Here is a 42,707-nt window from a genome sequence, read left to right as displayed (position 1 = left end):
GTTTTTGATTCATATTCATAAAAAACACGTCACCCTTTCTCATTAACATAAGAAAATAGTAACGTGCTTTTAACTTCAAAAATAGTCTAAATCCTTAAGTTGATGGATGTGTGGCGGTACCCCTATAAGTACACTTACAAGTATATTTATAGATGTACTTATAAGTGAATTATTTAAATTCTTGTCTATATAATTTAAACGAATAAATAGCTCCAACGAAGAATACAAAGGCTTCAAATAATATAAAGATTTGACGGAAATTCTCGATATCTTTACCAACTAAAGAAATAAATATGCAATTCATTAGAATTTGAATAGTAAACATACAAGAAATAATTTTAAAATAAATAGGATTTGTTCTTTCATCTTGTTTACCGATTTTTTTGTAAATAATAATAAGTGCAATTACTGAACCCAAAAATAGAAATGCTGTAAGTCCTACAACGATATTGAAATTGCCTGTACTTTCTAACATCCATTTATTTAATAAATCAATCATTAATATCTTCCTTTCCTACATAAGAGAATATTTCGTTCTTCTTTTTCACTATAATAAAAAAAAGAAAAAGGAAAACATCGAACTTTCTTACAAACATTCGTGTATTCTTACAGTTTTGTCATTTTATAAATTTATTCATCGTCTTGCCTTTCCCTATTTTCTTTGGAAAACATAGTGAATTAAGAAAAAGAACGCTACAAGATCAACTTTCAAGAACGATAATTATGTAAAAACAAAAGTCCTCCAATTAAACAATCCGGAGGACTTTTAATAGTTTTCTAAGTTATCTTCCAAATACATTCAATCCTAAATAAATCAAACTATAACTAATTAAAGCACTTGCAAGCATTAAACCTATTTTTAATAATTTATCTTTTATATTAGGCTTTACCTCACTTATAGGTTTCCCCTCTATAAAATCAACTATTTGACGATAAGTTTTTAAATTATGCTCTTTTTTTATGTTTTCAACTTTCAGTGATGAAAACATAAGCAAAATCGTAAGTACAAAAGGTATTATAAGACCATAATAACCAAAAAAGTAAAATACAGGTGCAATAGAAATAGGAAGTATAATCATTGATGCTAACATGATGTAACTCCACTTAAAGAAAGTTGATTTTTGAAATTCTTCTTTCATGATCTTTACATCTCCTTTAACTAAATCATCCAGGGAGACGTTAAAAAGAATACTCATCATTAGTAAATTATGAATATCTGGATAGTTCCTTTCATTTTCCCAATTAGAAATAGATTGTCTGGAAACATGGATTTTTTCTGCTAACTTCTCTTGGGACATGTTATCCCGTTTACGAAAATATTGTATCTGTTTACCGATGTTCATTTATACATCTCCCTTAAGTTTGAGGTTAAGTTAAAGGCTAATTAAAGACTACCAAAATTCTTTATAATAACGTGATTTTAAGATGTAAAAATGTTTTATCATGCTATTCTCCCCTATTTTTGGTTGAGAAGCTTAGCTAACAATTGTTGTAGTTTCGCCTTTTCCAATCTAACCCAGAGAGCCAATGCAGTTCAACTGTTTTATAATCGGTAAGACTTTATTTCAAATCTACATTAATGCAAATGACCCTAATAAACGAACAAAAAGAAAAAAACTATTTTCAAAGAAGATTAATCTAAACAGTGCAACCTTTTATAAACAGTTCAACTTTGTTTTAAACCAGCATTACCAAGCTAAAAAAACGAAATTCGCCTTATAACAAAAAAAGCAACAACAAGATAATATTTTACTTCCGCAAAAATAATACAGCAAAAGGTACTCCTTTTGATATAGAATGTTTTCATTAAAGGAAGCCGCTTCAAAAGATATAAATATACATTTTTGAAGCACTTCCTAAATAAACTAACCTTTTGATACACTTCTGTTTATATATTAAGGCCTACCCAATTTAAAAATTCATTTGATCCTCTATTGCAATTACAAAAAACAAAATATATTGGTTAGATTTAATACAAATAAAATATTTTTAAAATTAGCCCTAATACAAGGCATATAGGTACTTATTTTAATTTCAAATGCTGAAATCTTACAGCGTAGCTACTGAAAATAAAGAAAAAAGACGTTCAAATCCATACGGATAGAACGTCTTTTTTCTTTATTTCATACATATACTGATTTTTTCACTTATTCATTTTGCATTGTACTTAAAAAATCGATAAATTCATCTTCATTTACGGGTTTACTGTAGTAATACCCCTGAATTAGATAACATGCATTACGCTGTAACACTGTTAATTGTTCTTTCGTTTCTACCCCTTCTGCGATCACTTTCATATTTAAAGTATGTGCTAGTGAAATAATGGTTTGTATAATTTCATTTCCATCCGTAGAAGTCCCGATCCTATTAACAAATTCTCTTGGGATTTTCAAAGTATCAATTGGATACAAAGGAAGATATGCTAATGAAGAATATCCTGTACCAAAATCATCAATTGATAAATGTACACCATATGATTTTAATGCTTTTAACTTCGATAAGGTTTCTTTTTCATCTACCATCGCTATTCTCTCTGTTAATTCCAAATCAATCGAACTAGCAGGTAGCCCTACTTCTTCTATGGTAGATATGATTGTTTGAACAAAACCTTTCTGTTCAAACTCTATAGCTGATAAGTTTATCCCCATCTTTAGATTAGCATAGCCCGCTGAATGCCATTCTTTCAGTTGTCGACACGCTTCCTGTAACGTCCATTGCCCAATTGAAATAATCTGCGACGTTTCTTCTGCGATAGGTATAAACTCAAAAGGTGAAATTATCCCTAGCTCTGGATGTTGCCAACGTATTAAAGCCTCTGCACCAATAACCATACCCGTCTTACTGTCAACTTGTGGTTGATATAATAAAAACAACTCATTATTTTCTAATGCATTCGGTAAATCCTGTTCTAATCGCAATCGTCTTGTTATTTTTTTTGATAATGTCTCGTCATACATGCAAACAGCATTATTACCTTTTTCTTTTGCACTATACATAGCAATATCAGCATGTTGTAAAAGTGAAGTAGTATTTATTCCTCCAAACGGATACACTGCTATTCCTATACTAAGAGTTAAATAAAAACTATGCTGATTAACTACAAATGGTTCTTCAGTTATACGAAATAGAGTTTCACATAAATCCAATAGCTGTTCCTCTGTGCGGTTATGGACAATGATCGCAAACTCATCTCCACCTATTCTTGCTAGAGGAATAGTCGATGACAGACATGTCCTAAAACGTTTGGCCACTTCTTTTAAAACCCTGTCACCAATCGAATGACCCAGTGTATCATTAATAGTCTTAAAGCGGTTTAAATCAATATACAGGAGCCCAAACTTATCCTGTGATTTTTGTGCACGCTTAATGGATCTATCTAATTCTTGTTGGAAGAATGTTCGATTTCCAATCTCCGTCACCGTATCATGGAATGCTAGATAATTTATCTCATCCTGTTGTTGTTTCATCCTCGTTATGTCTTTTACCATTACATAACTCCCAAAAGTTTGTCCTTCTATCATAATAGGAACAATAGTGACATACCAAAAATGTATGTCCTTCTCATTGTTATTTTTTACACGTAACTGTAACGAAGATGAACTACATCGTTTCCCCTTCTTTATAGCTGCCTCCAATTCAGATTTATCTTCATCTAAAAAAATAGAGACGCACTCTTTCCCTATTAATGCAGCACTGTCTTCTCCTAATAACATACTTCCAGACTGGTTTATATTTAATACAATACCGTTTGAATCAATCGTTAAAATAGGATCCGGATGATACTCATATAATGACCTAAATTTCTCTTGATTTTTTACCAAATCATTAGATTTGTTTATTAAATCCCTTGTTCTTTGAGATACCGTTTGTTCTAATTGATTATTAAACACTTTTAAGGTCTCGGTTAAATCTTTGTTTTGCATTCGTACAATTGTATGACGAATCAGTACAAATACAAAAGCAATGCAATTCCCCGTAATCAATGTAGCTGAAGAAGTTTGCTCTTTCAAAGTAAAACCAATTAAGACTGCAACTGCAAGATAAGGGAATATGACAAGGAGTTTCTTTCCAAATATCGGATTTATAATAAAATAATTTCTTTTAGAAGAAGCATCCTTTGGGATTGTAGCAGCAATAGCGATACATAATAGGAAAACTCTATACAAGCACCTTAATAATATAACTGAACGGTCTGACAAATCATCTTGTAAGTAGAAATACAGATAGTCCGTAATAGCCAATCCAGTTAATACTAGGATAAAAATAAACAATTTACTTTTTGCATTGAAAATAGCGGGTCGAAAGATTAAGGTAAATCCAAGTAATAGAAGCAATAAATCTATAATCGGAAAAATAAATGAGAGAAACACATCTCCAATTGATAAGAATAAGATATTTGCAGAAGGTTTATTAAATAAATACCACTCTAATGTAAATATAGCAGTAACAACAATACATAAATCACAAAGTAAATATGCTTTCTCCCATTTGTTACATTCCATCATGATTTTATAAAAGAACGCAAAGAGAAAGAAAAATAAGAAAAACAGTAGAAACACATCAGAAATATTAAAATTTTGTATTGGTAATTCTACATTAAGTACTTGAAAGGCGGATATGAAATTCCCTATCAAAAAACACCCTATTGCAATAGTAATGCAAGCCCAGAATACTCCTAACCTAATTTTTTTGGATAATATAGAATACAGTAATGAGATAAATACAGTAGTTTCAACGACTAAAGATGATAGTCGGATATTAAAATCTGATACGAAATAATGATTCGGAAAAACAAATAAAAATATAAAGCAAAAGCTTATATAAGTTATTAAAGCCAATATCAATACATAAAATTGCACATATACATGTTTACGCAATGGACTCACCTTCTTTAATTTGTCTATACGTTTATTAAAAAATGTCTTGATGGTGACACAAGTCCTACTAATTAAAATGTGTGCTACCCTTTATCCATATTATGACCTTTTTAAAAGATTTCTTTCCACATACAACAGTCTTGTTAACTTTTTGTAGATGTTTACAGTTTTCAATACTGAGGATTCCAAAAAGGATCATTTGAAAAATGTAGTTTTTTTAAGTATTTACGTATCGTAAATTTGGAAGGTACAACTTATCTACTCTTTAAATATGAGATAGAATTTAATCCTCTATTGGATTATAGTTAGTTGCTAACTGTCACACTTAAAAAGGAATGAAAATGTACTATCAATAACATAGAGATTCGAATTAGTTTACGAAACTAACTGTAACTATTATAGTTACAACTTAGATTGATGTCAATTTCATATTACTCCCCTTTTTATGGATAAAAGACACCTTTGAACTTTACAAGAGACAAAAAAAGAAGAGGGATTTCTTCCCTCTTCACCAATAAAATCGAACATATTTACAATTAAGGAAGGGCATACATCCATCATAAGATGAAAGGAACAACAATAGTTCACCTAGTGAATTACAACACAAAAACACTCCCATTAATAGATAATATTAACATTTATGGAATAGTTGTGACAGAATTGTTAAACATCTTAATATTAAAAGGCTTTATATATATAAAAATAGAAAACGGATATTGTAGGGATAAAATATAAGGGGGATATATGATGTTTACAAAAAAACAAAAATTAGTAACAGCCGTAACAACCTTAACATTAGGATGTGGATTTACTTTCGGATTAACACCAGCTTTTGCAGATTCCAATAAGTCGTCGGAAAGCGCCACACCAATTCATTCTATTCAGAACCAAGAACAAGAACCTTTTACTGGATATGTTATTTCAGTAGATAATCATTACTTAGTAGTTGCTGCTACTTCTACAAAGGACGAAACACTTGCTTATCAAAATGATTGGTGGGAGTTAGTTTCTCAGAATAAGATTTTAAGAGTTCCTATTTCAAGTGGTGAAGACTACACAATAGGTGATAAATTAAACGTATATGCAGTTGGTTGGACTGCATCATTACCACCAATTGCTGTAATGCCTACAATTGAAAAAGTAACTCAGTAAGTAATGTATAACATGATCAGGGCATCATTCATAGAATGATGCCCTTTATTTTATCAACGTTTCCCCTTTTTAATAACTTTGTCTATTGTTAGATAAGGAAATGCTTACCGCAAGTAAATCCCACACCCTTTATTTAACGAATTCCCCGAAAGAATTCTCCTTCCTCAAGCATGTGAAGGGCGTAGCCCAACGGTAGGTGGGAGATGAATTTCGGTTTGGCGTAGCCAAAAGGTTTTCCTTTTTATTTTGCCTCTGATATAATCAGTCTTATAAATTATAAAGGCTGGTATATAAATGCAATTAGATAGTAATAACCATTCAGTATTCTTGTTGTATTATCACCTTGTGTTGGTCGTGAAATACAGAAGAAATGTGTTTGATGATGATATGTCAGACTATACAAAAGATATGTTTGTTCGACTATCTGAAAACTATAACATCACATTAGTTGAATGGAATCATGATGTAGATCATGTTCATATTTTGTTCAAGGCACACCCTAATACAGAAATGACAAAATTCATCAATGCTTATAAAAGTGCAAGTTCTCGACTTATTAAAAGAGACTTTCCACAAGTGAAAAAGAAACTTTGGAAAGAGATGTTTTGGTCAAGAAGTTTTTGCTTACTAACTACTGGTGGTTCATCAATAGACGTAGTAAAAACATATATTGAAAATCAAGGTGAAAAGTGAGGTGAAATGATATGACAAAGTATAATAAAGCATATAAATTCCGTTTGTATCCAACAGAAGACCAAGCACACCTTATGCGTAAAACCTTCGGTTGTGTACGTTTCGTGTATAACAGAATGTTAGCTGAACGGAAAGAAGCGTATGAAAAACATAAAGATGATAAGGATCAACTAAAGAAACAAAAGCTTCCCACTCCTGCAAAATACAAAGCAGAATTTGAGTGGTTAAAAGAAGTTGATTCATTAGCTTTGGCAAATGCTCAACTAAACTTGCAAACTGCCTATAAAAATTTCTATAGTGGTCAAAATGACTTCCCAACATTCAAAAGCAAAAAAGACAGAAAGTCTTATACAACGAATGTAGTGAACGGAAATATTATGTTGCTTAACGGTCATATCAAATTGCCAAAACTGAAAATGGTACGTATTAAACAGCATAGAGAAATACCACAAGACCATGTAATCAAGTCATGTACGATTTCTATGACACCTACTGGTAAATACTATGTGTCTATCTTGACTGAATACGAAAAAGCGATTGTACAAAAAGAAGTAGAAACAATTGTTGGATTAGACTTTGCGATGGATCGATTATACGTTAGTTCTGAGGATGAGAGAGCCAATTATCCTAAGTTCTATCGTGAAATGTTAGACCGATTAGTAAAGGCACAACGAGTATTATCAAGAAGAACAAAAGGTTCTATTCGTTGGAATAAACAACGTATCCGTGTAGCTAAGTTACATGAAAAAGTAGCGAACCAACGTAGGAACTTCCTTCATCATAAGTCTAAAGAGTTAGCTACTCATTTTGATGTTGTAGCTATTGAAGATCTAAATATGAAAGGAATGTCGCAAGCACTTCATTTTGGAAAAAGTGTCGCTGACAATAGTTGGGGTATGTTCACTTCTTTTTTAGCTTATAAACTACACGAACAAGGCAAACAACTTGTGAAAATAGACAAATGGTTTCCTTCCACAAAAACATGTAGCAGTTGTGGAAATGTGAAAAATATGTCATTGTCTGAGCGAGTCTATTCTTGTATATGTGGTGTAAATCTCGATAGAGATTATAACGCAGCTATCAATATCAAAAATGAGGCAATACGCCTATTAGCGTTAGCATAGATAGCAATAAAATAACCCTTGGAACGAGGGAGTTAGCTCGGTTGTCTTAGGACGAATTCGTTAGCTATCAAAAGTAACGACTAACCGAGAAGCCCCCACTTCAAACAGTCCATTAGGACGTTAAGTGGCGGGTAGTTCACTAGTTTCAGTATTATTCTCCAACGATACAGTTCTCTCAATCTCTTCAACAGAAATACTGTCCAATAGTTTATCACAACTATTAACATGTTTAGGTGCTAAAGGCTCAGAAGAGCTTTCTGCAAAACTTACTGAGGATGTCTGCAAAATAAAAATTAAACATACTAACGACGACACAAACTTAAAAAGAAAATCTCTTTTTTTCTTCACATAACCACCCATTATGTGAAATTTTAACATAAATTAACCATACCTTTTATGGATATATCTGTAAACTTATTTGATTTTATAAAATTGCAACAGAACTTTCCGCTAATTAACAATTTCATTCTTATTATTCATCTGCATGGTTTATCAATATTATAGTAGAATAGCATCCAGGAATCTCCCTAACAATATAAATCCCCCCTTCTCCAATTCCCCTGAAGCTGAGCAATTCGTACATCCTTACTGCTCTTTTGTTTTATCGTCACCTTTTCAAATCATCTTCATATGTTGTATATAGATATCTCCTTTCAAATTGCAATGATGCCTCTTTCAGGTCCTAATATACGCCTTACAAAGAGCACTTTTGAAAAGTGCTCTTTGTACTTTCTAATACACTCACTCGATAATAAAGTAATTTTAATGTATGAATTGTAACGATTTGCACACACTATAATTGGAAGGCTTGAATCATTGTCATTGCAAAATGTTCAGCGCTTCCGCTCCTTAAGAGAACAGTCTACGCAACTGTTCTCTTTTCCTTTTTTCACAAAAATAACAAGGACAAGCATAGTTAACTATGCTGCGATCAATTGCATTGCAATATTCTCAACGTTCCCTCAACAATTTCTCAATATTTTTCATGGACAATGGCACACTTCCTCAACGTTATTAATATCTTAATATTAAATACTGAAGGAGGTGCTAGAAAATGACTTGGTTCATTATTTTAGAATTTATGCTTATTTTAAGTATAGGTGGCTTTCATACACATAGTATTCATATCATTTTCAAAATAGATTCAGATATAAAAGCTATGCCAAGTTGGTCTTTCGTTAATAAAATAAACTTTCGAACATTTAAAGAATTGTTAAAAAACCCAAACAGGAATAAACTCAAAAGCCTTACCATAGGAGAGCTGTTTATCCCTTTAAGTCTATTCAATAAATTATTTGGCAAAACATTAATTTTTCTAATCCTATTTTTCTATTCTCAATTCTTAAACTAAATATAATATGAGATGAGTAAAAGAATAGCAGTCGCCGACCATAACAAACAACAGACCGCCTATTACAGACGGTCTGTTTTAAAACAAATTGACTATATCAACAAAATAAGGACGACTTAATAATTCAGAATATTCTTATTATTAGTGAAAAAAATCGTAGTTAATTATAAACTATCTATTTCCTGTTATTATCAGATTAAGCCTTTACAGAGAAAAGGGGGATATTATGACTGTTCAAGAAAAAAGTAATAAGCAATTGATGGAATTATTAAATGAATGGTATGAAAAAATTCGTTTATATCATGTAAAGGAAGCAAAACAAACATATCTACACGTAAAGGAAAGCTTAAAAGTAATAGAAACTGATCCATATTTATCATTTTATTACTCACTACTAGATTTTAGATATAAAGTCTTGGTAGATGGAGTGAGTATTACAAAAGATTCCTTTAAGAATATAGAAAAATTCCCTAATATCGAAGAGGATTTTTTATTTTTAGCTTATTATTATCATTTCTTTAAGGCAATCCACTTTACAATTATAGCAAATTATACTGAAGCGAAAACACATTATGAAAAGGCGGAAAGGCTTTTAATTGATATACCTGATGAAATAGAACAGGCCGAGTTTGAGTATAGATTTTCAACTTACTGTTATCAATCTTATCAACCATTTGAAGCGATTCAACATGTAGTAAAAGCCAAAAAAATATATTTGAACCATGTAGGATATGAAATTAATACTGCTTTATGCGACAATGTATATGGTTTAGCCTGTATAGATCTAAGAGAATTTGAAAAAGCGGAAGAATGTCTCAATACGGTTATTGATGTTTTTAATAAGCATAATGAGGAACATTTATTATTAAGAGCACGTTACAATTTAGGCTGGTTATATAATATTCAAGATTTATATCCATTGGCGATCCGACAGAGTTCTGAAATTATAAATAAAATACCGAATCATTTTAAAGCATTATTTGTCTTAGCAAGAGCATATTATAAATTAGAAGGCATTGAAACAGCTAAAGCATATATCAAGCAAGGAATAAACTATACGAATGAAGCAGGAAATGAGGAATATAAGCACCGTTTCGCAGTTTTAAATGAACTATTCACAGAATTACCTAGAATTACACTAGAAAAAGTAGTGACTGATGCAATTTCTTATTTTGAAAAAGAAGAAATGTGGGATTGTGTAAAAGAATATGCAGAGATTTTAGCAATTCAATTTTATGAGACAGATAACCATGTTAAGGCGAGCAAATATTTCTACATTAGCAGTAATGCTGGTAAGAAACATTTGAAAAAAGGAGCGTTAAAGTGATGAAAAAAATAAAGAAAATTGTTTTAAGTATGGTAGTAATAAGTGCATTAGCATATAGCATGAATAGTTTACATGTACCTCAACAATCTTCTACTAATGGTGGAGATACACCAGCACCAACAATACCTAGTGTCTCTGTAGAAGTATCTATTGATTAACGTAATACATTTTTCTCGCTTTAAAAAATCAGAAAATTCAACCTTTTAACAAATAAATACTGAATCCCTAGTCCGAAACAGTTTTGTTTCGGGCTATACACATTACTATACTTGTACGTAGGAAGATATACTAAAAGTAGACGAGATTTTCTATATTTGAACTCGACCCACTCACTTCGCGTTCCTTAAGGAAGGAGTCTTCTTGGCTAAAATGATAAAATACGAGCAACCTATCACCAAATATGGAATGCTCGTATATATACTTCTAGTTAATAAGATTTAAATCTACTTCTAAGAAAAATCATAATTCTATAATCATTTATTATGCTTACAATGTATTAGCTAGATTACAAGATCACAAAATGATACCCACTCTTTGGATACCTAAAGGCGATGGGCTTTCTCGTTCTGAAAGGACTGTAATTTCTTCTCTTTTTGAACTAAGGCCTTTAACTTTTTTAAATAATCGATTTCCATACGTAAACATTCATTTTCATCTTTTAATGCCTCTATAACGCCTTCAATAGCTGCATTATCTAACTTTGAGCTTGTTTTTCCCATAGCTGGACCCCCTTTCTTCTTTTTATATAGGAATTCCACGACTTTTAAATCATATATTTCCCTTCATCTACGAACTATTCCAATAAATCCTTTAACAAAAACAATTCATTTATTTCATTTGTTTTTATTTTATTTATCAAAATTTCAGATATATCTTTTAAAAAATCCTCTGTATCCCTTCCATATCTATCTCCCCTAGATGAATCGTAATACATATTATACCCAACACATTTATAAGCTTTAATCGTATTTTTAACAAAACCAACTTAATTTTAAACAGATATTACACTTTATTCTGTCAACTCCTCCTATATTGATAAATATAATATATCTAATATATTTGACATTTCAATGACTTATAACAGGAAAATATATACATTAAATTAAACCTAATGTATCTTTGATTTGTAAGTCGTAGCTAGTTGGCCAACTTTCAATACACTTTAATAATTAAAAATAAGGGGGATTTAAAATGAATCAAGTATTAGGGAAAAGTAAGAAAAAAATGATGTATCTAGCCAGTTCACTTCTAATTTCTCTATCAATGTTTTCAACTACAAGTTTTGCAGCTACAGAAGGTGCTGTAAAAAGTGTTACAAATGGTAGCTATACCGGTATTGCAGCTGATATAAATCTACCAAAATCAGTTGTTGTCAAAGATGGATATGTGAATTGGTATTTAGGTATTGGAGCATCTAAAGTTGAAGGCGGTATTTCAAAAACATCAAGTGGATATAAAGTATTTCTTAATTCCGGATATAATGAATCAGGTCAAAACAGTAAGTATTGGAACACACAATATGATACATCAATTAAAGATGGTGATCGAGTAAATCTTAAAATAATTAATAACGGAAATGGTACGGTTACTATGTATGTAAATGGAATCCCTAGATATGCAAATCAGCCTGTATATGGCTCATTTTCTCAATACGAACCAGTGAAAATGGTTCAGGGCGTTGAAGATACTGGACGTAATTCTTTTACCCAGGCTAGCTTCTCAAACGTACTTCTAAGAACAGATACATCTGGATCTACCTACAAAAGTTGGAACGGTTCAATTTCTTCCTCATTTTCTAAACACGGTACTTATAGTAACAATTTCACAGTTTATTCTCAAGTACCATTAAGCGCAAGTTTACGCTAAGGTTGTTCTTGTATACGAAATTTTTTTAAAAAGGTAGCTGTATGTACCTTTTGTACAGCTACCTTTTTCATACTTTAATTGCAAAAAGCGTGTCAAAAATAAAAAGATGAAATTGTAAGTATGTTCACTTCTCAATTTCATCTCTTCTAAAAATTGTATATTACCAATTCTCTTGTTCCTCACTATTCTACCAAATTAATAGCAACACATTATTTAGTTATAAGTTCAAACTATTCTACATTTAAACACATACAATAACCTCTATGCTTTGTTATTTCCGTGTGAAACTAATTCACTATATATCTCTTTCTCTATATTCTTTAACAGTATTTCCAATCTATTCTTTGTATCTTGATTAAAATGTGGATTTAGTTCCTTTATTATAAATTCAAGTATCTCAAAGCTTATGTAATCGCCTAATTCAAGTGAATATTGATCAGCCAAAAAAACTTTTAATTTTTTAGAAATTTCCACTTTGTCCTTTTTTGTAATATTTACCCCCATTCGATAACAAACCTCTCTTAGATTAGTCTTAAATACTAATTCAAACAGTTTTTATAACATAATAAAAATATTTTGGAATTAATATAAATCATATAATGAAATTTTTACAAATAAATAAAAAATATACATTATAATCACTAAACAATATATTATGCATCATAAACATAAATTGGCTCGTCATAAAGGCGTAAACATTTTGACCAATTTCCACATAACGTTTCCCATTCACCAGCAGGATATACTTCCGTACGCAATATATGAAGTGGTATACGTAAATTCAATAACCGACCACTAAGCGTCGTACGAGTAACTCCCGCTGGCATTAAAAATTTTGCTTCAATTACCTTTTTCAGTTCCATCAACGAGTATTCTGGATAACTCATTAATATTTCATTTGAATGAGGCCAGACCTCAGTATCATTTGAATGACGGCGTACCGTATACTCATGTTGATATAAACCGACAATATGATGCCATATCTCTAAATGGTTAAATAAATCGCTATTTAAATCCCTTGCATATAAAAAATGTTCTTGTTTATTTGCTTCTGTAATTTTTGCAAGCAAACGTTTATTAGCAATAATCTTACCTGACCAAATTATTGTAGGTTCTTTCTTTAAATTATTTACCCATTCCCCCATTGGTAATAAATGATTCCAAGCACGAATTTTTATTTTTTCATCAGGTACTACCTGTACAGCAACGCGTTTACAACCTAATGCCATCATAGCCTTCATACGATGGGCACCATCAAGTAACAGATAATTACCATCACTAAGCTCAGATACTAAGGGAGGATTCCGTAAAACACCTTCGCTTTCCATTACACGACAAATTTGTTCCAATCTTTTGTGTTCATATGATTCATGAAAGCGAATTTGCTTGGGATGTAAGAGATCTAAGGCCGAAATAATTTCACTCATAAAAACAGCTCCTCAAATAATTACATAAATTCTAAGCTTATCAAATAACTAATTTTCTATAATGATTAGTCGTGTTTACCGATATTTAGCAGCTATTAGATAATTATTTCAAAATACGTTTATTAATTTTACTAGTCTTCTAATAAAACACCAATTTCATTTTCCCTAGCCCTTTGATAGTAATGAGCAGCAATGGCTACATCAAATATGGCCATACCCATTGGATTAAATAATATTGCTTTGTCATAAGGGAAATTTTGCAGTGCTCCTCGGATTACAACGTCAGCAATTGATATTGTATCTTCTTTTTGTAAACCTCTTTCAAGGTGCATCCTTTCAACATCAGTTTTTTCACGACAGACTTCTTCCCAATTATCAACAACTAGAGATTTTGTATATTCTAAGATATCAGCCTTAAAATCACGAAGAGAAACATTGAGTAGCAGCGCCCCATCTTTAGGTTTCTTATCAATATAACCTTCTGCAGAAACAGTACAAGTAATAAAAATATCAGCATCATTATAGGCTTCTTCATATGCATTAACCTTTTGAGTTTTAGAATAAATTTCCTCAGGAATTAATTCGTCTTTAATTCCATTGATATCATATAAGTAAACACTTTCGATTTTATCGCCTAATAGGGCAGTTACCATCTTTAAATGCATCTGACCAATAGGTCCAAATCCAATAATTCCAACTTTAATATTATTTAAATCTCTTAACTTGGCAAACTCTCGAATCATTAACCCTGTAACAGAAGCTGTTCGTATTACACTAACCATTGCTGTATTAAGTGTCGCAAATGGTTTTCCAGTCATAGCATCATTTAATATAGTAACTGAATGAGCACGTTGAATACCTTTTTCAATATTCTTTGGAAAACTAGCTATCCATTTGATTCCTGAAACCTTAAATTCTCCTCCAATATAAGCTGGCATAGCAATAATTCTATTAGCCGGATCAGCGAAACGTAAGTATGGCTTAATTGGCTGAGAAAAATCTTCTGAATCAAGACTTTGTACTGCCTTTGAAATGACATTTATTGTTTCTTCCCAATTAACACCCATTTCATTGATATGTTTCGTATTTAAATACATCATAATTGCTTCCTCATTTCTATATCATTTTTATAAAGAAACTAACTGGTCCTCTACTGATTTTTGTGTATTAAGCCATTCTACCCATTCTACGTTGTAAATAGTAGATGTGTAAGCTTGACCATTATCAGGACATAAGAAAACAACATTAGGGGTATTTTGAACATCCCTATTTTCAAAATACTTTTGGATTGCATAATATGAAGTTCCTGATGATCCACCGGCAAATATTGCATGTTTATTAAATAGCTCATAGCAACCTGCAACAGTATGAATTTCCGGTACAATCATTACATCATCAATCAATGCTTTTTTAACCATACCAGGTATCATACTGGCACCAATTCCTGGTATATATCGTTTACGAGGCTTATCACCAAAGATAATGGATCCTTGACTATCTACCGCAATAATTTTAATATTAGGGAATTTTTCTTTTAATCGTGTAGATACCCCAGCGATCGTCCCTCCAGTGCTCACTCCAATGAAGGCATAGTCTAACTGTTTAAAATCATTAGATATTTCTCCACCAATTCCTTGATAATGAGCTTCAAAGTTATCGGCATTATTATATTGATTTGTCCAGTATGCATTAGGAATAGTATTTAAAAGTTCTTTCACCTTATTTAAACGCGTTAATAAATAGCCACCTGTTTCATCTCGTTCATCCACTTTAGCTACTTGATAGGAAGTTGCTCTCAAAAAATTCTCATAACTATCATTAATATTTGGATCAATAACTGGTATGAATTTTAGACCAATATACCTACAAAGAGTAGCAAGAGCAACCGCAAAGTTACCAGATGAAGATTCGATAATTGTAGAATTTTCAGTCACTTCACCGCGACTTATTGCTGATTTTAAAATATGGTAAGCAGCACGTACTTTAACGCTATTCATTAAATTGTAATATTCTAGTTTTGCATACAGATTAATCTTTTCATGCTCTAATTTAATCATAGGTGTGTTGCCGATTACCCTTTCTAAACTCTCTAATTTCTTGAGCATAATTTGCTTCCTTTCTTGGTTAAAATCTAAAAAAATAATTAAAGATAAATATTTGTAAATGTACTTTCGAATGTACCTCAAATAGAACTTATACCTGAAAGAAAATAAATGCTAAATTCTTTAGTATCGGTAAGCTAAGCACCATTCAAGTACCGCCATAGCACTATTTAGCTTGTTTTCGGCTTGGGTAAATACAATACTTTTCGGTCCATCAATAACTGTTGCTGCTACTTCTTCACCTCGGTGTGCTGGGAGGTCATGCATAAAAGTAGCTTCCGGATATAAAGTCAAAATTTTCTCTGTCACTGCAAATGGATTAAATGCATCTTTCCATAAAGGATCTATTTTGCTTGTCCCTGTTGTTTGCCACCTTGTTGTATATACAACATCCACTTCACTAGGTAACATTTTTATATCATGACATTCTATAACTTTAGCACCAGAAAATCGTGCATATTCTTTTGATTTTTCAAGCACACTTGGAGACACTCCATAACCAGCAGGTGTAAAAAGATATAACTCCGTGCCTGGAAAACGAGATAAAGAAAGAGCTAGGGCTGCTGCACTGTTATTACCTTCTCCCATATATAAAACCCGTAATCCAGCTATTTCACCAAATTTTTGTTTCATTGTTGTTAGGTCTGTTAGCGCTTGTGTTGGATGTTCTTCCGCACTCATTGCATTAATGACTGACATACGACTTTGAGATGCCAGTTTTTCCATTTCCTTTTGACTATCTGCAGTTCTTGCTACTAGTCCATCCAGCATTCGCGAAAGTACTTGAGTAGTGTCTTCTATAGACTCCCCTGTATTTTCTTGCAAATCATTTGGACCATACGATACAATTTGTGCACCCATCTTTAATGCTGCAACAGAAAATGCCGATCGAGTTCTAGTCGATGTTTTACGGAAGTAAATCCCAATTATATTTCCCGCTAATATGTGATTAGGTTGCGATTTACCTGTGGCAAACTCTACCCCACGAGTTACAATTTGGTTAATATCACTATCAGTAAGATCCTCAAGAGTAATTAAATGTTTTCGAATAGCCATTATTATATTACCTCCCTTTTGAATAAGTGCATGTAACAAAAATGTATTTACATATGTATGTAAATAGAAACTATTAAAACAGCTAAGGTAAAAAATAATAGATTGCAAATATAATTCATGTGGATCCATTACCACACTTTTCTATATTTGTTTTTAAACTAATGTATAGCATTCGAGTTCATATAGGCTATATGAACTCGAATGCTATTTTTACTCATAAATACTTACATATAATTCTATTGTTAGTCTATATTCCTATTTTTTATGATATAGCTCTGCTGAATATATTACACACTACAACGCTAAAAATATACTCAAAATACTGAATTTTCAGCTTTCTCAATTCTTTTATCAATTTTCTGTCAATTCATACTTGAATTCTCTTTTTTACTAATAATATACATACAATGTTGGCCGTTTCTTTTATAGCCTCATCTCTAAAAAATCCAACCATTCAAAAATATCGTTTTCCAGATTGTCAGTTAAGATGCAAATTACTGCTGCAGTTATTAAAGAACCCTCTTTAAAAGAGATATACTCCTTCTACTGGCTCGCTATTAGTAGTTATGCTAATCTCTTAATTGTTACAGCTACAACGTTAACAATTGTTATTGCAACTATTGATCTAAGTAAAAAAACAATGAATGACATACTAATATATACAAAAAGTGATCTATTAAGCGTAAAATGATTGCATATCCAGCAAGTTTAATTACTTATTCAGATCTTTACTTTTAGAATTTTCAAAATTAAATCCCCAAAAATTTTCTTTCCTTAGGGAAATATCGATCATTTTAAACTATGTAAGAATGCTTATCTTCTATAAAGTAATTACACAAATCAACAAAATCAATTTCAATTATTGATTCTGGAAAACTATCTAAAGAAGCACAACAAGAAAGCTTATAATCTTTACCAATGGTAAACTTTTTATAATAAACCTCATTAGATAGCATGTCACCATAAAATATTGTATTTTTATTAATAACAAAAGAGTTTAAAGGTATAGTTAGTCCTTTCCCTATCCATTTAACAAAGCTTTCTTTTATAGTCCATAATTCATAAAACACATCTAATTTTTGTTCTACATTTAATGAATTTAAATAATTAAATTCTTCCTCAGTAAAAATATTTTTAATCATTGTAGTATCTATGGGCCGGACTTTTTCTACATCTATTCCTACTTCTTCCTCATGAATAGCTCCAACAACCCAACTTTCGGAATGTGATATATTAAAATAAAAATTATTTAACTCATCAACATAAGGCTTTCCGTATTCATTGTATTTATATTTAATATCTTTATTTTCTTTTGAGAAATTTGTAGTAATTAAATATCTTATTATAATATCTCCAATTAAGGCGCTATATTGGTCGGGCTTTCTTTTATATTTCTGTATTTTCATCTGCTTTTCTTTTGAGACCAAACGCATAAGTTTTTGCATAATATTATGTTCTATATTTCCTGGCACACGTACCTTATATATATTCATTATTTCCTTCCCACCTAACATCTTATATAAATTTAAAAACTCTCAATGAACAATTCCTATTTATTTTTGATAGTAAAAAACATTTTCAGAGGATAATATTCTATTTTACATTCATATTTTCGACTTATTTTCTAACCTCTTTATGTCTATTATTGAATGGGCTCAAAGAAAAAAGTCTCATAATATGTTATACACGAATTTATGAGACTTTTAGAAAACTAATAGTGTACAATTTCAAATAATATTTCACCTATTTACATGTGCTAATAAGAGCATTTGTTTAAAACTTATTTTTATACTCTTTACCAACTCATGAATATGCGGTTTCTCTAACATACTCAGATGGGAACCTGGCACTTGCAAAGCGTATACTTCCCCTGATGTATATTCATTCCATCTGTTATAATCTACTAGTGGGTGAATGTCATTAATAGATGCATTAAATAGAAAGATATCTGCTTTTATTTTTTGTTTACAATTATATTTTAGGTATGCATATCTATTAGCTATCATTACTTTTAACTTATTCATCATTGGATCTTCAAAATTTTGCTGACAACTATTTTCATTCAATGTAAATTTTTTCAGTAAAGATTCTATTAATTGTTCTTCACTCATTTGCTCAAAACTAATTTTCTCAATCCCTAACTGATCATTGAATTTTTCCAATTCTTCAAAGGCATTCTTAATATTTAAACTAAGAATCTCCTTACCTTGTTCAATAGGATGAACATCAAGTAAACCTAGAAAACTAACTTTATCACCTAGTTCTTCTAATTTTCTAGCCATTTCAAATGCAACTATTCCTCCAAAAGACCATCCTAATAAGGTATATGGCCCTTCTTTTTTTACTTGTTTAATTTCTTCTATATATCTTACCGCCATTTCCTCTACAGATAAGTTTGGAAATCTATTATCATCATATCCTATAGATTGTAACCCATATACATTCTTATCCTCTCCTAATTCTCTAGCCAAATCATAATAGTTTAATATACCCCCTCCTTGTCCATGAACAATGAACCATTGACTATCCTTGTTTGTCCCATTTTGAATTGGAATTAAACACTCACTGTCTATTCCTTTATTCCTACTTATTACATCACTTAATTGTTCAATAGTAGCCTTTTGAAATAATAAACTTAATGGCAGTTGCACATTAAACATTCTCTTGATATTTTCGAATAACTTTAATCCCTTAAGAGAATGACCACCTAATTCAAAGAAATTATCATTTATACCAATATTATTTACGCCTAATATACTACTCCAAATATCAATTAAACTACTATCTATTTCATTTCTTGGTGGTACATAATTACTATTGCCCAGTGTATTTAGCTTCGGTAACTTACTTCTATCTATTTTCCCATTTTGTGTTAATGGTATATTGTGAATTGGTATGAGTTGTTGAGGTATCATATAATGTGGTAACTTTGTTGCCAAATATGCTCTTACCTCTGGAATAGGAATATCTTTTTCTGTAACTACGTATGCACATAAATACTTTTCCCCAGCTTCATCTTCTTGATCTATTACTACGGCCGTTTTGATTGTCTCATATTTTAACAAACTCGCTTCTATCTCACCTAGTTCTATTCGATATCCCCTTATTTTTACTTGATGATCGACTCGGCCCAAGTATTCAATGTTACCATCAGGTAGCCACCTTGCTATATCCCCTGTTTTATATAGTTTCTCACCTCGTTCAAATGGATGATCAATAAATTTATCTACTGTTAATTCTTTTCGATTGATGTATCCTCTAGCTAACCCTATGCCAGAAATACATATTTCTCCTGGAACACCTATAGGTTGTATCCTATGAAATGAATCCAATATATAAATTTTAGTATTTAACAACGGCGAACCTATCGGTACGTTTTGTGTTGTAATTTCTTTATTACTCTCATATCGATAAGATGTACAACAAACTGTAGCCTCTGTAGGTCCGTATCCATTTAATATTTGGAGGCTCCCCCTAAATAGATGATCGTATTTTGCGAGTAATTCTGTTTTAATGGGTTCTACTCCCACAAGTAACTTATTTAACACTATCTTCTGGTTATCTCTAACAAAATAATCATATATTTCATTTAATAAAGTAGGTGGAATATATGATAATGTAACCTGTTCCTCAAGAATGACTTGTACAAGTTTTGATACATCAAACTTCTCACCTTGATAAATAGTCATTCTTGCGCCATATATCAATGGGACAAATATCTCAAAAATAGTAACATCAAAAGAAATACTACTTGAGAATAGAACGTTATCAGTTATCCCTATATCTTGAGAGAAATCTTCATACATTGCACACAAAAAGTTAGTCAAGGATCGATGTTCAATCATTACTCCTTTAGGTTGTCCTGTAGAACCTGATGTATAAATAACATACGCTAAGTTGTGAGGTTCTATCATCATGTGCATGTCTTCTCCTGGTTCTTCTTCAAAAGACATATCCATTAGATCTATTACATTACCTTGGAACTCTATCCCCTTTATAATAGAGTTTTGATGTACTAATACATGTGAACCCCCACTGTCTGTCAGCATATATTCCACTCTTTGTTTTGGTAAGTCGGTATCAATTGGTAAATACGCCCCACCTGCTTTTAAGACACCTAATATACCTATAACCATCTCGATGGAGCGTTCCATCATCACACCAACAATGGATTCTCTTTTAACTCCTTGGTCTAATAACCTTCTCGCCAACTGATTAGCTTTTATATTTAATTCATTATATGTAATTCCTTTTTCATTACATACAACGGCTATTTGATTAGGGTTCCGTTTTACTTGTTCTTCAAACATTTTATGCACTAATAAATGATTAGAATTTGAATTCTCTTTTTTGTTAAATTCATTCATAATACAATGTTCTTCTTCTATAGATAACATATTAATATTACGCAATCGTACTCTAGGGTTATTAGTTACTTCCTCAACTATATTTGTAAAATGTACCATTAACCTTTCTATTGTCTCCGCTTTAAATAACTTAGTACTATATTCTACTTTTAAATGAATGTTATTATCTATTTCCGTTGCTACTAATGACAAATCAAATTTTGAAACTGACTGCTTAAACGGATACGGTGTAAATTCTAATTCACCAATAGTTATTGGATTCATATCCATGTTTTGAAAAACAAACATGGTATCAAATAATGGATTTCTACTTGTATCCCTATGCAAGTCTAAACCTTCTAATAGTTCTTCAAAAGGATAGTCTTGATTTTCATAAGCTTCTAATGTATTGAGTTTTAATCTACTCAAAAACTCAATAAACTCATCGTCATTTTCTAGATAATTTCTCATTACCAAAGTATTAATAAACATACCAATCATATGATTAGTATCAGAATGAGACCTTCCAGCAATAGGCGAACCTACAATAATGTCTTCTTGACCTGTGTATCTAGATAAAAGTATGTTATAAATGGCCAATAAAATCATATATGGCGTGGTACCAGTTTCAGTTGCTAGCTTATTTACTTTAAAAGTTAAATCTGTTCTCAAATTAAAAGAACAAACATTACCTTTAAAGCTTTGTATAGTCGGTCTTTGAAAATCGGTTGGAAAATTTAAAACCGGGAGTTCTCCTTTTAAAGTTGTTAACCAATAATTCTTTTGTTCACTAATTAGATTCTTATAGTAAGGTCCATTTTGCCACATCACATAGTCTTTGTACTGCACTCTCAATTTTGGAAGCTCATTTCCTTTATACAATTCTACAAACTCTTTTATTAATATCCCCATTGATAAACCATCAGATATTATATGATGCATATCTACTACAAGGATATGTCTTTCTTCTGCTATCCTTAAAAGCAACATCCTTAATAATGGAGGTTTTGATAAATCAAATGGACTTATAAACTCATGTATTAAATAATCCGCATCTTTTTCATTTACATGAACGTATTCAATATTGAAATCTACATTAGGCTCAATTTTCTGCACTAATTCCCCATCTAAAATTTGAAAAGAAGTTCTTAATATTTCATGTCTCTCAATTAAAGATTGAAATATATTTTCAAACTTATCTTTACAAATATCCCCTTCTACTTTAAGTATTGTGGGCATATTATAAGTTGTATTTGTACCATCTTCGAATTGATCTACTATAAACATTCTCTTTTGTGACGTAGAAGCTAAATAATACTCTTGTTGTTTTACAGGTTCTATGGAAATATAATTACTTTTTTCCATTTCTAATATACATTTTGAAAAATCAACCAAAACAGGAAACTTAAATAGGGATTTAATAGATAATTGCACATTAAATTCTTTATTAACGATAGAAATTAGCCTAGCAGCCTTTAATGAATGACCACCTATCTCAAAAAAATTATCCCGTATTCCTACCCTTTGTATTCCTAATACATCTTTCCAAATCTCAACTAATTTTCTTTCTGTAGAATTTGTCGGCTCTAGATGACTAGATTTCAAATTATTAATAGGTTGAGGTAATTTTTTTCTATCTATTTTTCCGTTTTGTGTTAACGGTATGTTTTGAATGGATATGATTTGTTGAGGTATCATATAATATGGTAACTTGGTTGCTAAATATGCTCTTACCTCTGGAATAGGAATATCTTTTTTGGTAACTACATACGCACATAAATACTTTTCTCCACTTTCATCTTCTCGCTGTATTACTACGGCGGATTTGATTGTCTCATATTTTAACAAACTTGCTTCTATCTCACCTAGTTCTATTCGATATCCCCTTATTTTCACTTGATGATCAACTCGTCCCAAGTATTCTATGTTACCATCAGGTAGCCATCTCGCTATATCTCCTGTTTTATATAATTTCTCACCATGTTCAAATGGATGATCGATAAATTTATCTGCTGTTAATTCTTTTCGATTGATGTATCCCCTAGCTAACCCTATGCCAGAAATACATATTTCTCCTGGAACACCTATAGGTTGTAGCCTGTGAAATGAATCCAATATATAAATTTTAGTATTTAACAATGGCGAACCTATTGGTACGTTTTGTATTGTAATTTCTTTATCCCTCTCATATTGATAAGATGTACAACAGACTGTAGCCTCTGTAGGTCCGTATAAATTTAATATTTGGAGGTTCCCCCTAAATAGATGATCGTATTTTGCGAGTAATTCTGTTTTAATTGATTCTACTCCCACGAAAAGTTTATTTAACGATATCTTCTGATTCGCCCTTACAAAATAATCATATATTTCATTTAATAAGGTAGGTGGAATATATGCTAACGTGACCTGTTCCTCAAGAATGACTTGTACAAGTTTTGGTACATCAAACTTCTCACCTTGATAAATAGTCATTCTTGCTCCATATACCAATGGGACAAATATTTCAAATATAGTAACATCAAAAGAAATACTACTTGAGAATAGTACATTATCAGTTATCCCTATATCTTGAGAGAAGTCCTCATACATTGCACACAAAAAATTAGTTAAGGAACGATGTTCAATCATTACCCCTTTGGGCTGGCCTGTAGAACCTGATGTATAAATAACATATGCCAAATTTTGAGGTTCCATCGTTATCTGCAAATCTTCTACTTGTTCTTCTTCAAAAGGAATATCCATTAGATTTATTACACTACCTTGAAATGCTACTCCCTTTATAATAGAGTTTTGATATGTTAGTACATGTGAACACCCGCTGTCTGTCAGCATATATTCCACTCTTTGTTTTGGTAACTCGGTATCAATCGGTAAATACGCCCCACCCGCTTTTAAGATACCTAATATGCCTACAATCATCTCAATAGAGCGTTCCATCATCACACCAACAATGGATTCTCTTTTAACTCCCTGGTCTAATAACCTTCTCGCCAACTGATTAGCTTTTATATTTAATTGTTTATATGTAATTTCTTTTCCATTACATACAATCGCTATTTGATTAGGATTCTGTTTTACCTGCTCTTCAAATAATTGAGGAGCTGTTACAGTCTCACAAAGTAATGTTTTATGAACTCTAGTCGTATGATTGAAATCAAATAATATTTGATTCTTTTCTGTTTTAGGCATTACATCTAGATCCATTGCAGATTTATTTGGATCTTTCATTAATATATCTAAAATATTATATAAATGATTAACTATTCTACTAACTAATCCTTCACTATATAAAGTAGAGTTGTAATCCACTTGAACCTTTAACTGTTCTTCATTTTTCATAAACCTAATAACCATATCAGAGTTTATTTTATCTGTACTCTCATAACAATGAATATCATCTAACATTACTATTGTATTTAATAAGGGAAGATTATTACTCTCTCCATCTAGACTTAATAATTGAGTAAGTTTATTAAAAGGAAAATGACAATGTTCATTTGACTCTAAAATTATTTCTTTAATTTTATATATTATTTCTTTAAAATTATCTTCTTGATTTATTTGAGTACGTAATAATAAAAAGTTGTTTTGAAAAACCGTCTCTTCTTGACCTTGTTTAAAAACTGGCATTCCAATTACTACATCATCCTTATCGGTATATCTACTTAAGAGATATTTCACACCTGATAATAAAATAGTGTACAGTAACATATCAGAATTATTGCTAATTGCTACAGCTCTCTTCGCAATATCCGATGGGAATTGACAATAATAACTTTCTTTAGAAGCCTGAATATTATTTAAAGACAGACAATCACAAGGAAATCTACTTAACTCAACATCACCTGATAACTTGTCTAACCAATATTCTTTTTCTTTTTTAAATTTTTCACTAGATAATAAAACCTGCTGGGTAAATTTATCAAGCATTTTTTCTTCCCACCATTCTCTATGATATTGATACTAAATACTACATATTTAGTGGTTATGTTCCCCATAGACCTATCCGTTTTATCATGAGGGGGCACAATCATACTCGTCATTGGGAGTCTTCTTCCTCAGTAATAAAACTCCCAATGACGACCAATTAGATTGCTACTTTAACGATAGAAGTTTCACATAAAGCATAGAAATGCACTTTTCTCTTACTCAGATACATCTCTTAATTTTTTTACTTCACAGATTTTACCCTATCTAGTATTTTCATAATTAACTCGCCCACGATGTCAGCTTGATGTAGTAAAAACATATGACCACCATTAACTGTTAGAAAATGAACCTCATTGCCCCATTCTACCCACTTCTTAGCCCCTTTTACTGTATAATTAGAGTCTGTTGTTCCACTAATAATATATAGGGGCGCTTTCAACAATGTTGTGTCATCATTTATATAATTCTCAATGGCACGAAAGTCTGATCGAATAACTGGAAGGATATAGTTTAAAAGCTCCTGATGTTGTAATACTTCATCCGGTAATCCTCCCAAAGACTTTATATAATCTATAAAGTCTTTATCATCTAAATGATTTGTTTTTCTTCTTATTTCAGGTGGATTCATAGCAGAGATAATAACATTTTTAGGATTTATGCCCTTACTTTCTAAAATTTGAGCCATACGGTGAACTATAATTCCTCCCATGCTATGGCCAAATAATGTAACCTCTCCCTCTAAAATTGGTTGCATCTCCATTAAATATAAATTAACAAGATCATCTATGTTATCAACTAGTGGAGAAAGATTAGGACCATGGCCTGGAGGATCAAATGAAATAAGTTTTATATCTTTCGGTAAATAATTCTTTAAAGGTAAAAAAGAATTCGAATAGCCCCCAGCATAAGGAACACAAACCAAATATTTGTTACTATTCAATCCTGGCGATAAATCTTTCATTAATTTTCTCAAGTGACTTCTCCTTTATTAAATAAAATTTTCATCAAATAGTTGTTTAATCAAACAAATTATCAATTTCTTCATCACTAAGGTTTAAGGTTTCAAAATCTGATGAAGTAAATTCTTTAGTTTGCATTTGACAACAGGATTGGATATATGTCTGTAGTCGTTCTAGATAATCTGAAAATAAATTTTCTACAAAATTCTTTTGAAAATAACTTGTACTAAATGTCACATGAATTTCTAAGCTTTTATTCTTAACCATGGCCACAATATCCAATAATGCAGTAATATGATTATCTTTTGATTGTTCACTGCCACTTTGATAATCAACAATAGTAAACCATCCATCCCCGAGAGAATTATCTATCCCTCCTAAATAGTTAAAACGAATTATATTTTGAGTTAAATCTTTGCAAGAAGGAAACTTCTCTTTAAGAATTCCATATCCAATTCCCTTATTAGGTCTTTTACGAACCTCTTCTTTAACACTCTTTATTTGATTAGCAATATTATGCGAAACTTGTAATACAATAGGATACATCGTTGTAAACCACCCTACTGTACGTGAAATATCAAGATGCTCAAATAATTCCTCTCGACCATGACCTTCTAACTCAAATTTAATTTGATCTTGGTTTGTATATTTACCTAAATTTTCTGTCAACACAGCAAGTAACAACTCCATTGGTTGTGTATTGTAAGGCACATTTGCAGTAGTTAATAGTTTTCTTGTATCATCTGCATTCAATGTAAAGGTAAGAGTCGTACAACTTTCAACAGTACTATTTTCTTTTTCTCTATTAATTTGAAAATTATTATCTAGCATGTTATCTATGGATTCCCAATAATCTAATTCAGCACGTACTAAATTAACTCCTCGACTATTTAAAGCTTCAGACCAATCTTGGAAAGAGTTAGTTTTTAATGGTAGCGATGGAACTTCTCCTAAATACAAGCTATTCAAACATCGGTTTGCATCTTCAATTAAAATACGCCAGGACACAGCATCAACAATAAGGTGGTGTGCAGTTAATAATAACAACTGTTGATCATTTGAAAGCTGGAATAAGGCCCCTTTAAATAATGGTCCTACATTCAAATTTAAACTTCCTTTTAACTCTTCACCTTTTATATGAACCTGATTCAAAGCCATTTCAATTGGAATTTCAGACAAATCAAACATGGTAACCTTAGAATCAACAATGGACATATCTTCGTCATAATAGAAGTAATCCTGCTTATCCTCATACCTTAACCGTAACAAATCATGATGATGCATGATCGTATTTAACATCTTATTAACATATTCTTCTTTAACCGGCTTCTTCAAAGACAGTAATACCGATTGATTCCAATGATGCGGGTTCTTAAACTGTTGATCAAGGAACCAACGCATAATAGGAGTAAGCTCTACCTTTCCTGTTACCAATGTTTGTGAGACTGTAACATCTTTTTGTTTAACTAACATTGCTGCCAATTCACTTACAACTGGATAATTTAGTACATCTTTAACTCTAACTTTCCATCCCAGTTCTTGTAATCTAGCGCTCACTTGGATCGCTTTAATAGAATCTCCACCTAAATGATAAAAATTACTATGCAATTCGATTCTATCAGTCTGTAATATTTCCTTGAGAACTTCACTAACCATTCCAGTAACATCTTCATCTACTTCTTCTAAATGAGTATGATTAGAACCGTTATTTAACATCGGATCTGGCAACGCTTGACGATCTACCTTTCCATTAATAGTAAGCGGTAGCTGATCCATATAGATAAAAAATGAAGGAATCATATAACTTGGTAGCATATGCGAAATAAAACTGCGTATTTCTATATTTTGAACACTGTCTTTCAAAACAATGTAAGCAACTAGATGATTTGAATTATCCTCACCTTGCCAATTCACCACTACTACATCTTTAACAGACTTGTGTTGTAACAGTACATTCTCAACTTCCCCTATTTCAATACGATATCCTTTAACTTTCACTTGAGAATCCATCCGTCCTTGATACTCAATTAATCCATTTGGCAACATGACAGCTAAGTCACCACTTCGATACATCTTCTCACTCGAAATAAATGGATTGGATAAAAAACGTTGCGCTGTTAAATCCGGACGATTTAAATAACCTTTAGCTACCCCATCACCCGATATATAAATTTCTCCTTTTACACCAATAGGAACCGGCTGAAGATTCTTATCCAATAAATATATTTGAACATTATCAGCTGGTGTACCAATTGGTACGGATGCTCTTCGATCTAGATCTGGATCATAACGATGAATCATACATCCAACCACAGTTTCAGTTGGTCCATATTCATTAATTATTTCAACTTTACCGCTAAAAAGATCATATATCTTTTCGGCGACTGAGGTTTTCAAATCCTCTCCACCCACAATCAATCTGCGAAGAGATGAAACTCTTGGGGGTGAATAGTTATTTAACAATGCTAAATGTGAAGGCGTAACTTTCAACACTGTTACTACATTTTCCTTGAGTATTTTTGACAAAATAAACTCATCTTCATTATCATGATATATTACTAACAATAAACCACTTATTAAAGGAGTGAATATTGAAGTTACTGTTAAATCAAAAGAAACGGATGAATATAATGCAAAAACATCATTTTCACTACTAATATAGTTCTTTTTAGCCCAGGAAATATAGTTAACCAATCCACGTTGAGTGATTACAGTTCCTTTAGGATTCCCCGTGGTTCCAGAGGTATAAATTATATATATTGGATCATTTGGTGCATTTACTAGGTTTAGATTGGCATTATCTCCTTCATAAAGTTTCTGATCACATATATTAATTTTCTCACCTAAATATTCTAAATTACCCTCATTTGTATAGTCAGTTAAAAGTAATGTTGTGCCGCTATCATTCAAAATATAACGAATTCGGTCCTCTGGGTAGGAAGGATCTATAGGCAAATATGTACCTCCAGCCTTAATAACTCCCCAAATTGCAATTACTATCTCAAGTGAATGTTTAGCTAGTATACCCACGACTTGACCATTTTTGACTCCTTTTTCTCGTAACTTTCTTGCTAACTGATTAGATTTCTTATTTAATTCAAGATAAGTCATTGATCTATCAGCATGTTGAATTGCTATTTTTTCTGGTGTCTGTTTTACTTGTTCTTCAAATAATTCTTGAATAGTTTTTTCTTTCGGATACACAACAGCTGTATTGTTAAATTTCTCTAACATAAACTTTTGCTCATCATCCGATAACAAAGATAATTCTTTTATCGATTGATCTTCATTACGTAAAACTTGTTCTATTAAAGTTAAAAACCTCTCATGCATACAATTAATTTGATCTTCTTCAAAATCCGCGACTTTATAATCATATTGAATTTCTAAACCTTCATCTGCCCATTCCTTAATAACTAACTGCAATGAATAGGCTTGGTAGCCACTATAAAACTCCACGTTTTCTAAAGAAAATCCATCGATAGTATTTTTAAGTTTTGTATTGTAGTAATTCACACTATATTGAAATAAACCATCGTATCCTTTACTAGTCAATTGCAAGTCTTTTACCAATAAGTTATAAGGATAACGCTGATGAAATAGACATTGTTTTATTTCATGATTTACTCTTTTAATGAAAGATAGAACACTCTCATCTTCATCCACATTTAACCGTAACGGCATTGTGCTAGTAAACATACCTACTATTTTCTTTTCTAGTACACCGGAACGATTTAGTACAGGAGATCCAATGATTATGTCTGATTGATCATACATTTTATGAATATAAATAAGCATAAAGGTTGAAAATAATGTATTCATAGATATTCTATGTTTTTGTATAAAAGACTGTAGTGCAACCGATTTTTCTTTTTCAATTAAAAATATCTTTCGTTTCCCTTCTAGAGAATGAGATGTTTTTGATAAAAAGAAATCTGGCAGATTCATAAATTTCTCATTCCAATAATTCTTATTTTTTACGTATCGAGGGGATTCCAGATATTTCTCCTCTGCTTGTAGATAAGACAGATAAGTAGATTCAACCGTATCATTTATATGCTCATCATTCTTTAACTTAGAGTAAAAATCGATAATTTGACTCGTCATAAGTTGGATTGTCCAACCATCAGCTATAATATGATGAAACTTAACAAAATAGGAGCTTTCTACATCACTTATTTTCAAGAGCACAAATTCAAACAGAGGGCCTCCTTCAAGTGGAATTTGTTTTTGAAATTCATCCTGGGCCCATTTTCTAGCTTCTAAACTTGGATTATGATGATTAGAAAAATCAATTAAACGTATTGGTGTAGGTTCAAATGGTGATATATATTGGTGGGGTTCTCTATGTTGTTGAAAAATCCGTAGACGTAAACCATCATTTTTCTTAATGAATAATTGAATTGCTTTTTCTAAAATTGTAAAATTAATTTCCCCATTAATAAGAACCATCCCTCCGATGTTATACATAGATGTGTTTGGATAAATTTGTTCATTATACCAAACTCTTTTTTGTGGATGCGTAAGAGAATGCTTTACAATTGTTTGTTGCATATTTCCACTTCCCCTCTATCCACATCCGTTGGTGTTTCCGGAAATTGTATATTAATATAGTGAGGATAAGGATTTATATTCTCAAGATTATGTTCTAAAATTAATATTCCATTTTCGTTGCTAGTTTCCTTAAATCCAGCTAATCGGTACGTAACAAACATCATACGGTTACGGTCAGTCTGTCTAAACTCAGCCAAAAAGCGTTTACCTGCCTGTTTTGTTCTTTCCATTAGATATGTAAGGAGTATAGTACCAACGCCACGGGACATTACACGACAAGACATGAGAAGAAGTTTTAGGCAGTCGGCTTCCTCCGTCCTTTTTACAAGTGTTAAACCAATCTTCCCATAGGAGCCATATTTATCTGATAACTCACAAACTAATAATAAATAATCTGGATGATTACGATAATAGTTTAATTCATCATAATCATAGGTAATACCAGTCGAATTTAATTGATTCGTACGTACTGTTAACTCCTCTGCACGCTGTAAATCTTCCTCACGAGCCTCACTAATCACAAAATTCATCCCAAGTGAAGCTAAAAATTCTTCTTTTGGGCCTTCATATTCTTCTTCATCCTTCGTTCTCTTAAGATTTTCTAAATACATCAGTCTTCGACGACCTGAATCTTCTGTAATTCTTTTTGGTTGTAGTCGTGGCAAGTCTAATAACGACTTATATTCATTTACATGTATACACAGAATATCATTATGAACGCTCTGTACTTCTTCTAATTCAAAAGGTTGGTCATCAATGAACGCAAAAGTATCAATACCTATGTTTAAATTTTTTCTAATTTTCTCAATGGAACTAGATTTAGAGTTCCAATGAATCTCCGGATATAAAAAATACTCTTCTATTCCAAATTCCCGTAATTTAGCTATTGCATCTTCGTAGTTATTTTTACTAGCAACTGATTGCAGTATTCCACGTCGATCTAATTCACATATAATTTCATAAATTCCAGGTTTTAAAGTAACCGTACCACTCTCTAATAAAACACCATCCCAAATTGTACAATCTAAGTCCCAAACAACACATTTAATTTCCTTACTCATAATAATGCCTCCTTTGTTTTATTCATTTTCACAGTTCCCATCTCCATCACTATAAGCTTATCTGCCAAATGAAAATATTGATCGTCGTGAGTAATAGCAATAATACATTTACCCTTCGCTCGCATTTGAGGTAACAATTCTTCATAAAAGAAGCGTCTATAACCAGGATCTTGATCCGCTGCCCATTCATCAAATAAAAGTATAGGTCGATCTTCTAAATACGTAACCAGCAATGCCAACCTTTTCTTTTGTCCAGTTGATAGTTGCGTAGTAGTAAAGCGCCCATTCTCAATGCCAACCTTGTCACTCAGTTGGAGAAGTTCTAAATAATGATCGATTTCTGCTTTCATTCCTTCTGTATTAATTCCATATAGCCTATCAAAAACATGAAAATCACTCAGGATAGCTGAATAGTATTGATTCAATTCCTCTGGAGCTATTTCTTTTCCATTTAATAAAACGTTACCTTCATTAGGTTCATATAACCCAGTAATCAGTTTTGATAAAGTAGATTTTCCACTCCCATTACCACCAGCAATAAAGACTATTTCTCCAGAATTAAAGTCCATGTCTATTGGACCAATACCAAAACCAGTAAAATCTCCATCTTTATTCTTATACTTATAACTTACATTTTGTAGCTGCAAACAAATTGGCACATCTAAGTACTCTTTTGTTGTTGCAATTTGCTCATTTGCCTTTATATGATCTACACTCTTCACCATTTGTTGAATACGTTGCCAAGAAATACGTACATTTACGAGCTGAGGGATACCGCCCAGTATTTCATTAACTGGACCTGTCATATACAGAAAAACAATTACATAGTTACTTATCGTCTCTTTTGGCATATTAACAAAAAATTCTGGAAATACGAAAACTACAATACCAATAACAAAAATGAATAATAGTTCTCCCAGAACAAACACATTTGCAAATTTAATATCTCCTATCGTTCGTTTAACACGATAGTTATTACAGCTTTCATTCATAACTTCTCGAAAATCGTTTCGTTTTCCAGTATGAAGCCTAAGCTCTTTGAAACCATGCCTTAGATCACCAATCAAACGGAAATATACATTCTGAATATCTCTTGTTTCATTCCAAACTTTATCTGCTTGTCGTCCGATCAGAGAATATACCCCTGCAGTAATAAAGATGATACACAAGGATAGTAAAAAGGCATACATATTCATTACACCAAGATAGAGAAAACAAAACAGTAACGTTAATAAACTTGTTCCAGCAGTAACTAATAGATTGAGAGAACGAGAGATAACTTCCGTATCGTTATTTAATGTCGCCTCTATTCGTCCCTTCTCAATCAACTCCAATTTGTAATAAGGAGTCTGTAACAACTTATCTGTTAATTCCATCCTTTTTTCATAAACTAGCTCGTTTGTATACGATACAATGCTAGTTCTAATAATACGTTGTGAAAAGACATACATAACGATTCCAAGTACAAAGTAAAATAACAAGCCATTTTCCAAATTATTTGATCTAACAAACGTTTCATTAATCACAAAAATGAGAAAGGCATTACCAAATCCTGATATTAATCCCAAAACAATTAAAGTCAAAAGCGACTTTCCCTTTTGTCTTGGAAAACAAAGATTTAAGAATGTATGGATAACATAGGCCAAACCCACCCCAGCAATTGCATATATTGCAAGTACAACAGTTGAAGGAGCCCAAACTTTTATAAATGCCCACGGAAGCCCTCCAAACAAGAGATTTGGTAGTTGATAGAGTGCATAAATCATTAGCCCATATATCGCAACAACTAATACCATATGTAACCATGTTTTTCCCGTTGGTAATATAAATTTTCTTTTTCTAAAAATAATCTCCCTGATTAAATGAAATAACATGACCAATAAAGTTAGTAAACACAAAGATGAGATCACAAATAAGGCTGTTCCTATTTGATCCGTTTTCTTATATTCATCATAGAGTAACGGTTTAACTTCTTTATCTATCATCATATTTAAAAGACTGCTACCGATATAGTAAGTGTAATTACTATTCAGATTTGCTAATACTACGACCCCTATCTGTTCCTCATCACGGAAACCAATATACGATGAATAATTTGGGTTACTTCCACCATGTGAAATTTCCCCTCCACCACTTTGATAGACCTCCCATCCAGCTGCATATGAAGCTCCATTGCTATCTGGGGCAACCTTTCTATTCGCTTTATGAGAATCGTTAATCAATTCCTCCGGAAACATCCTAGGCTTTTCAACCCCAAGCTGTAATTTTAACCATCTTTCCATATCATTTATATTTGAAATAAAATATCCAGCCGGTGTATTCCCCCTATAATTAGGAGCGTCATAGGGTAATGATTGTAAGAAATTACGCTTGTAACCTTGGGCCATGTTATCTAATGGGGCCATCTCACGTCCAGCGTATGTACTCAATAGATCCAACTTTGATAGCACATGATCTTGAACATATCTTTCAAATGATTGATTAGTTGCCTTCTCGATTACTAAGCCTAATAGATCGTAGTTAACCGTAGAATATTCAAAACTGCTACCCGGCTCTCGGTTTAGTCCTATTGGCATAACATTCCTAATCGTTTTCTCAATAGAATCTTTGCCATTGGTTATAGGAATATATCCAATGGCCTTTTCCGGTATTCCACTAGTATGGTGTAATAAGTCATAAAGTGTAATTTCATAAGGTTTGCCTTTATACTCCATTTCAAACCATGAAACATATTTAGTTAAAGAATCACTAAGTTTAATTTTCCCTTCTTTTTCTAGCTGCAATACAGCTAATGCCGTAAAAGCTTTTGAAGTAGAACCTAGCTCGAAAAGCGTCTCATTCGTAACTTGACGTTTTTTGTTTGTATCGGCATAGCCATAATTCTTCTTATAAATCGTTTCATTTCCTTTTACAATTACTACTGAAAGTCCAGGAATACCCGCTTGAGATATTTGTTCTTCTATATGCTTCTGTATTTTCTTCTCATTAAACTGTACCGTTTCCTGTGCTTCCACCTGTCGATAAGGGAGTACTATTAAGGTCATTAAAATGATAAACTTCAACCATATGTTTAACTTCATATTTTTAGCCCTCTTTTAGTTAACTTGGATTAACTTTTCAATTTTCTTTTTAAATGGTTGCACAACATTTTGACCAATACGTTCAATTTCATGCTCACTAATCTGAGAAGTAATAAGAAAATAATTTGCCCCTATTTCCCAAAAATCAGTTAACGTCGAGATGACTTCCTCATAGCTACCAACTATAGAAATTGAATTAGATGGGTTAACTAAACTTAGACCTCCCCAAAGATGATCATCTATCCACATACTATCTTTTGTAATTAAATCTTTGTATCGGCGAAGTCCAACAGAATCTGCATTATCTAAAAATAGCTTAGTCATTCTCTTTAAGGCTGCTGGTGTTCTCTCAAGTAATTCATATGCCTCTTCATATGCTTCTTCTGAAGTCTCACGAGCAATGATGTCTACTAAAATAGCACCTGGAATTTTCTCGCGCCCATATTGCTTAGCGTAATTATTAACTGTTTGATAGTGTTCTCTAAGACTTTTGCGGTCTGTTGCATAAAGTATATAAGCATCACCATACTCTGCAGCTACTCTCATTGCCTCCTCGGAGGACCCCGCTACAAAGTAGCGGGCACTTCGAGAGAGATCTTCCTTTGGATAAATATCAGTATTTTCTACTTGATAAAACTCACCTTTATAGCTAGTTACTCCTCGTCTTAATTGTTGTAACAGCTCAATATATTCTTTTGTCCTAGCATATCGAACATGGTGCGGTTCTGGTAATCCATCACGCGCAAGGACAAGCGAGGCACTTCCAGTTACAATGTTAATATCTGCACGATTACCAATTAAACTATTTAAAGTATTCAATGCTTTTGCTGTTACGGTAGGAATCATCTGGTTTGTATTTTGCGCAACCAAAATCTTTACAAACTCCGTATTCATTCCAATCATAGACGCTGCTATCATTGGATCAACAGATGTTGGTGCAATCGAAACCAATACCGAGTCAAAGTTATTATTCTCAGCTCTTTTAGCTTGATTAACATATTCCTCTAGAAGTTCTTTTGTTTGTGGTGTTGGAATAACAGGTAATCCCCAGCAAAACTCAACTTTTGACGGAACTACTTCTTTATTAATCATGTTGTTCCCCTCCCTTTACTACTTTCTACTTTTTAAAGCAGATAATGTATTTTTCATAACCGATTTCGCTTTCAATAACTCTTTTTTATTTGTTAAATTGTTATTTACTTCTTGATTACTTAAATATTTAGCAAGAGATTTAATTGACGTATGCTCATAAAGAACAACTATAGGTAAGTCTCGTTTAAAGGCCTCTTTTAATTTCACATTAATACGAACAAGATCTAAAGAACTCATTCCTAGATCGAAGAAATTATCGTAGATTCCTATTTCTTCGATTCCAAACATATCTTTTAATAATTCGTATAATTGTTGTTCAATTTCATTAGTTGGTGGTCTATATGTTGTTGAAACATCTGAACGATTCTGCTTTAATCTATTCTTACTTCCTTTTTCCAATAGTTCATTATAATAGTTGGCACCATTTAAAAGTTTCCAATGTAAATCTATTGGAGAAACCACAACTTGTTGTTGATTTCTATTGATAATACTACGGAATACTTTTAAGCCCTCTTCTACAGTTACACCATCATGTAATACACTTTCCATATCCATATTAAATTGCTTTGCCCATATTTCAGCAGACTTAAGTGACATACCCACCTCTTGCCAATCTGGCCAGTTAATAGCTACAGTGAACACTCCATCATGAGCCCGCTTATAAAATGCAAATGCATCTAAAAATTCATTCGCTGCATTATAACCACTCTGACCAAATTTCATATGATACGCCACATTACCAATTGATGAACATAGTACGAAGAAATCAATTGGTTCATCTTTTAATAAAGCATCGAGCACTAGTGTACCTTTAATTTTCGGAGCTAAAATTTTATTATTAGATTCTTTTTCACGATTCATCATAATACCTAGATAATCAGCGACACCGGCTGCATGAATTACGCCATTAATAGAACCAAAACGAGATTTAGCCTTTTCAATTGCCTGTTTCATATCATCTTGATTGGAAACATCAGCACTTAGGATCATGTATTCTGCACCTTGAGACTCCATTGTCAACAAATCAGAAATAATTCGGCTTATACGCTCGTCTTTATTTTCTAGGTACTGTTCCCATTGATTACGAGGTGGGAACTCTGAGCGGCCAATCAATATAAGTTTGACATTTTGTACTCTATTAGCTAAATCTTTTGCAATTTCAAATCCAATTCCACCAAGTCCACCAGTAATTAAATAAACGCCACCCTCTCGTAATCTATCAATTTCTACATCTTCTTCCTCAAAAGGACTTTGAATAATCGTTTGAGCCCATCGATGACGTCCTCGATAAGCTACAACTATATCAGTAGAATCCACAAAACTCTCCATTAAACCCGCTTCTTCAAACATTTGTTGAGAATCTGTATCCATATCAATGGTACGACATTTTATATTTTGAAACTCAAGATTGCATATTTTTGAAAAGCCTAGAATTGTAGCTTGCTCTGGTTTTAAATTCAGCTCTGTACCTGTAACTTCGAACATACGGTCAGTAAAGATATTTAACTGTAATGCTCCCTCATAATTAATTTTCCCAATTGCTTGTGCAATATAAAGTAACGAATAATATCCTTCATCCATTGATCGTTCAATTCTCTCTTGATCGAGAATAACCTCATTAACTGGATTAAAGCTCCAAGCATGTATAATCTTATTTGGTAATAAATCTTTTTGTTCTAATTCTGAAAATAGCATTTCATAATGCATTTTTTGAGATGGACATATCGTATATAAACCGTCGGATTTTTCAGAGAAAATACCGCCTGTTTTAACTTCAATTACATCATGACCTTCTCTTTTTAATTTTTCTATCAGTCGATTGAATCTATTTAGATGATCATTGAAAATAAGCCATTTATATTTTTGTTCTTTCTTTATTTGTATAGATTTTAATGTTTTGCGTTCCCAAGAAGGCAAATAAAACCAGTCTTTAATATTAGCCTGTTTATTATGGCCTCTTGTTTCCTGAGTTAAACTCCGAGATTGAGTATTAAAAATCGGATCAGCTTTAAATCGTTTTTTCATGAAAGGATACGTTGGTAAATCTAATAACCTTTTATTCTCAATGTTATTAAAAGTATTCCAATTTATAGTTCCGCCTTGCATCCATAACCGTCCCATTTGCTTGCATAAATGCTCGAAGTCATTTGATTTATCCAGAGGATGACGTAACATGTTTAAAGCCAATTGATCTTTACTTCTATTTAAATGTTTTAATACAAAAGTTGATAATGCATTACCTGGGCCAATCTCAAGACAAATTACATTTTTTAAATGGAAAATTTCAGATAATCCCTTTGAAAATTGAACAGTACTTCGTAAATGCTTCGCCCAATAAGAAGGTGATGTAGCTTGATTTGCTGTAATCATTTCACCTGTAATATTAGATATATAAGGTATTTTAGGACTTGATAATTTTATATTTCCTACAGCTTGCTCAAATGAATCTAGAACTTCATCCATCATTCGAGAATGGAAAGCATGCGAAGTAAATAGACGTGTTGTCTTTACTCCATGATTTAAAAGTAATTCCTCAATCTTATTGATTGAAAGTACAGTACCAGAAATTACTGAATGTTGAGAGGAATTTACAGCTGCTATATCTACATCATCTGTTATATAGGTTTTTAATTCTTCAACAGATAAATTTACACTTAGCATAGCGCCTTCTGGTACGCTATTCATTAACTTCCCTCTAATCATTACTAAATGTAATGCATCTTCATAAGACATTACTTCTGCTAAACAAGCTGCTACAAACTCACCAATACTATGGCCAAACATGACCCTTGGATAAACTCCCCAATTCATTAGAAGCTTGGCTAATGCATATTCAATAGTGAATAGTAGAGGTTGCGTCATTGAAGTTCTATTTAACTGTTCAGTTCCTTTATCCTCTGTCTCCTTTGTAGGATACAAAATATTTTTCATGTCTATATCTAACCAATTCGAGAGTAAGACTAAACCTTGATCAACGTGTTCACGAAATACAGGTTCATTTTCATATAAATCTCTACCCATATTGATATACTGTGATCCTTGACCTGAAAAAAGAAAGGCTAAAGGTCTACTCTCCATTGCGTTTGTTTTCTCTAGTCCCGTATCACCAAGTTTTTCTATGGCATCCTCTATTCCATTAGCAACTACAGCAGTTCTATATGGAAATTCACGACGACCTTTTTGTAATGTATAAGCTGTATCAGATAGTGATATCTCTAGATTCTCCTTCAAATGCAATAATAGATCGTTAGTAGCTTTATCTAAGGATTCCTCTGTTTTTGCTGAAACAGTTAATAAGTTCCAAGATTGTTTTTCAAAATTCTTAGCATTGTCAGGAACAGACTCTAACACTATATGTGCATTAGTTCCACCCATCCCAAACGAACTAACACCCGCTCTTCTTACCTTTTCTTTCCATGGGATAAGTTCCGTATTTACACGAAACGGATTTTTTCCAAAATCAATGCTAGGGTTTGGGTTATTATAATGAAGACTCGGCGGAATTTTCTTGTTTTTCAAAGCTAAGACCGTCTTTATAAATCCTCCAACTCCTGCTGCAGCATCTAAATGTCCAATGTTCGTCTTCACTGATCCAATTAAAACTCTACCTGGTTCTTGCTTACCAAAAGCTAACTTCAATGCTTCTACTTCTATAGGATCACCTAGTTGCGTACCAGTACCATGAGTTTCTATATATGAGATTTCTTCAGGCTTAACGGCAGCTATTTCATGAGCCAATTTTATAACAGCAGCTTGTCCATCAACCCCTGGCGCTGTAAATCCAGCCTTATTGGACCCATCATTGTTTACTGCAGCTCCCTTAATAACTCCATGTATTAAATTCCCATCTCGAAGAGCATCCTCTAACCTTTTCAGTACTACAATACCAGCACCATTTCCACCCACTGTTCCTTGCGCATCCTTATCAAAAGCTCGACAATGACCATCTGGTGAGAAAATCATACCATCTTCATATAAATATCCTGTTTTTGTTGGATAAGTTATACTTACTCCCCCGGCCAAGGCTATATCGCATCGTCCATCGATAAGATCTGCCCATGCGTTTTGAATAGCAACTAAGGAGGTAGAACAAGCAGTTTGTACTGTAATCGCTGGTCCTTTTAGATTTAATTTATAAGCCAATCGAGTAGCAAAGAAATCTTTTTCGTTTAACAACATTGCTTGGAAATCTTCTAATGTATTAGAAGATTCACTAGCAATAGAACGAAGCCAGTGGAAATTTGGTGATCCTCCAACATAAACTCCTGTATTCATATGAGAAGAATTAACCTCACCTCCTTGTTCTAGTGCTTCCCATGCGCATTCATGAAGTATACGCAGTTGTGGATCCATCATTTCAGCTTCTTTTAGACTGTAATCAAAAAATTCATTATCAAATGCATCTACATCTTCTAAATACCCTTTAGATTTTATATAATTAGGCTTTTGAATCACTTCTTTTGGTATGCCCATCTCACTAAGCTCTTCATCTGTAAATGTTCGAATGGATTCTATCCCTTGTTCTAAATTTGACCAGAATTTCTTAAGATTAGAAGCGCCTGGCATACGAACCGCCATACCAACCACTGCTACATCATTTTTATTCATAGATAAAAGATTTTCTTTCTTAACTTCTTCAGGTTGGCAGTCCATATCATTATCAATTCTAAAGTAGGAAGCTTGATCATGAACCGTTGGGTATCGGAATAACATAGGCATTGTAAGTTCTTTTTCAAACTTGCTTCGTAAACGAGAGAACAATCGAACCATTTTTAAGGAGTTCCCTCCAACATCAAAGAAATTATCATACAATCCTACTTTTTCTACCCCCAAAACTTCCTTCCAAACATCAGCTACTGTTGTTTCAAGCTCATCTAGCAAATCATTTGGTTGTACTAACTTAGTAGGCTTAGGTAAAGCACTACGATTAACTTTTCCATTCGTAGTTAATGGCATTTCACTTAAAAGCACAAAATACATAGGTATCATATACGAAGGTATTTTGTCAGTAAGATAATAACGTAATTCATTTTGAGATATATCTTGATCAGTTAGTATATAAGCACACAGTTCTTGCTCCTCTCCAAAAGCAATAGATAAAACTACCGCTTCCTTCACATCCGCATGCTGTTGTAAATGATGTTCTATTTCTCCTGTTTCGATTCGATAACCACGTATCTTCACTTGATGATCACTACGACCTATATACTCCATCTCGCCATTTTCAAGAATACGAACTAAATCTCCTGATCTATATAATCTTTCACTTGGATTATAAGGATTCTGTATAAAACGTTCACTGTTTAGTTCAGGACGATTTAGATATCCCCGCGCAACTCCATATCCTCCAACATAAAGTTCCCCTTGCATTCCCTTAGGTGTAGGATTCATATGTTTGTCAAATACATAGCACGAATACGTAGGAAGAGGCACGCCTATAGCACTAAGATTACTGTGCATTTCTTTTTCTCCAATTTCCTTATAAGTAACATGTACTGTCGTCTCAGTTATTCCATACATATTTACTATGACCGTATTAGGTGAACGCTTAAACCAACTTTGCAGTAAACCTGGCTTCAGCATTTCCCCTCCAAATGTAATTAACCTAATTTTAAAAGTGAGTTTAGGCATCTCTTCAACTACTTGTTGAAAAACATAGAATGCAGATGGAGTTTGATTCAATACCGTTACTCCCTCATCTGCAATCAACTGAGCAAGTTTATACGTATCACGGATTGTTTCTTTTGTTGCCAGGACAAGACGTCCACCATAAGTAAGTGATCCAAATATCTCCCAAACTGACATATCAAAACAGAAAGAATGAAATAGTAACCACACATCATTACTAGAGAATTTAAAACTATTTGGTTGATGCATGACAAGTTGTATTACATTACTATGTTCAATCATAACCCCTTTAGGACGTCCTGTTGTTCCAGAAGTATAAATGACATATGCTAAATTATTTGGGGCAACATCTACTCTCTCGAAATCTTGCATCGGTATCTCATTAAGTTCTTCAATAAAAAGCATTGTGCTATCAAATTTAACTTTATCCTCAAATAAATTTGAGGTTATTATTACATTTGAACCACTATCTTGAAGAATAAAATCAATTCGTTCCTGAGGATAATCAGGATCAATTGGAACATAAGCCCCACCTGCTTTTAAAATACCAAGTAGAGAGATAATCATATTAAATGAGTAATCCAACATGACAGCTACTGGAGAATCTAAAGTTACACCTTCTTTTAAAAGAGCAAATGCCACTTTATCCGCACGCTCATTCAACTCTCCATAAGTCATCTCACTATTCTCAAATGTAAGTGCTACTCTCTCAGGATGCTTTTCAGCTTGCATCTCAATTAATTGATGAAGTGTTGTGTGTGGGAATGTAGCACTTTGATTTTGACCACCTTGAAGCAAAAACTTTTCTTCTGCCTCATCTAACATTTTAAGAGTTTGTATTGGTTGTCCTTCATCTAAAAGCATTGAATCTAATAGCTGTATAAAATGGTTAGTTATACTGATAATAATAGATTCATCAAATACATCTTCAGGCCACATCATTGCAAGTTTAATAGAATCGAAACACTCTATTGAGACGGTTAAATCATAGTTGGTCATTTCATTTACTTCATAACCTGAAATTCTTACACTTTCATCAATTTCTTTCAGCTTTTCTATATCAAGAGGATAATTCTCAACTA

25 protein-coding genes (1 of these 25 only partly in view) are annotated in these 42,707 nt (G+C 32.4%); 7 read left to right on the top strand and 18 right to left on the bottom strand.

The features are described 5' to 3' along the window. Positions 1–169: 169 nt before the first annotated feature. The 3 genes from ACS2CR_RS07245 to ACS2CR_RS07235 all read right to left on the bottom strand — a co-directional run bounded on the left by ACS2CR_RS07245 (position 170) and on the right by ACS2CR_RS07235 (position 4,877). The gene (locus ACS2CR_RS07245) at positions 170–499 is read right to left on the bottom strand and encodes a 6-aminohexanoate hydrolase (RefSeq protein ID WP_153602520.1); all 330 of its coding nucleotides are present in this window, start codon (positions 497–499) and stop codon (positions 170–172) included. A 283-nt stretch (positions 500–782) separates the two neighbouring features. Then, positions 783–1,343, bottom strand: a complete 561-nt coding sequence (locus tag ACS2CR_RS07240; protein WP_153602521.1) for a helix-turn-helix domain-containing protein — start codon at positions 1,341–1,343, stop codon at positions 783–785. A gap of 804 nt (positions 1,344–2,147) precedes the next feature. After that, positions 2,148–4,877, bottom strand: a complete 2,730-nt coding sequence (locus ACS2CR_RS07235; protein WP_153602522.1) for a sensor domain-containing protein — start codon at positions 4,875–4,877, stop codon at positions 2,148–2,150. Positions 4,878–5,624: 747 nt separating this feature from the next. Here ACS2CR_RS07235 and ACS2CR_RS07230 point away from each other — a divergent pair. From ACS2CR_RS07230 to ACS2CR_RS07220, 3 genes are all read left to right on the top strand, one after another. After that, positions 5,625–6,029 (top strand): DUF3221 domain-containing protein, encoded by a 405-nt coding sequence (locus ACS2CR_RS07230; protein ID WP_153602523.1) that lies wholly within the window; start codon positions 5,625–5,627, stop codon positions 6,027–6,029. Positions 6,030–6,323: 294 nt separating this feature from the next. After that, positions 6,324–6,722 (top strand): IS200/IS605 family transposase, encoded by a 399-nt coding sequence (gene tnpA / locus ACS2CR_RS07225; protein ID WP_153602524.1) that lies wholly within the window; start codon positions 6,324–6,326, stop codon positions 6,720–6,722. Between the two features lie 11 nt (positions 6,723–6,733). After that, positions 6,734–7,846 (top strand): RNA-guided endonuclease TnpB family protein, encoded by a 1,113-nt coding sequence (locus ACS2CR_RS07220; RefSeq protein WP_153602525.1) that lies wholly within the window; start codon positions 6,734–6,736, stop codon positions 7,844–7,846. 120 nt (positions 7,847–7,966) lie between these two features. Here ACS2CR_RS07220 and ACS2CR_RS07215 read toward each other — a convergent pair whose 3' ends face one another. Further along, positions 7,967–8,194: a hypothetical protein gene (locus ACS2CR_RS07215; protein WP_255287580.1), complete on the bottom strand. Its 228-nt coding sequence runs from the start codon at positions 8,192–8,194 to the stop codon at positions 7,967–7,969. Between the two features lie 706 nt (positions 8,195–8,900). On the opposite strand from ACS2CR_RS07215, the gene ACS2CR_RS07210 reads away from it, so the two are divergent. The 3 genes from ACS2CR_RS07210 to ACS2CR_RS07200 all read left to right on the top strand — a co-directional run bounded on the left by ACS2CR_RS07210 (position 8,901) and on the right by ACS2CR_RS07200 (position 10,682). Continuing rightward, positions 8,901–9,197, top strand: coding sequence for a hypothetical protein (locus ACS2CR_RS07210; protein ID WP_153602526.1), 297 nt, complete (start codon positions 8,901–8,903; stop codon positions 9,195–9,197). 226 nt (positions 9,198–9,423) lie between these two features. Beyond that, complete coding sequence (locus tag ACS2CR_RS07205) at positions 9,424–10,524, top strand: hypothetical protein (RefSeq protein ID WP_153602527.1); 1,101 nt, start codon at positions 9,424–9,426, stop codon at positions 10,522–10,524. Next, the gene (locus tag ACS2CR_RS07200) at positions 10,524–10,682 is read left to right on the top strand and encodes a Phr family secreted Rap phosphatase inhibitor (protein ID WP_098640813.1); all 159 of its coding nucleotides are present in this window, start codon (positions 10,524–10,526) and stop codon (positions 10,680–10,682) included. The genes ACS2CR_RS07205 and ACS2CR_RS07200 overlap by 1 nt, the downstream gene beginning before the upstream one ends. Positions 10,683–11,066: 384 nt before the next feature. Here the strand turns inward: ACS2CR_RS07200 and ACS2CR_RS07195 are convergent, their stop codons facing one another. After that, positions 11,067–11,243 (bottom strand): hypothetical protein, encoded by a 177-nt coding sequence (locus ACS2CR_RS07195; RefSeq protein WP_309567753.1) that lies wholly within the window; start codon positions 11,241–11,243, stop codon positions 11,067–11,069. 472 nt (positions 11,244–11,715) lie between these two features. Here ACS2CR_RS07195 and ACS2CR_RS07190 point away from each other — a divergent pair, with 472 nt between their 5' ends. Further along, positions 11,716–12,390 (top strand): hypothetical protein, encoded by a 675-nt coding sequence (locus tag ACS2CR_RS07190; protein ID WP_153602528.1) that lies wholly within the window; start codon positions 11,716–11,718, stop codon positions 12,388–12,390. A gap of 261 nt (positions 12,391–12,651) precedes the next feature. Here ACS2CR_RS07190 and ACS2CR_RS07185 read toward each other — a convergent pair whose 3' ends face one another. The 13 genes from ACS2CR_RS07185 to ACS2CR_RS07125 all read right to left on the bottom strand — a co-directional run. Continuing rightward, the gene (locus ACS2CR_RS07185; protein ID WP_153602529.1) at positions 12,652–12,894 is read right to left on the bottom strand and encodes a DUF2164 family protein; all 243 of its coding nucleotides are present in this window, start codon (positions 12,892–12,894) and stop codon (positions 12,652–12,654) included. Between the two features lie 149 nt (positions 12,895–13,043). Beyond that, on the bottom strand, positions 13,044–13,817 hold the full coding sequence (locus ACS2CR_RS07180; protein WP_153602530.1) for a ParB N-terminal domain-containing protein: 774 nt from the start codon (positions 13,815–13,817) through the stop codon (positions 13,044–13,046). A 131-nt stretch (positions 13,818–13,948) separates the two neighbouring features. Next, a complete protein-coding gene (gene sbnB, locus ACS2CR_RS07175) occupies positions 13,949–14,917 on the bottom strand; it encodes a 2,3-diaminopropionate biosynthesis protein SbnB (protein WP_153602531.1) in 969 nt (322 codons plus the stop codon). Positions 14,918–14,944: 27 nt separating this feature from the next. Next, positions 14,945–15,922 carry a 2,3-diaminopropionate biosynthesis protein SbnA gene (sbnA, locus tag ACS2CR_RS07170; protein WP_153602550.1) on the bottom strand — a complete coding sequence of 326 codons (978 nt, stop codon included), beginning with the start codon at positions 15,920–15,922 and terminating at the stop codon, positions 14,945–14,947. Between the two features lie 120 nt (positions 15,923–16,042). Beyond that, complete coding sequence (locus ACS2CR_RS07165) at positions 16,043–16,975, bottom strand: ornithine carbamoyltransferase (RefSeq protein WP_153602532.1); 933 nt, start codon at positions 16,973–16,975, stop codon at positions 16,043–16,045. 794 nt (positions 16,976–17,769) lie between these two features. Then, complete coding sequence (locus ACS2CR_RS07160) at positions 17,770–18,468, bottom strand: 4'-phosphopantetheinyl transferase family protein (protein ID WP_153602534.1); 699 nt, start codon at positions 18,466–18,468, stop codon at positions 17,770–17,772. Positions 18,469–18,714: 246 nt separating this feature from the next. Beyond that, positions 18,715–25,251, bottom strand: a complete 6,537-nt coding sequence (locus ACS2CR_RS07155; protein WP_153602535.1) for an amino acid adenylation domain-containing protein — start codon at positions 25,249–25,251, stop codon at positions 18,715–18,717. A gap of 241 nt (positions 25,252–25,492) precedes the next feature. Then, on the bottom strand, positions 25,493–26,224 hold the full coding sequence (locus ACS2CR_RS07150; RefSeq protein ID WP_001228849.1) for a thioesterase II family protein: 732 nt from the start codon (positions 26,222–26,224) through the stop codon (positions 25,493–25,495). A 43-nt stretch (positions 26,225–26,267) separates the two neighbouring features. After that, a complete protein-coding gene (locus tag ACS2CR_RS07145) occupies positions 26,268–30,764 on the bottom strand; it encodes a non-ribosomal peptide synthetase (RefSeq protein ID WP_153602536.1) in 4,497 nt (1,498 codons plus the stop codon). Continuing rightward, positions 30,746–31,825, bottom strand: coding sequence for an HAD-IIIC family phosphatase (locus tag ACS2CR_RS07140; protein WP_000031543.1), 1,080 nt, complete (start codon positions 31,823–31,825; stop codon positions 30,746–30,748). Before ACS2CR_RS07140 ends, ACS2CR_RS07145 begins: the two co-directional genes overlap by 19 nt. Beyond that, on the bottom strand, positions 31,822–34,905 hold the full coding sequence (locus ACS2CR_RS07135; protein ID WP_153602537.1) for a cyclic peptide export ABC transporter: 3,084 nt from the start codon (positions 34,903–34,905) through the stop codon (positions 31,822–31,824). The genes ACS2CR_RS07140 and ACS2CR_RS07135 overlap by 4 nt, the downstream gene beginning before the upstream one ends. A 15-nt stretch (positions 34,906–34,920) precedes the next feature. Then, entirely contained in the window at positions 34,921–35,997 is a 1,077-nt protein-coding gene (locus tag ACS2CR_RS07130; RefSeq protein ID WP_153602538.1) for an LLM class flavin-dependent oxidoreductase, read from the bottom strand. Between the two features lie 18 nt (positions 35,998–36,015). Continuing rightward, positions 36,016–42,707, bottom strand: partial view of a non-ribosomal peptide synthetase/type I polyketide synthase gene (locus tag ACS2CR_RS07125; protein WP_153602539.1) — the 3' portion only. It continues 997 nt past the right edge of the window; only the last 6,692 of its 7,689 coding nucleotides appear in the window; its start codon lies off the right edge, out of view — the gene reads right to left on this strand; its stop codon occupies positions 36,016–36,018.

The sequence above is a fragment of the Bacillus cereus group sp. BceL291 genome, from assembly GCF_051776705.1.
GTDB classification, from domain to species: domain Bacteria; phylum Bacillota; class Bacilli; order Bacillales; family Bacillaceae_G; genus Bacillus_A; species Bacillus_A cereus.
This window is presented reverse-complemented; position numbering and strand designations above follow the sequence as displayed.

Bases quoted from the DNA above. Each gene is read 5' to 3' on its own strand.
- ACS2CR_RS07130 (WP_153602538.1), bottom strand. From the start codon at position 35,997: ATGATTAATAAAGAAGTAGTTCCGTCAAAAGTTGAGTTTTGCTGGGGA.
- ACS2CR_RS07190 (WP_153602528.1), top strand. From the start codon at position 11,716: ATGAATCAAGTATTAGGGAAAAGTAAGAAAAAAATGATGTATCTAGCC.
- ACS2CR_RS07205 (WP_153602527.1), top strand. From the start codon at position 9,424: ATGACTGTTCAAGAAAAAAGTAATAAGCAATTGATGGAATTATTAAAT.
- ACS2CR_RS07240 (WP_153602521.1), bottom strand. From the start codon at position 1,343: ATGAACATCGGTAAACAGATACAATATTTTCGTAAACGGGATAACATG.
- ACS2CR_RS07185 (WP_153602529.1), bottom strand. From the start codon at position 12,894: ATGGGGGTAAATATTACAAAAAAGGACAAAGTGGAAATTTCTAAAAAA.
- ACS2CR_RS07210 (WP_153602526.1), top strand. From the start codon at position 8,901: ATGACTTGGTTCATTATTTTAGAATTTATGCTTATTTTAAGTATAGGT.
- ACS2CR_RS07180 (WP_153602530.1), bottom strand. From the start codon at position 13,817: ATGAGTGAAATTATTTCGGCCTTAGATCTCTTACATCCCAAGCAAATT.
- ACS2CR_RS07135 (WP_153602537.1), bottom strand. From the start codon at position 34,905: ATGAAGTTAAACATATGGTTGAAGTTTATCATTTTAATGACCTTAATA.
- tnpA (WP_153602524.1), top strand. From the start codon at position 6,324: ATGCAATTAGATAGTAATAACCATTCAGTATTCTTGTTGTATTATCAC.
- ACS2CR_RS07195 (WP_309567753.1), bottom strand. From the start codon at position 11,243: ATGGGAAAAACAAGCTCAAAGTTAGATAATGCAGCTATTGAAGGCGTT.
- ACS2CR_RS07160 (WP_153602534.1), bottom strand. From the start codon at position 18,468: ATGAATATATATAAGGTACGTGTGCCAGGAAATATAGAACATAATATT.
- ACS2CR_RS07140 (WP_000031543.1), bottom strand. From the start codon at position 31,825: ATGAGTAAGGAAATTAAATGTGTTGTTTGGGACTTAGATTGTACAATT.
- ACS2CR_RS07200 (WP_098640813.1), top strand. From the start codon at position 10,524: ATGAAAAAAATAAAGAAAATTGTTTTAAGTATGGTAGTAATAAGTGCA.
- ACS2CR_RS07220 (WP_153602525.1), top strand. From the start codon at position 6,734: ATGACAAAGTATAATAAAGCATATAAATTCCGTTTGTATCCAACAGAA.
- ACS2CR_RS07155 (WP_153602535.1), bottom strand. From the start codon at position 25,251: ATGCTTGATAAATTTACCCAGCAGGTTTTATTATCTAGTGAAAAATTT.
- ACS2CR_RS07145 (WP_153602536.1), bottom strand. From the start codon at position 30,764: ATGCAACAAACAATTGTAAAGCATTCTCTTACGCATCCACAAAAAAGA.
- ACS2CR_RS07230 (WP_153602523.1), top strand. From the start codon at position 5,625: ATGTTTACAAAAAAACAAAAATTAGTAACAGCCGTAACAACCTTAACA.
- ACS2CR_RS07245 (WP_153602520.1), bottom strand. From the start codon at position 499: ATGATTGATTTATTAAATAAATGGATGTTAGAAAGTACAGGCAATTTC.
- sbnB (WP_153602531.1), bottom strand. From the start codon at position 14,917: ATGATGTATTTAAATACGAAACATATCAATGAAATGGGTGTTAATTGG.
- ACS2CR_RS07165 (WP_153602532.1), bottom strand. From the start codon at position 16,975: ATGGCTATTCGAAAACATTTAATTACTCTTGAGGATCTTACTGATAGT.
- sbnA (WP_153602550.1), bottom strand. From the start codon at position 15,922: ATGCTCAAGAAATTAGAGAGTTTAGAAAGGGTAATCGGCAACACACCT.